Annotated in this window: 35 protein-coding genes and 1 tRNA gene (1 of these 36 cut by a window edge); 26 read left to right on the forward strand and 10 right to left on the reverse strand. The window is 51.8% G+C overall.

Annotation, left to right across the window (positions count from 1 at the left end; genetic code table 11):
* The 10 genes from CSA35_06040 to CSA35_06085 all read left to right on the forward strand — a co-directional run.
* On the forward strand, positions 1-455 hold the final stretch of the coding sequence (locus CSA35_06040; GenBank protein PIE54501.1) for a hypothetical protein. 553 nt of this gene lie to the left of the window's left edge; only the last 455 of its 1,008 coding nucleotides appear in the window; the start codon falls outside the window, past its left edge; it ends in the stop codon at positions 453-455.
* Between the two features lie 64 nt (positions 456-519).
* On the forward strand, positions 520-984 hold the full coding sequence (locus CSA35_06045) for a hypothetical protein (protein ID PIE54502.1): 465 nt from the start codon (positions 520-522) through the stop codon (positions 982-984).
* Between the two features lie 38 nt (positions 985-1,022).
* Positions 1,023-2,525: a C4-dicarboxylate ABC transporter permease gene (locus tag CSA35_06050; protein PIE54503.1), complete on the forward strand. Its 1,503-nt coding sequence runs from the start codon at positions 1,023-1,025 to the stop codon at positions 2,523-2,525.
* Positions 2,515-3,471: a shikimate dehydrogenase gene (gene aroE, locus CSA35_06055; GenBank protein ID PIE54504.1), complete on the forward strand. Its 957-nt coding sequence runs from the start codon at positions 2,515-2,517 to the stop codon at positions 3,469-3,471. Before CSA35_06050 ends, aroE begins: the two co-directional genes overlap by 11 nt.
* 2 nt (positions 3,472-3,473) lie before the next feature.
* Positions 3,474-4,382, forward strand: coding sequence for a hydroxymethylglutaryl-CoA lyase (locus CSA35_06060; GenBank protein PIE54505.1), 909 nt, complete (start codon positions 3,474-3,476; stop codon positions 4,380-4,382).
* A gap of 49 nt (positions 4,383-4,431) precedes the next feature.
* Positions 4,432-5,604 carry an oxidoreductase gene (locus CSA35_06065; GenBank protein ID PIE54506.1) on the forward strand — a complete coding sequence of 391 codons (1,173 nt, stop codon included), beginning with the start codon at positions 4,432-4,434 and terminating at the stop codon, positions 5,602-5,604.
* Between the two features lie 134 nt (positions 5,605-5,738).
* Positions 5,739-6,233: a C4-dicarboxylate ABC transporter permease gene (locus CSA35_06070; protein ID PIE54507.1), complete on the forward strand. Its 495-nt coding sequence runs from the start codon at positions 5,739-5,741 to the stop codon at positions 6,231-6,233.
* Positions 6,234-6,241: 8 nt separating this feature from the next.
* Positions 6,242-7,519 (forward strand): C4-dicarboxylate ABC transporter permease, encoded by a 1,278-nt coding sequence (locus tag CSA35_06075; protein PIE54539.1) that lies wholly within the window; start codon positions 6,242-6,244, stop codon positions 7,517-7,519.
* Between the two features lie 109 nt (positions 7,520-7,628).
* Entirely contained in the window at positions 7,629-8,651 is a 1,023-nt protein-coding gene (locus tag CSA35_06080) for a C4-dicarboxylate ABC transporter substrate-binding protein (protein PIE54508.1), read from the forward strand.
* 72 nt (positions 8,652-8,723) lie between these two features.
* Positions 8,724-9,719, forward strand: coding sequence for a hypothetical protein (locus tag CSA35_06085; protein ID PIE54509.1), 996 nt, complete (start codon positions 8,724-8,726; stop codon positions 9,717-9,719).
* Positions 9,720-9,782: 63 nt separating this feature from the next.
* Here the strand turns inward: CSA35_06085 and CSA35_06090 are convergent, their stop codons facing one another.
* From CSA35_06090 to CSA35_06110, 5 genes are all read right to left on the reverse strand, one after another.
* On the reverse strand, positions 9,783-10,778 hold the full coding sequence (locus CSA35_06090; protein PIE54510.1) for an ABC transporter ATP-binding protein: 996 nt from the start codon (positions 10,776-10,778) through the stop codon (positions 9,783-9,785).
* Between the two features lies 1 nt (position 10,779).
* Positions 10,780-11,838, reverse strand: a complete 1,059-nt coding sequence (locus CSA35_06095) for a dipeptide/oligopeptide/nickel ABC transporter ATP-binding protein (GenBank protein PIE54511.1) — start codon at positions 11,836-11,838, stop codon at positions 10,780-10,782.
* Positions 11,839-11,843: 5 nt separating this feature from the next.
* On the reverse strand, positions 11,844-12,743 hold the full coding sequence (locus CSA35_06100) for an ABC transporter permease (protein ID PIE54512.1): 900 nt from the start codon (positions 12,741-12,743) through the stop codon (positions 11,844-11,846).
* A 12-nt stretch (positions 12,744-12,755) separates the two neighbouring features.
* Entirely contained in the window at positions 12,756-13,721 is a 966-nt protein-coding gene (locus CSA35_06105; GenBank protein PIE54513.1) for an ABC transporter permease, read from the reverse strand.
* A gap of 100 nt (positions 13,722-13,821) precedes the next feature.
* Positions 13,822-15,396 carry a peptide ABC transporter substrate-binding protein gene (locus tag CSA35_06110; protein PIE54540.1) on the reverse strand — a complete coding sequence of 525 codons (1,575 nt, stop codon included), beginning with the start codon at positions 15,394-15,396 and terminating at the stop codon, positions 13,822-13,824.
* A gap of 411 nt (positions 15,397-15,807) precedes the next feature.
* Here CSA35_06110 and CSA35_06115 point away from each other — a divergent pair, with 411 nt between their 5' ends.
* From CSA35_06115 to CSA35_06125, 3 genes are all read left to right on the forward strand, one after another.
* Positions 15,808-17,448 (forward strand): AAA family ATPase, encoded by a 1,641-nt coding sequence (locus CSA35_06115; GenBank protein PIE54514.1) that lies wholly within the window; start codon positions 15,808-15,810, stop codon positions 17,446-17,448.
* 186 nt (positions 17,449-17,634) lie between these two features.
* On the forward strand, positions 17,635-18,297 hold the full coding sequence (locus tag CSA35_06120) for a hypothetical protein (protein ID PIE54515.1): 663 nt from the start codon (positions 17,635-17,637) through the stop codon (positions 18,295-18,297).
* Between the two features lie 2 nt (positions 18,298-18,299).
* Positions 18,300-19,142 (forward strand): ATP-binding protein, encoded by an 843-nt coding sequence (locus CSA35_06125; protein PIE54516.1) that lies wholly within the window; start codon positions 18,300-18,302, stop codon positions 19,140-19,142.
* On the opposite strand, the gene CSA35_06130 is transcribed toward CSA35_06125, so the two are convergent.
* Both CSA35_06130 and CSA35_06135 read right to left on the reverse strand, forming a co-directional pair.
* The gene (locus tag CSA35_06130; protein PIE54517.1) at positions 19,107-20,297 is read right to left on the reverse strand and encodes a hypothetical protein; all 1,191 of its coding nucleotides are present in this window, start codon (positions 20,295-20,297) and stop codon (positions 19,107-19,109) included. The two genes, CSA35_06125 and CSA35_06130, sit on opposite strands and share 36 nt — an antisense overlap.
* A gap of 120 nt (positions 20,298-20,417) precedes the next feature.
* Positions 20,418-21,950: a hypothetical protein gene (locus tag CSA35_06135; GenBank protein ID PIE54518.1), complete on the reverse strand. Its 1,533-nt coding sequence runs from the start codon at positions 21,948-21,950 to the stop codon at positions 20,418-20,420.
* Positions 21,951-22,091: 141 nt separating this feature from the next.
* Between CSA35_06135 and CSA35_06140 the strand changes: the two genes are divergently transcribed.
* From CSA35_06140 to CSA35_06150, 3 genes are all read left to right on the forward strand, one after another.
* A complete protein-coding gene (locus tag CSA35_06140) occupies positions 22,092-23,183 on the forward strand; it encodes a redox-regulated ATPase YchF (protein PIE54519.1) in 1,092 nt (363 codons plus the stop codon).
* Positions 23,184-23,246: 63 nt separating this feature from the next.
* The gene (locus CSA35_06145) at positions 23,247-23,675 is read left to right on the forward strand and encodes a hypothetical protein (protein PIE54520.1); all 429 of its coding nucleotides are present in this window, start codon (positions 23,247-23,249) and stop codon (positions 23,673-23,675) included.
* 8 nt (positions 23,676-23,683) lie between these two features.
* Complete coding sequence (locus tag CSA35_06150; protein PIE54521.1) at positions 23,684-25,528, forward strand: capsule biosynthesis protein CapD; 1,845 nt, start codon at positions 23,684-23,686, stop codon at positions 25,526-25,528.
* 58 nt (positions 25,529-25,586) lie between these two features.
* On the opposite strand, the gene CSA35_06155 is transcribed toward CSA35_06150, so the two are convergent.
* Positions 25,587-26,159 carry a hypothetical protein gene (locus tag CSA35_06155; GenBank protein ID PIE54541.1) on the reverse strand — a complete coding sequence of 191 codons (573 nt, stop codon included), beginning with the start codon at positions 26,157-26,159 and terminating at the stop codon, positions 25,587-25,589.
* A 488-nt stretch (positions 26,160-26,647) separates the two neighbouring features.
* On the opposite strand from CSA35_06155, the gene CSA35_06160 reads away from it, so the two are divergent.
* Positions 26,648-27,622, forward strand: coding sequence for a phosphoglycolate phosphatase (locus CSA35_06160; protein ID PIE54522.1), 975 nt, complete (start codon positions 26,648-26,650; stop codon positions 27,620-27,622).
* Positions 27,619-28,887, forward strand: coding sequence for an AAA family ATPase (locus CSA35_06165; protein PIE54523.1), 1,269 nt, complete (start codon positions 27,619-27,621; stop codon positions 28,885-28,887). Before CSA35_06160 ends, CSA35_06165 begins: the two co-directional genes overlap by 4 nt.
* Here CSA35_06165 and CSA35_06170 read toward each other — a convergent pair.
* Entirely contained in the window at positions 28,875-29,564 is a 690-nt protein-coding gene (locus CSA35_06170; protein ID PIE54524.1) for a GntR family transcriptional regulator, read from the reverse strand. The genes CSA35_06165 and CSA35_06170 overlap by 13 nt on opposite strands.
* A 318-nt stretch (positions 29,565-29,882) precedes the next feature.
* Positions 29,883-30,404: an ATP:cob(I)alamin adenosyltransferase gene (locus tag CSA35_06175; GenBank protein PIE54525.1), complete on the reverse strand. Its 522-nt coding sequence runs from the start codon at positions 30,402-30,404 to the stop codon at positions 29,883-29,885.
* A 185-nt stretch (positions 30,405-30,589) separates the two neighbouring features.
* On the opposite strand from CSA35_06175, the gene CSA35_06180 reads away from it, so the two are divergent.
* The 8 genes from CSA35_06180 to CSA35_06215 all read left to right on the forward strand — a co-directional run.
* Positions 30,590-30,677, forward strand: a tRNA-Leu gene (locus CSA35_06180).
* A gap of 183 nt (positions 30,678-30,860) precedes the next feature.
* Positions 30,861-34,523 (forward strand): DNA-directed RNA polymerase subunit beta, encoded by a 3,663-nt coding sequence (gene rpoB, locus CSA35_06185; GenBank protein ID PIE54526.1) that lies wholly within the window; start codon positions 30,861-30,863, stop codon positions 34,521-34,523.
* Positions 34,524-34,525: 2 nt separating this feature from the next.
* On the forward strand, positions 34,526-39,508 hold the full coding sequence (gene rpoC / locus CSA35_06190; protein PIE54527.1) for a DNA-directed RNA polymerase subunit beta': 4,983 nt from the start codon (positions 34,526-34,528) through the stop codon (positions 39,506-39,508).
* Between the two features lie 91 nt (positions 39,509-39,599).
* Complete coding sequence (locus tag CSA35_06195; protein PIE54528.1) at positions 39,600-39,875, forward strand: 50S ribosomal protein L7ae; 276 nt, start codon at positions 39,600-39,602, stop codon at positions 39,873-39,875.
* A gap of 34 nt (positions 39,876-39,909) precedes the next feature.
* Positions 39,910-40,284 (forward strand): 30S ribosomal protein S12, encoded by a 375-nt coding sequence (locus CSA35_06200; protein ID PIE54529.1) that lies wholly within the window; start codon positions 39,910-39,912, stop codon positions 40,282-40,284.
* 19 nt (positions 40,285-40,303) lie between these two features.
* Entirely contained in the window at positions 40,304-40,774 is a 471-nt protein-coding gene (locus CSA35_06205; GenBank protein PIE54530.1) for a 30S ribosomal protein S7, read from the forward strand.
* A 49-nt stretch (positions 40,775-40,823) separates the two neighbouring features.
* On the forward strand, positions 40,824-42,890 hold the full coding sequence (gene fusA / locus CSA35_06210) for an elongation factor G (GenBank protein PIE54531.1): 2,067 nt from the start codon (positions 40,824-40,826) through the stop codon (positions 42,888-42,890).
* A 26-nt stretch (positions 42,891-42,916) separates the two neighbouring features.
* On the forward strand, positions 42,917-43,013 hold a 97-nt coding region (locus tag CSA35_06215), incomplete at its 3' end, for a hypothetical protein (GenBank protein ID PIE54532.1).

A 43,013-nucleotide genomic window follows, 5' to 3' on the forward strand; every position in this document is an offset into this window, starting at 1 on the left:
GTTCAGGTATGGCAGCTCTTCTTGGCGGGCACGTGGAGGTCATGCCAATAAGTATGATGGGTGCTGGTACTGTGGATTTGATCAAGAGTGGGAAGCTTCGGCCCTTAGCGGTCGTCAGCGATAAGAGAGTCGAACAGCTTCCTGATGTGCCCTCCATCGTTGAGATTTATCCTGAATTTTCCCAATACCTCCCTATTGGTCACTTCTATGGGGCTTTTGTCAAAAAAGGAACTCCGCAGTCTATAGTTGATACGCTGAAGGTCGCTTATATGCAGGCTGTTAAAGACCCCTCATTTGTTGATTTTATTAAAAGATTAAATGGTATTCAGCTGGCTATTTCGGGAGCGGAGGCAGATGCCTTCTTGAAGAAAAATCAATCTAACGTAACGTGGTTACTAGAGGAAGCTGGTGTCACTAAAATTTCACCGGCTGAACTTGGAATTCCCAAACCTTAGACCCCATGTAAGGGAGGTACCCTCTCAAAGGAGGGGCCTCCCTTGGAAAGGAGCTTTGAATTCCATGCCTCAAAAAACGAGTCAAATCAAAAGAAACCCAGGAGAAGTGTGTTTCGCTGCTTTATTTGTCCTTTTTGGTGTATTGGGATATTACTTTGCTTTGGATATGACCAGCGGTAGCTACTCGTCACCGTCGGTTGCGCCTAAGATAGCCTCTTCAGTCATTATATTCATGGGGTTTATAGAACTTCGAAAAAGTATAAAAAAACTTAGGAAAAACTTTAAATCCGAGGGGCTTTTTGTCTTTCTTTTTACTAGGGAAGTCTTCTTTGTGCTTGTGTTGCTGGGGTTATATTCTATCTTTCTACCGGTTCTTCATTTTCCTTTGGGATCATTTCTTTTCCTTTTGTTTTCTCTTCTTTTTCTCCATCGTTGGAAGGAAATTGGCCTTTGTTTTGCTATATCAGTAGGTACAGTAACAACGCTCGTTGGAATATTTAAGTATGTTTTTCAAGTGGTTCTTCCATGATTTTAGTTTTTAGATAAGAATGAAAGGGAGAAAAACAGATGGAGCAGCTACACGGTTTTATAGCACCGTTGCTGAATCCCCAGATGATAGCTCTAGTATGGCTAGGAGTGGTAGCTGGCGTTTGGGTTGGAGCAGTTCCTGGGCTGTCGGTTACCATGGCTAGTGCCCTATTGATTTCTTTTACTTTTTCGTGGCAGCTTAACAACGCTTTGGCGTTGATATGTGGCGTTTTTGTAGGGGGTGTGTATGGAGGAGCGATTACGTCAATCCTTCTCAACATCCCCGGAGCTCCTGCTGCTATCGCTGCTGGATTTGACGGGTATCCTCTGGCTAAAAAGGGAGAGGCGGGCAGAGCCATTGGATTAGTGACAACAGTATCCATCTTTGGTGGGCTGCTTGGTATAGCTGTCCTGGCGGTTGCTGCTCCTATCGTCGCGAACTTTGCTTTAAAAGTGGCCCCTAGGGATTATTTCCTTCTTGCTTTGATGGGACTTCTTCTTATTGGAAGTATCGGTAGCGATGATCCAGCCAAAGGGGTACTTGCCGGTGCGGTTGGAGTTCTTCTCAGTATGGTGGGTATGGATCCTTCGACCGGGGAGCTTCGATATACGTTTGGCAACGTGTATCTGATGGCCGGAATTAATTTTATAACAGCGATGATTGGGCTTTTTGGACTCTCGGAAGTTCTTTTTCAGTTAAGGGATCCCTACAAGGCAGCTGTCAAACAGAAACTGAACAAAGTTGTTCCAGATTTGAAAACGTTTTTTAAACACCTTCCTCTTACGCTTCGGTCTAGTTTGTTGGGGGTTTGGATAGGGGCCCTTCCAGGAACAGGAGGAGATGTAGCTGCTTTGTTGGCCTACGATCAAGCGAAACGTTCAGTTGCTCATCCAGAATGTCCTTTTGGGGAGGGAGCAATCGAGGGAGTCATAGCCCCCGAGTCGGCAAATAAGGGCGCTATAGGAGGTGCTTTTATTCCCATGCTGACTCTGGGTATTCCAGGTGACGCTGTTACAGCAATCATCATTGGAGCTCTGTTTATTCACGGTCTTAAACCGGGGCCCATGTTGATGATCGAAAATCCTGATATTTTTTGGATGGTTATTTCCTTGCTTCTTATGGGAAATATCGCTCTTCTTACTATTGGGCTCTTGAGTGTCAGAATTTTTAGTAAAATAATAGAGATCCCTAAAAAAATCATTCTTCCTGTTGTAGTCATTTTATCAATTATTGGAACCTATTCAATTCAAAATAGCCTTATGGATGTGTTTTGGATGATAGGTTTTGGTGTCTTAGGATATTTCATGAAAATCTATGGCTATAGTACTGCTCCTATGGTTCTAGGTATCATCCTTGGGCCATTACTCGATTCCAATTACCGCAGAGCAATGCAGTCCGTTGGAGAGTGTTTTTTACCGTTTATTTTGGATTTTATTAGAAATCCATTATCTCTTTTTCTGACTTTATGTATCGTGTATTTGGTGATTTCTCAGAGCTCTTGGTGGATAGCTTGGCGTCAACAAAAAAGTTGTGCTAAGTAATTATAAATTTATTCTGAATATTAGGGGTTTTATAAAAATAATTTGGAGGATTGTCGTGATTAAGAATAAGACTTTTTGGGCTGATACAGAATTTTTTGGCCTTCTTGGTCACCCTGTAAGGAAATCGATCTCTCCGGCCATTCATAACGCCAATTTTAAGTCTCTGGGGCTGAATGCGATCTACACTCCATACGAAACTACAGTTAAAACCCTCCCCAAGGTTATGGATGCTTTGGAGTCTATGCGTTTTAAAGGACTGAACGTGACCATGCCTCTCAAGCAAGAAATCATACAATACCTTGATGAGTTGGATGAGCTAGCCTCTCTTTGTGATTCCGTCAACACAATTTACTGGAGGAATGGGAAAGTTTGTGGTTCAAACACTGACGGAATTGGTTTTGTTCATGCTCTGAAGACGCAGGGCGAGTTTGATCCTGTAGGGAAACACTGTCTTCTCTTTGGGGCTGGAGGGGCAGCGAGAGGTGTCGCTTTTGCTTTATGTGGTGCAGGACTAAAATCCATTTCTCTTTGGGGAAGAAGAGCTGATTACGACATGATTCAAAGATTAGCCAGTGACCTGAATGCGTATCGTTCGGATGTTTGTAAGGTCCAATCCACTGAACCTGGATATATTCCGCGACTCCTTAAAGAAAATGAATTGGTCATAAATGCAACTCCCGTGGGTATGGCACCCAGCATTGATAATGTCATATTTGATACCTCGTATTTAGAGAGGCAGCACATGGTTTGCGATTTAGTCTATGTACCCCACGATACACAATTGATACGTGAAGCTGAGGCCAGAGGGGCGAGGACTCTCATGGGCTATTGGATGACTATTTGGCAGGGGGTAGAGTCTTTTCGTTGCTGGACTGGGGGCAAGGAGCCTGACGTAGAGGTCATGACTAAGACCATGCTGGAGTACTTGAAGAGAAAAGAGGAGTAGTCGTGTTGTTTAGCGCTCTGCCTGATGAGGTCATTATATGCGAGGTCGGGCCAAGGGATGGTTTGCAGAATGAAAAGATGCTCCTTTCCGTGGAACAGAAGGTTTCCCTTATAGAAGGCATTGTTGATGCTGGAGCCCAGTGTGTAGAGATTGGGGCCTTTGTCCATCCTAAGGTAGTACCCTCAATGGCTGATAGTGACGAGGTTGTGAAGAGGCTTGGTGAAGAACCGTATGGTGTGGAATATAGAGGTTTAGCGCTTAATCTTAGAGGTGTTGAAAGGGCATATGAGGCTGGCCTCACTAGAGTCAAAGTATCTGTTTCTGCTAGTCCAACGCATTCGAGGCAAAACAGCAATGCCAGTCCTGAAGAGGTGATGGTTGGTTTTGAAAGATGTGTTGCTTTTTGCCTTGAAAAGGGCGTCGGCCTGAGTGGGGCGATCTCGACGGCTTTTGGCTACTCTGTGGAAGGAGTTATTCCTCTAGATTCTATCTATCCTATCGTCGATGCCTATCTCAATCTGGGAGTAAGTGAAATATCCATGTCGGATACCACGGGAATGGCCCATCCTAAGCAGGTTTACCAATATATGAGTGCACTCATCAATCGTTATCCCTCTGTTACTTGGACGGCCCATTTTCATAATACGAGAGGAATGGCGTTGGCCAACATATATGCTGCTTTGAACGCTGGAGTGTCTCATTTTGATTCCTCTTTCGCTGGACTGGGGGGATGTCCTTTCGCTCCTGGAGCATCAGGTAACGTAGCCACTGAGGATGTTGTCAACATGTTGGAAACTATGGGGGTCAAGACTGGATTCAATATCGATAAAGTTCTTGCCGTGGCCAGAATGGTTGAGGGCTATGTTGGACACCCTGGGGATAGCTTCATGCTGAAGGTTTGTCAACGCTAATATGAACATGAATGTTATTTGTCAGTTATGAATGAAGGGCGGCTTGACGATGAAACAAATCTCGATAGGTATCATTGGGAGCGGTTTTGCATCTCATCTTCACTGTAAATATATGTCTCAGGTTGCTGGGGTATCTCTTCGGATGAAATCTATAGCAGATATTGATCTCGAAAAGGCTAAGAATGTCGCGGATCTGTATGGATTTGATTCCTACTACGAGGATTACAGGCGTATGTTGGATGATCCAGACATAGATGTTATCCACATTTGTACGCCACCTTTTTTGCACTCTTCCATGGTTTCGGAGGTCTTGTCGTCTGGTAAACACGTGATCTGTGAAAAACCTCTGACCGGTTATTTTGGAAAAGGAGAAGATTGTTCTCTCATTGGCGATACGGTGCCTAAATCGGTGATGTTTGAAGAGGTACAGAAGGAACTTGCCGAGATTGAGGAATCTGTGCGTTTAAGCGATAAGATATTCATGTATTCTGAGAATTATGTTTACTCGCCTAATGTTCAAAAAGCAGCTGAAATACTCCATGCTAAAAAGAGTAAAATATTATTTATGAAAGGAGAGGAGAGTTTAAAGGGATCAACATCTCCTGTTGCTGGCTCTTGGGCTAAGACTGGCGGAGGCTCTCTTATCCGTGTGGGATGTCACCCTCTTGGAGGAATCTTGTGGCTGAAGAAAGAACAGGCCAAGGCCAGAGCCGAGGTGATCGGGGTGAAAAGTGTATTATGTGACACGGCAAGGCTTACCCCGTTTCTTAGTGATTATGAACATAGGCATATCGAAGTTAGACCTGAGGACGTGGAGGATTTTGCCTCTTTGATCGTTACTTTTACGGATGGCACTAAAGCTTTGATCATAGCAGGAGACGTAATGCTTGGAGGTACAAAGAACTATGTTGAAATATATTCAAACGATTCTGTTTTGAATTGCAAGATAACTCCTTCAAATAATTTGAATAGTTACATACTAGATGAAGATGGTCTTGAGGGGGTGTACATATCGGAGTTATTGCCCTCAAAGATCGGTTGGCAAAGGCCTTTTGTTGCGGAGGGTGTTCTCCGGGGGTACGTTGGTCAGTTTCAGGATTTCATGGAGTGTGTTGCTACGGGAAGAAAGCCCCTTTCTGATTTTGACTTGGCAAGACAAGTTACGGAAGTGATATATGCTGGATACCTCTCAGCTGAAGAGGGCAGGTCGGTAGAGATCTGAAAAGTTGCCTGCTCCACGGTGACTGATAAAAGACGTTATGTTGAAGCAATGATTATTTTAATTTTGGTCTTTGTGTCTGCTGAGAGGTCGCTGGGCTGTCAGTGCCGTTTAACAGCTTTTCGGAGGTGATGTTCGTGAGGATTTTGATATGGCTGGACGACCACCTTGAGGAGTATGTATTGAGCGGCCTTCTCGTGATGATGGCTAGTATTGTGATTCTCCAGGTATTCATGAGATATGTATTTAACAACTCACTATCATGGGCTGAGGAGGCTTCTCGGTATGCTTTTGTTTGGTCTGCCTTAGTTAGCATAGGTTATAGCATTAAACAGAAAAACATATTGAGTGTGGAGACGTTGATTGATTTGCTCCCCGTAACTCTCGGGAGGTCTTTAGTAAGGCTGAACAATTGTATTGTGTTCTTTTTCTTCAGTTATATGTTTATTGCCTCGACACCGGTGTTGCAGAAGATTATCAGAAGTAACCAAACAAGTCCGGCTTTAAAAATCCCTATGGGTTGGGTCTATCTGTCTGCGTCGGTAGGTTTCCTTCTCGCTACTTTACGAGCGGGGCAGCGTTTACAGGTTTATTTTAGACAATCAAACAAAGAGGGGAGGAATGAAGGGTGATTTTGTCGATGCTGATTATTCTCCTCTTTGGTCTCATTTTAGGGGTGCCTATCGTTGTGGCACTAGGTTTTGCCACGATCCTTCCGTCATTGTTTGATCCGTCTTTTACCGCCAACATACAGTACGTTATACGTTCTATAGTCAGTTCGTTGGACAGTACTCCGATGCTTGCAATCCCTCTTTTTATTCTTTCGGGAAATATCATGACTAGGGGAAAAATTTCCGAAAAACTTTTTAATTTTTTTGCCTATTTTATAGGAGATCGCACGGCTGGGCTTCCTATAACCACCATAGTTACCTGCCTCTTTTATGGAGCTATCTCCGGGTCAGGGGTTGCCACTACTGCGGCGGTGGGAGGTATGGCTATACCTTTTTTGATATCTCTCGGTTACGACAAAGTTTATTGTGCTGCTTTGATAGCTACTGCAGGTAGTCTAGGTGTCATCATCCCCCCGAGCATACCGTTCGTAACCTATGGTGTCGTTACTGGTGTATCTATCGGTAGCCTTTTCGTGGCTGGTATTATCCCGGGCATCGTTATAGGGGTGAGTCTCATGGTTTATGCCTATATCTATGCTAGGCTCCATGGCGAAGACAAGGAGAGAATAGCTAAGAAAGTTCAGGAGCTGAGAGCCTGTGAGTTTATAGTTTTGCTGAAGCAAAGTTCTTGGGCACTCTTTGCTCCGGTCATTATTCTTGGGGGAATCTATGGAGGCATAGTAACCCCTACGGAGGCTGCGGCAGTTTCCGTTTTTTATGCGTTGTTTGTCTGTCTCGTAATTTATAAAAGCCTCTCCTTCAAGGAACTCGGCGCGGTATTGGTAGAAACGGTAAGATCGTACTCTCCCATAGTTGTCCTCTTGGCCTTAGCGATTGTCTTTGGTCGTATTCTGGCCTTGCTTCAGGCTCCAGTAATGTTGAAGAATTTTGTACTCTCAAACTTTGCAGAAAATAAGTACGTTTTTCTTTTGGCTATTGATGTCATTCTTCTTATATTGGGTATGTTCATGGATGTTGGACCGGCCATAGCTGTCCTTGCGCCTATGCTCCTGGCCTCTGCAGTCGCCCTAGGCATAGATCCTATACACTTGGGTATCATTATGGTGGTTACCTTAGCTGTAGGCATGGCAACGCCTCCCTTTGGAGTGGACCTTTTTGTGGCCGCTCCTTTAATAAAAGAGCCGGTTATCAAAGTAGGGATGAAGGCTGTCCCTTTCATTATGGCTTTTATTGTTGCCTTGCTTATTATCACATATGCTCCTAGCATGAGTCTGTTTTTTTTGTAGTTTAAATTTTGTTTTTAAGGGAGGTAGTTCAAGCTTCATTGACCTCAGATTGTTTCTGGAGATCTGCAGAAGGTCTTGGGGGCCATAAAATAAAAGGAGGGTGATTTAGATGTGCAGTAATATTTTTAAGCCTTTGTTTGTGCTGTTGATGGTTGTATTGATCGTCAGCTTTGGATTGTCTGGAGACAGTCTGGCTGCTCCTAAATATACGCTGCAGCTGGCGGGAGCGTATCCGTCTACAGGGGGTACACCAAGGGCTTTAGCCACGGAAAAGATCAAGGAGCTTATCGAAACCAAGTCGGGTGGTAATATCACGGTTAACATATATCTCGATAACCAGCTTGGTGGGGATAGGGAAATTCTTGAGTCATGCCAGTTTGGAGATATTGCTATGGTCTCTCAAACTACAGCTCCTCAAGTCGCTTTTATCCCTGAACTAGCGATTTTTGATATTCCTATGCTTTTTGACGATTTGTATATTGCGAAAAAAGCTTTATCTGGGGCTCTACGGCAAGAGCTGAACAGGTGGTATGAAAAAGCGGGGTTTAAATTGCTTCTTTTTGAACCGATTTACTACCGCGAAACGACGAGCAGAAAATCCCTCAAGCGAGTCGAAGATTTTAAAGGTTTGAAAATACGTACAATGGAGAATGAATATCACCTGGCCTTCTGGGAAGCTCTTGGTGCCAATCCCACACCGCTTAATTTTGCGGAACTCTACGTTGCGTTGCAGCAAGGTCTCGTGGATGCTCAAGAAAATCCGTACGAGGTTATCTGGGCTGCAAAATTCTATGAGGTACAGAAAAAACTCGTGAATACTCATCACATTGCGTTCATCCTAAGCATTGTTATGAACAAGGATAAGTATGATGAGATGCCCAAGGCCTATAAGACGACAATTGATGAGAGTATGGAGGAGGTCGCCGATTTCCTGTTTTCTCTCGCGAAGTCCCAAAATGACGGAATGCTTGTTGAGCTTGAAAAGGTCGGTATGGGTGTTGAGACCCCAGATGCAGAATTGAAAGAGGAGTTGCAAAAAGCTGCTGCTGTCGTTGAAAAAATGATCCGAAAGAAGGTCGGCAACGCTGCGGTGGATTCTCTTATGCGGTCCGTTGAAGAAGCAAAGAAATAGTTTTGTGCAAATTATGACGTTATGTTGGGTTTGTTGAAAATATTTTTCATAAAACCTTAAGGGGGGAGCAGGATGAGGAAGTTTTTTGTTTCGATTTGTTTTTTGCTTATTAGCGTAAATCTTTGTTTTGCTGCATATCCTGATAAGAACTTGCATGGTTACATAATGTGGGGGGCTGGCGGAGCTATGGATAACGTGGCCCGTGCTATTACGCCCCTAGTAGAAGAGTATCTGAACAGAAAAATCATATTGCAAAATCGAACTGGTGCTACAGGAGCTGTAGCTACGACTTTTGTTGCAAATCAACCTTCAGATGGATATACGATCCTTTTTGGAGCGGAAAATCCTAATCTGTATAAAGTGACGGGTTTGTCTCAAATTGATTATGATCAATTCGACCCCGTGTTGTTGATGATGGCTAATGTCGGTGTTGTCATGGTTGGCAAAGAATCTCCTTATAAAAATTACAAAGATCTTATAGACGCTGCCAAATCTGGAAAAATCATAAAGATGGGCTCTACCGGCCCTGGTGGGTTACCCTTTGTGGCGAATACAATGATAGAGAAAATTCATGGTATAGGCTCTTTCAGCAAAGTCCGTTTTGACGGCGAAGGTCCTTGTATCACTGCCTTGATGGGAGGGCATATTGATGCGGTTGTTGTCGGGGTGCTTGCTGGAGAGAGCTTTATAAAATCCAGAGCGCTGAAAGGGTTAGCTGTCCTTTCTACCAAAAGGCTACCGGAGATGGATATGGTCCCCGCTGTGACAGAATTTTTCGATGCCTATAAAGACTATCTTCCTTGGGGAGCCTTTTTTGGAGCTTTTGTTAAGAAGGGGACTGCGGAAGATAGATTAGCTGTACTTCGAAGTGCTTTTGTGAAAGCATATGAAGATCCTAGATTTGATGAACTGGCTAAAAACATGGGAGGTGTAAAGCTTGGATTAACAGGTATAGAGGCTAGAAAGTATATAGAACAAAATAAATCCGTGAGTGCGTGGCTTCTTTATGATGCTGGAGGAGCTAAATTTTCTCCTGATTCTTTTGGGATAAAAAGGCTTGAGGATTAGTCATTAGTATAGTTTTGTGTTCATAGAGTGCATTAAATATCTTAGTTTTTCTGCCACCGGGATTCAGTCGATCCGGTGGCAGAAAACCATGTGGCCTGGTTCGATCTCTCTTGGAATTGGTACGGAGTCGGCACACAGAGGAAGGGCGCGAGGGCAGCGGGTTCGGAAGCGGCATCCAGAAGGGGGATCCATGGCGCTTGGGACTTCCCCCTCCAGGGGCGAAGCGTTCAGAATATGGCCGCCCGAAAGCTTGGGAACGGCTGAAAAAAGGGCCTCTGTGTAGGGATGGCAGGGATTGGCAAAAATTTGTGTCGTATCGCCTGTTTCGGCGATACGCCCTAGATACATGATGGCTACCCGGTCACTGATGTGACGTACCACTGACAGGTCGTGAGCGATAAAAAGGCACGAAAAGCCGTACTCCTCTCGAAGGTCCATGAGCAGATTCAGGATCTGGGCCTGGATGGAGACATCCAGGGCTGAGACCGGCTCATCCGCGACGATGAGCTCAGGCTCTACGGCCAGAGCCCGGGCAATTCCGATCCTCTGGCGTTGTCCACCACTGAACTGATGAGGGTATCGACCGGCTTGTTCGGGTCGGATGCCCACCCGTTGCAGAAGGGCCAGGGCACGTTTATCTGCTTCCGCAGCGGTGCTCGCAGTTCCATGGAACAGCATGGGTTCGGTCAGGATCTCCCGTACCGGCTGGCGAGGGTTCAAAGAGGCGTAGGGGTCCTGAAAGATCATCTGAATATGTTTTCTGAGCGGGAGCATCTGATGTTTCGTGTATGCCGTTATGTCGGTTCCGTTGTAGAGTATTTTGCCCCCCTTGGGAGGCAGCAGCTTGATGACCGTACGGGCTACCGTGGACTTGCCGCAGCCCGATTCTCCCACCAGGCTGAAGACCTGTCCTCTGTCGATTTCGAAGCTGACTCCGTCAACGGCACTGACGACACGGGGCCGGCGGATCAGACGCCCTCCCTCGAAGCGAAGAGTCCCGAGCATCCCTGTATCAAGTTCGAAGGCCTGCACCAGGTTGTGAACCTCCACCAAGGCCATTTCAATAGACCTCCTTTGGTTCGTATGTACTCAATTCTTGGAGAGGAAAGTGGCAGCTTATTACGTGTCCTCGTTGTCTTTCGATGGTAGGGGGCTCATGAGTTTGGCAGATATCTCGTGCCTTGGGGCAGCGAGGAGCGAAATTACAGCCCTTCGGAAGATCGAACATGTTTGGCACGATTCCCGGGATTGTCTCAAGCCGGTGGTTGGCTGCCGCCATATCGGGAATGGACTGGAGGAGCCCCCTGGTATATGGATGAGCGTTTTTGTCGATGATGGTTCTCGTATCGCCCGATTCCACGATTTTGCCACAGTACATGACGTTGACCCTATCCGCGACCTCGGCGACTACGGCCAGATCGTGGGTAATTAGGATTAAAGAACGCTCTTTCTCCCGAACCAAGCGGACCATGAGGCGGAGAATCTGAGCTTGAATCGTCACGTCCAAAGCCGTTGTCGGTTCGTCGGCGATGATGAGTCGGGGGTCGGCTGCCAAGGCAATGGCGATGACTACCCGCTGTCTCATGCCACCACTGAACTGATGGGGGTAGTTGTTCAGACGACTTTCCGGGTTCGAAATCCCCACTGCCCGGAGCTGTTCCACGCAGGCTAGTCGTCGTTCCTTTCGGTTCATGGAGGTGTGGAGTCGGAAAGATTCCTCCAGCTGCTGTCCCACGGTATATACGGGGTTCAGGGATGTCATAGGATCCTGGAAGATCATGGCCATCTCCTTTCCCCTCAGCTGATTCATGTCTCTCTCTGAAAGATTCATCAGATCTTTGCCGTCGAAGAAAATCTCTCCAGACTCTATTCTCCCGGGCTCATCGATGAGCCGAATGACGGAAAAGCCCGTGACGGATTTTCCCCCTCCTGATTCGCCCACCACTGCTAAGACCTCACCCTTTTTGACGTCGAACGAGACGCCGTCCACGGCCCGTACCACGCCCTTAAAGGTGTGGAAGTAGGTTCGGAGGTCGCGAACCGTAACGAGAGCCTCCCTCTCTCGTTTTGCTTCTCCGTTTGCAGAGCTTTCTGTTTTTTGTCTGTGCCTGAGATCCATCGCAATCACCTCAGTTTGGGGTTCATTTCGTCCCGCAGGAAATCCCCCAGCAGGTTGATCCCGAAGACGATGATCATGATGTAAAGCCCCGGCAGGATGGAGACCCACCACAAGCCACTGTAGAGAACGGTGAAGCCCTCGTTGCAGAGCATACCTAAAGATGGACGAGTGACGGGAACGCCCAGGCCCAGAAAACTCAAGCTGGCCTCGGTTAAGATGAAGGAGCCGACCTGGATTGTGGACAAAACGATGACCGACGCGAAGACGTTGGGAAGGACGTGACGGCGAAGAACCCGTCCGTCCGGCAGTCCAATCACCTGCGTTGCCTCAATGTACTCGTTTTTCTTGACGGAGAGGGTCTCTCCTCGAACCGTTCGGGCGTAGCGAACCCAGCCAACCAGGGTGAGGGCGAGAAGAATATTCATGACGCCTCGTCCTAAAACGGACATAAGAAACAGGGCGATGAGCATGGATGGAAACGAGAGCTGGATGTCGGCGATGCGCATGATGAACCCGTCGATCCGACCTCCGTAGTATCCGGCGATTAGCCCCAGGGTGATTCCGAGAACACTCGCCATAAGCGTTCCCATTATGCCGATGAAAAGCGAGACTTGGCTGCCGTAGACGATAGCACTCAGTATGTCTCGTCCCTGCTGGTCCGTCCCGAGCACGAAGGGCATGGAGCCCCCGTTCGACCAGATTGGTGGTTTGTAGGCGTCACCCAGTTGAAGGGCCGAGAGATCGTAGGGGTTTTGGACGGTGAGTAAAGGGCCCACAATAGCGACGAGCGTGACAAAGATGACGATGACTGCTCCTATCATTGCCAATCTGGAATGGGTAAAGCGAGACCAGCCCTCGGATTCTTTCAAGAGGCGCCATGGGTTTTTTTGTCGTACAGGAGTCATGATAAGCCCTCCCTAGCGTAGGTCGATCCGAGGATCGATGAAGACATACAGGATGTCAACCATGAAGTTTATGAGCACGAAGAGAATCGCCACGAACAGTATGTAGGCCGCCACTATGGGACGATCAGCGCTATAGATGGCGTCCACCAGCAGCTTGCCCATTCCAGGCCACGCGAAGATGGTCTCCGTGATGGTGGTAAAGGCGATTAGCCCTCCCAGCTGGAGACCGAAAATCGTTACAACGGGGATCAGCGTGTTCTTGAGGGCGTGTCCGAAGAGCAGGGAACGTCGGGAGACTCCTTTGGATCGGGCAAACTTGATGTAGTCCTGTTTCATGGTTTCCTGCATCCCGGCTCTTGTGAGACGCATGACCGTGGCGATGTTCCCCAGTGCCAGAGTGACTGCTGGTAACAAAATGTGAGACCAACCGTTTGCCGTGGCCAAACTGGTTCGAATGCCCAGGATGGTGCCCACATCCCCCCGTCCCGACACGGGGAGTATACCCAAGTGGAGGCTGAAGAAATAGATCATCACCATCCCTGCCCAGAAGGACGGCATGGATATACCGGCAATGGAGAAGCTCATGACGGTCTTACTGAAAAGTGACCGGGGATAGGCTCCGGCCAGGACACCGCAGGGAATGCCAACAACGGCGGAGAGCAGAACAGCAGTCAATACCAGTTCAAGGGTGGCGGGCAAGCGCTCTACGATCAGGGCCAGGGCGGGCAGATGATACATGTAGGATTTGCCGAAGTTACCGCTTAAGGTGTTTTTTATGAAGATCCCGTACTGGACTGGCAAGGGCTTATCCAGTCCCAGAGCCTGGGTAGCTGCCTGAATCTCCTCTGGGGTGGCGCTCTCACGAAGCATCAGGTATACGGGGTTTCCCATGACGCTGGTGAGGACGAAGACGATCAGCGAGACGACGAACAGAACGATGATAAGCTGAATCAAGCGTTTTACGATGAACTGAATCACGCAGTCACCTCCGTGGATTTGATACGTAGAAAAGACCCCGTCGACGAGAAGTCGACGAGGTCTGTAGTGTAAGGTTTAGGATGTTCTGTATCCCCGCCGTCTATTTGAACTCAATGTCCCATGCGTAGATGAACTTATCCTTCCGAGGATGGTAAACGATACGTTTCCCGTAGGCGTAGATGTCCTCCTGGAAATGAAGCGGGATGTACGAGACGTCGTCAGCTGCCATTTTCCAGACCTTTTTCATGATCTCGTCTCGCTCGTCAATGCTCTTTGAGGCCAAAGCTTTGTCGATCATGGCGTCAATCTTGGGGTTGAGGTAGAAGCCTCGATTGACGCCTCCAAACCCCTTCTTGACCGCTGTGCCGTCCTGATTGAAGCTGTAGAGCAGATCCTTGGCGAGAAGAACGCTCTCCCCTACCGAATCGGCCCATCCTGTCATGCAGAGATGGGTATTATCGCCCTCTCTGTTTGATGTGCTGATGTAGGTGAAGAAAATGGATCGTGACATGAGGTTAGGGTTAACCTTTATGCCCACCTTCTCCAGATATCCTGCGATGGCACCGGCTATGGCAGCGTCATTGACGTAACGATCGTTGGGGGCATCAAGGGTCAACTCGAAACGGTAGCCGTCCTTCTGGCGTGGATATCCTGCCGCATCCAGGAGTTTTTCCGCCAACTTGGGGTCGTATGCAAGGCGCTTGATATCTGGGTTGTAGCCGTTCAGCCCCTTCGGAACATAGGATGCTGTCAGCGTGGCGTATCCGTTCATGATCTTGGCGACGATCTCATCCTCGTTGATCGCTCTGTAGATGGCCTCCCGGACTTCCCGCTTCTTCAGCGGATTAGAGCCGTCAGGGGCTTTTATAGGCATGGTCGCATTGGGGGATGGGGTGTCAGTCCAGCCGGCAAGGTTCAGGTAGATGACTCTCAGACTGGGTTCTGAGACCACGGTAACGTTTTTGTTGGCCTTCAGCATGTCCACGTTGCGAACAGGCACGTCGGAGATGAGATCCACCGCTCCAGAGATCATGTTGGCCGTTCGGGTTCCCTCGTTGGTGATGGGTTTGAATGTCACCGTTTCAACTTCAGGAATATCTCCCCAGAAGGCGTCGTTGCGCTTCAGAACGAGTCGATCACCCCGTACATGTTCCTCCACCGTATAGCGTCCCGTCCCGACGGGGTGCAGTGCGATCCAGTCGTCGTCGTGGGATTGGCAGGTCTCTGCGTCGAGCATGACCAAGTCCTTGAGGTGAGAGAGAAGAAGAGTATTGGGAGAAGAACAGACAATCTTCACCGTGTGGTCGTCGACCTTCTCGTAGCTTTTTACGCCAGCGAGGCAATAGGTAAAAGCGGACTTCCCCTGACGACGAGATCGGTCAAACGTAAAAAGAACATCATCTGCAGTGAAGTCGTTGCCGTTGTGGAACTTTACGCCCTTTCGCAGATGGAGCGTCCAGACGGTAGAGTCCTCTGATAGTTCCCAACTCTGGGCCAATGCTGGAACGAGCTGAAGGTCCTTGTTGGGCATCATAAGACGATCGAAGATATGGTCGTTGATGGCGTTGGTTATGGTCTCGTTCAATACGTAGGGATCCAGGGAATGGACGTCCCCCGTGAGTCCGATTACCACGCCCTTGCTTGCTGCTGATGCGCTCAGGGCAAAAACGAACATGAAAAACAGAGAACAGAACACCCTTTCGCGTAGCCTTCTTCTTTTTGTCATCCTGACAACCCCTTTCCGGTTTTTTGGGGCCATGCCCCTCTCGTCGTTGAAGTGCAAAACATTACTATTATAGCGCATCTTCCATGGATTTTGGTCGTTTTTGTACAGAGACATTGTAGTGAGTGACGTTTTTTGTATCGCTTCAGTTCCTTTTGTGTTGGGATCATCACTTGACTCTATCCCCTCCGAGCGGAATAAAAAATCGAAGCTTCAAGGTTAGGTTAAAATGCTTTGCTGGCTTGTGTGGGGAGGCTGTAGAGCATATGGTGTACATTATGGGATATAATAAACGCGGTGTTTCCCCCAAGAAATGTGTGGGGGGGATGCCCGAACTGATCACCAGAAGGAGAGATCGAGAGTATGTCGTTTACCGTACGAATAAAAGGCGTTCCCGATATGCGCTGTGAGATGCCACTCTCCGGCCAGGGGGTTTTGGCGTCCAGTGGGCTGTATAAAAACCGCAATATTGTGGCTTGGCGGGTGAATAACTACCTTCGCCCTCTGGAATGGACCGTCGACAGCGATGCGTCCGTGGAGTTTGTGGATACGTATTCTTTTGAGGGAACCACAATTTACAGAAGCTCTCTGAGTTTTCTCCTTCTTCTGGCCGCTCGAAAAGCTTTGGGCCGGCGTTTGTTTATACGCCATTCCATCTCGGAGGGGCATTTCTGGGAGTGTGCTGACGGGGAGGTCTCCGAGGACGATCTGGCCGCCATCGTCGAGACTATGAGAGATTTGGTCTCCATGGATATCCCAATAACCCGCGAGGTAATTTCCCTGGACAAGGCCTGCCGCATTTTCGAGCGTCAGGGCAATCCCGAGAAGGGGCGATTGTTCTCACGAGCCTATGCCGATCCCATCGAGGTGTATCGGTGTCTGGATATGTACGGCTTTTTTTATTGTCCCCTGGTGCCTTCTACGGGCTACTTAAAAAACTGGGATTTGAAGCTTCTGCCGCCTGGTATGGTCCTTCAGTTTCCGACAGTGTCTTATCCAACCTCTCTTCCGCCTTTCCAGGCGTCGGTGCAGCTCTCTGGGGTTTTCCTGGAGTATGCCAACTGGTTGCGGACCATGGGAATCAGTACTATGGTCAATTTGCACGATGCTATAGCCGCTGGACGAGGCCAGGAGCTTATGCTTATCTCCGAGGCTTTCCATGCTCAGAGGCTCAGTCAGCTGGCTGATGCCGTTGTGCAGCGCGAGGCCCGGGTTGTCTGTATCGCCGGGCCGTCGGCCTCTGGAAAGACCACTCTCTCGAAGAGGCTCAAGATTCAGCTTCAGGTCTGCGGAAAGCGGCCGGTTACCTTGTCTCTGGACGATTATTTTGTCGATAGGGATAAAACTCCTCTGGATGAAAAAGGCGAGTATGATTTTGAGGCTCTGGAGGCCTTGGATCTGGAGCTTCTCAATATCCAGCTCAAGGACCTGTTGGAGGGTAAGGAGGTTCAGCTCCCTCGCTTTGATTTCATCATGGGATCTCGAAAGGAAGGACCTGTCCTTCAGCTTGAGCCCGACGATGTGTTGATCATCGAGGGGATTCACGGTTTGAATGATCGGGTAACTCAGGCGGTTGATAAAGGGGAGAAGTTCCGAATTTTTGTCTCCCCCCTGACCGGTGTCAACCTGGATCGCCAGAATCGGACGAGTACGACGGATAACCGCCTGTTTCGTCGGATGATCCGGGATCATCGAACGAGAGGACACAGCCCTGAGGAGACTCTGAAACGGTGGCCGTCGGTGATTCGAGGTGCTCAAAAATACATCTTTCCATATCAAAAACACTCGGATGCGATGTTCAATTCGGCGCTTCTCTACGAGCTGCCTGTTCTCAAGGGCTATCTTGAGCCCCTGCTGCAGACTGTCCCCGAGATGTCGTCGGTCTTTGGTGAGGCTCGGCGACTTTTGTCCCTGATGCGATTCGTTCCTCCCTTGCCTTCGGACACTGTTCCGAACGAGTCCATTCTGCGGGAGTTCATAGGGGGAACTCTTTTCGAGGATTGAGTCTACGAACCTCTGTGTTCATGTACTCTTCATGCTGGATGATGACGCTCGAACCATAATCAAGGTGGAGCTCGGTGGCGACGGAGAGGTTTTCGGGTACGGACTGTAGCTCATCCATTGAACCGGTATCGGGAAACACGATGCCCGAACATCCTGTTTTGTGGTTTCCTAGGGGGGGGTGAGGCCATGGTCAAGGTCACCATGGCGGATGTGGCCCGGGAGGCTAAGGTCAACAAAGCCACGGTCAGCCGGGCTCTTAAGGGAGATCCCCGGATCTCCCCAGTCACTCGTGAGAAGGTCTGGTCTGCTGCCAAGCGCCTGGGGTATCGGGTTGATGCTCTGGCTCGGGGGCTCTCCAGTCGACGGACAGATGTGATAGGTGTCCTGATTCAGGACCTTACTTGTTCATGGGTGGGGCCCTTCTTCGCCGGTGTCGAGCGGGTCCTCAGTCGTCATAGGCTTGAGATGATGATCAAGGAAGCCGATGGAGTTGATGCCTCGACTCTCTCGGCGTTTCAACGTCTTTTGGATCGTAAGGTGGATGGGGTGATCTGGTTTTCGCAGGATCGGATACCGGATGTCGATATCCCTATGGTGGCTGTTGGAGCAGCCTATGGGAAGCCCCAAATGAGAGTCCTTCTTGAAGAGGAGAACGCTCAAAGACTGGGGGGCCTTTTTGAGAGTCCCATCGCTTCGTGGGTTGCTTTGGAGTTGGGACGGCTAAGTGCTCGTGGAATGGTCAACATCATAAAAAAGAGAGGAGTCCGCCCCAGGGAAGTTCGAGTCTCACCGGAACTGACCATGTCGTGTCCTGGAGACGGCCCCTCACCGTGGAAGGAGTCTGAATGAGTATGGTTCAGGATGAAAACCGAAGTTGCCAAGGGTGTCCCAGCGCAGGAGAGTGTTCTGGTTCATCTGGGGATACGTGTTCAGGTGCCCCCAGTCCCATGAAAAAGGGCATCAAGCGGGTGATCGCGGTGGGGAGCGGTAAAGGGGGCGTTGGAAAAAGTTCTGTTGCGGCTCTTCTCGCTGTAGGTTTAGCCAAGAGAGGTTTTTCCGTCGGGATTCTGGACTCGGACATCACCGGTCCATCTATTCCTCAGCTCTTTGGTTTGAGCGGTCGTCTCTCCGCAGGGCCTTCAGGGAAAATCCTGCCCCTTCGCTCAGGAGCCTTGGGGATTGCTGTCGTATCGATGAATCTCCTGTTGGAGAATCCTCAGGACCCCGTGGTTTGGAGGGGACCTCTTATCGGAGAGGTCGTCCAGCAGTTCTGGAACGATGTGATGTGGGATGGCCTGGACTGGTTAGTGGTGGACCTGCCCCCTGGAACGGCTGATGCCCCTTTGACGGTGATGCAGACAGTGGCTCTGGACGGCATGCTGATCGTCACTACACCCCAGGAACTTTCATCTCTCATCGTCGGGAAGCAGGCTCGATTGGCCGAGATGATGAAGATCCCCCTCGTGGGGATGGTGGAGAACATGGCTGTAGCCAGATGTCCTCACTGTGGTCAGGAATTCCCCGTGTTTGGCCCTAGTCATGCAGAAGAAATCCAAAAAAAATTTGGGATTCCGACAGTCGTCAGGATCCCGATCAACTCTGATCTGGCTCTGCTGGGCGATCAAGGGGCTATAGAAACTTTTGATGATGTCGCTCTTTTACGTGCCTTGGTCGACAGTGCCTGCTGTGATTGATGCTTCCACTGGTATAAACGCTTCATCCTCGAGTAGTGAGTCTTCCAGGGTTTTCATGAGCGTGGCGTAGTCGGTATCCTCGGTTCCCGTACAGTCATACACGCTGCTGGCTACGGTGACGGATGTCTGGGGTCTCTTCTCCAGCTCCTCCCGAACTTCGTCAGGGAGCTTTTTCAGCTTGGCGACCGCTGCCTTGCCTCCAGAAAGGGGCGTTTCGGGGAGGAGGACTATGTACGAGCCTCCGCCCATGAAAAAACCCATGTCACACTCTCTGATCTGTCTTTTAACAGATGCTCCATAAAGATCGTAGATGCTCGACTCCCAATCTGTATCTGGTACAACTGACGGATCGTATCGAAGAGAAATTCGAATAAGGAGGATGGAGAGCCAGCGACGGTATCGGAGCGAGCGCTTGATCTCGGCTGGGATCATGGCGTTCGCCGACAGTCTCGAGTAGAGCTCCGAGCCCTTGTGGAACATGTTGTCCGCCGGAGAACTTGTTTTGTCGAGAGAGGGGGGCTCCTCAATGAGACATATCAGCTGGGAGCCGTCGCTCGTGGGACGTCGCAAGATACACCATCCCTTTCCCTGAATATCAGCTCGATCCATTCCCTCGGGGAATAGAAGAGACGCTGGTTCTCCCAGCAGCAGAGATTCCTCAATGTTCAGCAGGTCTACCAAGTCTTGATTAACTTCCGATATGGATCCGTCAGAGGCTATGTTTGCCAATGGCAAAGGGACCTCGCGAAGATGATGTGTCTGGGAGGCCTCTTTACGTGGCGTTTCCTGAACACTCTTCAAAACCGACAGGAATCGCTGTATCAAGAGGATACTTCCTATGCTTGTAAGCCCTAAACCGATCCAGGACAATCCACGGGGGGCTCCAAAACCGAAGGGCAGAGCCAGAAGGACAACCCCTTGTGTCAGAAGCTGCAGGGGCAGCAAAGCCTCGTGGGGGCCACTGTTCAGGCATAAAACGTAGCTCGTGGACAGAACCAGGTAGACCAGAATGATGAACAGCCAAAAGCTTGCTCCTATGTGCACCCTCGCTCTCAAATCCATGGTGGGAAACAGCCCCAGAGCGATGCACAGAGTAATGATCGGAGGTGCCTGGAACCAGGATCCTCGTTTTTGGGGTTTTGACTGTCCGCTCATCGATCTTGGAGAAAAAACATAATAAGCAATCCGTTCAAGCGGTGGTTTTGACGAATTGCTCCGTAAGGGGTAAGGGGAAAAGTCATGAGTTGCTCTCTCCTTTTTTAATCTCTTGTCTTGTTAGTCAAAGAATAAAATGCGTTTATCCGATGGATATCGAATTTCATAGAGTACCGTAATGGTTTTCGATTCCCTGGGATTGACGGGCAGCTCCCAGGTGAGTATTCCCGTCTTGTCGTCTGTGGACGATGGTTGGGGAGCTAGTGTCTTCGTGTGAATTGAGATGGCGCCGTTCACCGATACGGGGATGCGGTCTTTCACGGTCACCTTCTTCTCTGTGGCCGTCCCGTTTGTAATCGTTATGCTGTAGCCCTGGCGGAGTAGCCCTTTGCCGGTCCATGTCTCGTCATTTTCCGTCAACATGTCCTTCCGTTCCACCTGAATGGAGGGAACCGCACCGAAAGAGACGGCGAAACTCTGTCCTCGGACCAGCTTGGGCAGGCCACCGTTCCCCACAAAGTGGCCGTGAGCGTACAGCTGGACTGATGCACCGAGAGCGGGCAGAGGAGCGTGCTTGCATCGGGCCATGAGGACCGCTTGGGGGGAGAGGTAAGGCACGGTCTCAATAGACGTGGTTACGTCGGCGGACCATGTTTCCAACGTGACCGTCACGGGGATCCCGTCGCCCCTAACCGATGAATCTACGGTAAAGATCCGGTCTGACAAGGTCTCCTCAACGACTGGCAGCGCAGAATTCTTTTTGTTCAAAGTCCTGGATACGGTCGTTGGCATGGAATCTGCAAGCATTTTCATGGTACCTTGTTCTGTGGCGCGGGTCTTCCTGTCGCTTCTTATATCCACTGCCAGAGGCGACGGCTCTGCAGGAAAGGTAGTGGCCGTGGACGATACTGACGTGTGGAGGTCTATCGGTCCCTGAAACGGAATTCCGGTCTTTTGAACTATGGTTCCCTGGAGCTTGGCGGTCAGGATATTTGAGTCTGTATCGAGGTCCAGCCTGTACGAAGGGTGCCATCGGGCATGGGGTGTGCGACAGCGAATGGCCAAGGCTCCGCTTCCTGACGTCGTCGCTGTGACGACCGATACCCAATTTCTTTGTTTCGGAAGTCGGTCCTTCAGGATATGCTGGATCGTGACGAGCTCTTTCTTGAACTCATCGACCTCACGTTGTTTCGAGAGCCGCTGAGAGGCCAACTTGGACCGTTCCTTTACGAAAGAGCTCAGATAGTCCGAGAGAGCTGACGGTGCCATCTTGGGCTTAAAGAGAGAGGGATCGTCTAGCATAGCGATGGCTGACGTTAGAGTGTCGATTTTCGCCTGATCGGAGGCGATCCTCGTCTTCAGGTCCTCCGCCTGTCGGAACAGGGGAGTGAGCTCGGAAGGGAGCCAACCGTGGTGAGGTGCCCTCTCCACAGAGGACGAGAGGATCCGTCGGGTACCCGATGTCTCGAGTCTGATACTCTCTGGGTCGAAGGTGGGAGGGAGCTCCTGACGGATCGTGTCCTGAGCTTCTATGGGGAAGACCAGATCTGCCCCGTCTTTGTACATCTGCGGGTGGGGAGCCTCAGTAGCGGTTCCTGCAGATGCCGTTGTGATCCATAAAATAATGGCCGTGCATACGAGTTTTTGGTGCATGGAAATCCCTCCTTAAGGGTGGTTGTACTAAAGAAATAGCATTCATAGAATACCATATATCAGAGTCTGGTAATTTGGGAGATCTCGGGTACAATGAACCGAGCTATTTGAGGAAAAAGACCGAGGAAAGTAGGGACCGTAATGAAACTGGGAATTGTGGGGCTCCCCAACGTGGGGAAGAGCACTCTTTTTAATGCCATAACATCTGCTGGTGCGGAAGCATCGAACTACCCGTTCTGTACCATCGAGCCCAATATAGGAGTGGTTTCTGTGCCGGATTGCCGTCTGGATGTCCTGTCCGGTATGTTTTCATCGGCCAAGATAACTCCAGCTGTCGTGGAGTTTTTTGACATCGCCGGACTTGTCAGAGGTGCCAGTCAGGGCGAGGGCCTGGGCAACACGTTCCTCTCTCATATCAGGGAGGTGAACGCCATCGTCCACGTGGTTCGCTGTTTCGATGACGAGAATATCGTCCACGTGGATGGAGTGGTGGAGCCTCTTCGAGATGTCGAGACCATCGAGCTTGAGCTGATTTTGTCCGACCTGGAGATGATCGAGCGCCATCGGTCCAAGATCGAGCGGAATGCCAGAAACGACAAGAGTCTCCGTCCCTACCTTGAACTCATCGATAGGGTTCGTGAGGCTCTTGAAGCTGAGAAGATGGTTCGGACGATGGAGCTCTCGGATGAGCAGCGGAAGAAGCTTAAGGGTTTGGGGCTTCTCACCGATAAACCCGTGATTTACGTGGCCAATGTCTCTGAAGACCAGATCACTGCTTTGGATGACTCTCCCCATGTGCGGGTGGTTCGGGAGCATGCCGACGCAAACGGTTGTGAGATGGTCGTCGTTTGTGCCAACGTTGAGGCAGAGATAGCCGAGCTCTCCCCCGATGAAAAAGAGGATTTTCTTACCGAGATGGGATTGGCTGAGTCTGGGCTTGATCGGCTTGTCCAGGCGGGGTATCGTCTACTGGGACTTATCTCCTTTCTGACAGCTGGCGAGAAGGAGGCCCGAGCATGGACCATCCCCCGGGGAAGTAAGGCGCCTCAGGCTGCGGGGACCATCCACACTGACTTTGAACGGGGCTTCATCAAAGCACAGGTGGTTTCCTACGAGGATCTGGTAGCCTGTGGAAGTCTTGCTGATGCCAAGGCCAAGGGACTCGTCCGAATGGAGGGTAAGGAGTATGTCATGAGGGATGGCGACGTGGTGGAGTTCCGGTTTAACGTGTAGCTTCTCATCTTTAGTCATATAACCATAATAATATAGCCATAATAACGGAAGGAATGATTACGTATGCAGCAGATCAGTCTTGATGAAATTCTCTCGGTGCTTCTCGCTCGGGTCGACGGTTTGACGGCCTCGGCAGAGAACGTAAAAAACAAATTTAACATTTTAGGGCGAGCCCTGTACCGAAAAGGGCTTTTGAGCGATCAGGATGTGACGGACGCCATTAAAGAGGAATATAAACTCCTCTTCGAGATCGGGGCCCTTAAAGAAGAGGCCGATCAGGAGATGGTACACGTCATGGCCGATAGCCTGCTTCAGTGGCTTAAGGGAGATGTCCATGCCATCAAGGAAGGTATGAAGGCCTATGAGGAAAAGATGCGTCAGGCCATCGCCAAGGAGGAGAGCAGGCCTAAAATCGACGTGGCCCCGTCCTCGGTCCTCCGTCAGCTTGACCAGATGAGTGGAGGCAACAAGGGTAGCAAACTCATTCTCTGAGAGTTTTCATGGCTAACGATCTGCCCCAGAGGCTTCTGAATCGGTGGTTGGAGCTTGGAGTGAGGAATCGGTACATGTTCCTCCTGGACATCTTCTTCTTTCTCTTGTCCACCTGGTTGGGTTTTGCTCTCCGCCTCTCGGTGTTTATGGACCAATTCTACGGGGACATGTTCGTCGCCGGGGTCGTCTCTGCTGGGGTCAACACGGCGTCGTTCTTGGTCGGGGGGGTCTATCGAATCTACTGGCCTCAAGCCAGCTTAGAGGAGTTTGTCCTGCTTTTTCGGTGCTACCTCGTCTCGTCGCTGGTTTTTCTCCTTGTTTATATGGCTGTGCCCTTTCTGTTTGTTCCACGCTCCTCTCTGGCGATCATGTTCCTGGGAGGGTTGTTCCTCTCGTCGGTCTACAGGGCTTCGTGGCGCTTCTTCATTGCAGCACGGAACAATTCCCGATCTTGTGTTCGAACCGTCATCGTCGGTGCTGGAAACGCCGGGACTTCCTTGGCCAGGGAGCTCCTTCGTAGCGGTGATGAGCTTTTGCCCGTGGGCTTTTTGGACGACGATCCGCAGAAAAAAGGTAAGCGAATCGCCGCTCTCCCTGTTCTCGGAGGCCTTGACGATCTTGAAAATGTCGTGGATCGAGAGCGGGTTTCGGTTGTTTTAGTGGCTATTCCCTCGGCATCCAGGCAAACCGTGAGCACAATGCTTCGGCGCCTCTCCCTTGTGGGAGTGGAGACTCGCGTCCTTCCCAGTCTCAGGGAAATTGCCGGAGGGGTTGTCTCTACCACGTTGCTTCGCAACGTTCATCTGGAAGACCTGCTGGCCCGCGAGCCCGTGGAGCTCAACGGTCAGGAGATCTCGATGGCTGTAAGCCGGAGGGTTGTTCTGGTTACAGGGGCCGGGGGGTCCATCGGCAGCGAGATCGTCCGACAGCTGAGTGCCTATGGTCCATCCAGGCTTTTGCTTTTGGGGCACGGGGAACACTCGATCTACACCCTCTGTGAGGAGCTCAGGGACAAGAAGATCTCCATCCCTTTCGAGCCCATCATCGCTGACGTCGCTCATCGGACGGCCATGGAAGAGGTTTTTCGGCGTTGGAAACCGTCGGTGGTCTTCCATGCGGGGGCTCACAAACATGTCCCCCTCATGGAGGCCAATCCTCAAGAGGCTCTTCGGGTCAATGGCTTGGGAAGCTGGACCTTGGCCGACCTTGCTGGGACGTACGGGGCGGAGCGCATGATCATGGTCTCAACCGACAAGGCGGTGAACCCCACCAGCGTTATGGGGGCGACTAAACGAGTCGCTGAGATTCTGATTCGTGAGGCTCAGTCCCGGTATCCTCGTACCCGGTACATGGCAGTCAGATTTGGTAACGTTTTAGGGAGTCGAGGAAGTGTGGTGCCCAAATTTGAGCGTCAGATCAAGGCAGGGGGCCCCTTGACGGTGACTCATAGAGACATGAAGCGGTATTTCATGCTTATCCCTGAAGCAGCGGGTCTTGTCCTTCAAGCTGGGGCTCTGGGGGATGGCGGTGAGATCTTTGTTTTGGATATGGGAGACCCCGTCAGGATCGTTGATCTGGCTGAGACCCTGATCCGGCTTCACGGCTATCGTCCTGGGGTGGATATCTCCGTGGAGTTCTCTGGGATCAGGCCTGGAGAAAAACTCTTTGAGGAGCTGTTTTATGATCCTCAATGTGTGGATCACACTGCCCACCCAAAGATCTTTCGAAGTCGTCTCACAGACACTCCAGATTCGAGGGAGAGCGGGCTTCGTCTTATGGAACGGTGTCTTAAGGGAGATGATCCGGTGATTGCGGCTTTGAAGGACTACCTCCCTGAGTTCGACCATCCATGATCACGATGATAAAAAATGATGAAAGACGGACGGTGTACCTTCACCGTCCGTCCTTTATTCATTTTTTACGTCCCTTGGCGATGATGTCGTTTAACAGAGTGATCAGAGGCGCGATTTTTTTCGATTGGGCTCGGCGATTCAAGAGATCGGCCGGTGAGATCTTCCTTCCCCAGTACAATTTATTGGCACTCGGGTCGTGGTTGATGGAGGCGCCGTCCAGGGAGATTCCTGCGAACAGTCCCTTGCTCATGGAATAGCTGTAGATAGGGGTGTTCATGTTGATGTCGGTGGCTGCCGAGGTTCGTCGACCTACAGGCCCCGCCGCTACGGCTACGTCGGCTCCAAGGGTGAAGTTGTCGCCTCGGAATCCCTTGAGTCCCTTCTCATTCGTGACAGCCAAGACCAGTGCGGTGGATTGAACACCGATTTGAAGTCCAACAGAGCCTCCTGTCACGTTATAGAACGATGGTCCGTACCACTGGCCCGTTCTGGTGTCACGTCGGAGGAGAAGCCCTTCCCCATGCTGTCCTCCGACAACCAGACCGGCTTTTATGACCGACGGAAAGATGGCTACGGCCACTCCCTTGCTCATAACCTCGCCCATGGTTCCCGCGTCGTCTTCTTGGGTCATGGCCTTGATGACGTCTATGGCCTGTGCTATACGTCTCTCCGGTTTTGTTCCAGCCCAGGCTATGCTTGTTACCGAAAGGGCAAAGGTGATAGCTACGATGGCTAAAAGTCCTTTCCATTGTCTCACGGTGTATCCCTCCTTTTTTTCTGTTTCCCTGTCTTGGCCCTTTTCAGGGTGTAAAATTATTATAGGCTTTGTTGTCGAAAAAGACCACGGCCTCCCATCTGTGTGATATAATGCGGCCGGAAATGAGGACTCCTGCGGTGTGCGTGATCATGTCCTACGTCTTGAGCCAACACTCGAGCCATACAAGGCTGAGTCCGAACCGGTCGATGAGGTGGCTGTATTACTTCTGACGCTCAGGCTCGGCAAGCCTTTTTTTAGGTAGGATCGGGTCAAGACAATCATGACACGGCACTGCGGGGCTACGTAATAAACGGCGCCGAGCTTGCTCGGCGCCCTTTTTGTAGCGGGAGGGCGGTGAGTGCATGGCAGCAGTGCCCCAGTGGCATCCCTTGAAAAGCTCGGGTTTTATCTTCGATTGGGATGGCGTACTGGCCCGGACTAACCTGGACTTCTCGAAGATATATGCCAAATACTTCGACGGTCGCTTTGTGGAGATTCTGGCTGAGATGCCGCTGCTGGCGCCTGAGAAACAGCGGTCTCTGAGCCAGGATATCCGTGATCTGGAGATGGCTGCTGCGGCCCAGGCTACGGCAGTTCGAGGGTGCATGGATGTTCTCCATATATTGGCGGATCGATCCATTCCCTGGGCGGTCGTCTCTCGAAATTGTCGTGAAGCCATGGAGCTTGCTGCACGATCCATGGGTTTTACTCTTCCTGATGCGACGTTTCACCGCGACAGCGGCCCAGTCAAGCCTGATCCCGAGGCCCTCTGGATGGCCTCACGGTCTATTGGAGCGGATCCTGCAGGCTGTGTCGTAGTGGGTGATTTCGTCTATGATCTGCTTGGGGCCCGAAGAGCTGGTATGAGAGGCCTTTTGGTGGAACATCCCGCAGCTAAGTGGGATCATTGGGCGGATGCTCGATTTGATCGGATGCTCGATTTGGCGGCCTGTTTGGAGAGAGATGCTCCCTTGATTCCCTGGGAATATCACGCTGTGGTTCGGGAGAAGGGGAATTCGTGGTTATCGGCTTCGTGGGCTCTCTCTGTTTGTCTCCCCTCTCCTCTGTCCGCAGAGGGCCTTTCGTTGGCTCTGAAGTTGGCAGCCCTGGGAGTTGGCCGCTTCACTGCATCGCCGGAGCCCCTCCCCTTGGCTGCTTGGCACTCTATAGGATGGCTGGACGCTGCGAATTTGGATCAACCGCAGTTTCAGGTTTTGGACTCGGTCCTCAGGCGTCGTTTCCCTTTGGTTTTTGTTGAAGCGTGGGATGGGAAAGGTATTCCTCTGGCGTCCTTTGGAAATGATCTCGTTCGGGGGATGGAGGCACGATTCGTATGACCTGTTGGGAAATCCCTCTAGCGGAGAGAATGCGGCCGGTCTCTTTGGATCAGTATCAAGGTCACCTGTCCATTTTAGGGCCGGGAGCCTCTCTTCGTGCGATGCTCAAGGAGGGCGTGGTCCCCTCGTGTATTCTCTACGGTCCTCCTGGGATTGGCAAAACGGCCCTGGTTCGTCTCATGGCCTCCGTTACGGAACGGGATCTTTTGGAGATCAACGCGGTCTCGGCCAATGTCTCTCAGCTCAGGGCGCTGGTGGAACGTGGGGCTCAGTTCAAGGCCATGACTGGCCGTGGTGCGATTGCTTTCGTTGACGAGATATACCACCTCAACAAAGGACAACAAAACGCCCTTCTTCCTGCGGTGGAGAGGGGCGATGTCGTTTTGGTGGGGGCCACCACCGAGAATCCCTGGTTCGAGATCAACAAAACCCTGCTCTCTCGGCTGCTGGTATTTTCCCTGGCCCCTCTGAATAATGTTGATTTGGTAAACATAATGCAGGCAGCCCTTGCAGACCGGGATCGGGGATTAGGGGAACTCGAGCTTACTTGGGACGATGAAGTGCTCATGGCTATAGCTCAGGGAACAGGGGGCGATGCTCGTCAGGCTCTAACCAGATTGGAATATCTGGCCCGAGCTGTCTCCGTCTCCGGTGGATCAAAACTCACGGTGGAGCGAGCCCGTCGGGAGCTTCCCAAGTCCTCTCTTCGGCATGACCGAGAGGGGGACGACCACTATCAAGTTATCTCGGCCTTTATCAAGAGCATCAGGGGTTCCGATCCTGACGCCACGGTATATTGGCTTGCTCGATTGCTGAGAGCCGGGGAGGACATTCGGTTTGTGGCGAGGCGGATGGTTATCTCAGCGGCAGAAGATGTTGGGTTGGCCGATCCTATGGCGCTGGTAATTGCCTCGGCAGCCGCTCATGGCGCCGAGATGACCGGTATGCCTGAGGCTCGGATCATTCTCTCGGAGGCTGCCATCTATTTGGCGGCAGCCCCCAAAAGTAATCGAGCGTACGATGCGATGAACTGCGCTATGGCGGCAGTGGATGCAGGCGATCTTCAGGCCGTGCCCCCGCATCTGATCAACGGAAATCCGGGGTATGTCTATCCCCACGACGACCCAAGGCACTGGGTCCCCCAGGCCTATTTGGAGGAACCTCGTCGGTTTTACCGGCCCTCCGATGTGGGATACGAGACCAAGATCAGTCGGATTTTACGGCGATACTGGCGACGGTTTAGGGAGAACTCTCAGGAAGACTGAGGTTTTATGGCTCCTGGATGGCTTTTCAGAAAATTCTCGACGCTGCTTTTGGTCAGACCAATATGTTCGCTCATTTCCTGCCTGGCCCTTTCTGCATTCCGATCTAATATGGCATTTATGACAGCCACATGACCATCGGACAGGGCCTTAAGATAGCTGGGCTCTGCCAAGGAATAAGGGCGATAGAGGTTAATCATGTCCTGTATATCCAACAGGACTCCACAGAGGAAACGATTTCCTGAGGCTCGATAGAGCAGGTTGTGAAATGCTCTATCCTGGATGAGGTATTCATCCGGGTCGCTGTTGTTGTCCATGGCCTCGAATGTGGCGCGGAACTTTCGGAGTTCCTCTTCCGGTGGTGATTGAGCCACCAGCGTGACCGCAAACAGCTCCAGAGTCGCTCGAAGCTCGTACAGTGCTGCGGCGTCCTCCAGGGTTGGAACCGTGACGAAGGCCCCTTTTCGTGGTGTCAGTGAGACGAGCCCCGTCTTTGCCAGCTGGCGAATAGCCTCTCGGACCGGAGTTCGGGAGACGGCCATCTTGTTCGCCAGATCGACCTCCGAGAGTTTCGCTCCTGGTTTAATAATCCCTTGAACGATAGCCTCTTTTATCTTTTCGTAAACGATTTGCCTCAGATCGACGCTTTTTGCCGGCATCAGGGGGTTTTTCCTGGTCATGAACACTCCTCCCAAAAAATCAGGTGCAGCGTTCATTATACAAAAAACTATGAGAAAGAGAAAAGGGGGCCTCTAAAAACTCGGAAACTCGCATCAGGTCGTTTCGACGAGGCCCATTCGAGGTTTCGTGTTTTTGACCTGCCGTCGTGAAGTATCGACTGGGGCGAGGTGGACATAGTCCCAGGCCGGGAGGGCACCTCCTGTGCCCTTCGGGGCGACGGTGCGGAGCGGGCAGGTCAAAGTTGCTTTTGGGTGAGACAGGGCTCTGGCGGAATGACCTGAGGCTGGGAGACTCGGATGTAGAGGTACCCGAAAGCTTTATCTCTCTTTGGAAGGGGTTTTCTCTTTTTGGTACCAGAGGATCAGAGCATATAGTCCGTCGGACAATCTGTTGACATAGGAGAAGACCTCTGGGGGAATTGCCCCTGCCCGAAAGAGTGAAACAACCTGACGTTCTGCCCGTCGGGCTACAGTTCGAGCCAAATGGAGAGCTGCGCAAACTTGGCATTCGCCCGGGCGTATAAACTGAAAGTCCGTATCAGTGAACATGGATGACACCTGACGGATCATCTCCTCCAGCCGGTCAAGTTTTGGTGGCTCCAGTCCATCACAGAGCGCCAGATATCCCATGAGAACGTACAGGTCATCCTCCAGCTGTCTCAGGTGTTCGTTCACTGGTTCAAAATCGCATATGGACCGAGCAAGGCCAATGGTGGCTTGGCATTCATCCACGATTCCATAGGCCTCGACCCTGGGATCATCCTTTGGGACTCGCTTGCCGGAGCAGAGGCTGGTGTTCCCCTTGTCGCCACCTTTGGTGGTGATTGTGAGATTTTGCATGGCGTATCCTCCTTTTTTGTTCGTGCTCCTCGACTTTCTTTTGCAACAAAAACGTTCTCTACTTGAACGCAGTCTGAGTAAAGAAGCGTATGTTGGTATTTTATCGCTTTTTTCGAATGTTTTTCAGGCGAAAACTCTTGTCAAGGACCGTGTGTACTGATAGAATACGTCTCGTTCTCGATTGAGCCCGGGTGGCGGAATTGGTAGACGCGCTAGATTCAGGTTCTAGTGGGCATACTGCCTGTAGGAGTTCGAGTCTCCTCCCGGGCACCAGAGTTGTAATTGTTATTGGCATGCGTGGGTGGCCTTTGTGACGGACTAATCCGTGACAAAAGGTCTTTTGTTTTTGGTCGCATCGTGATCGTTGACACGGTACGACCTTTTTGTTATGTTTACTGTTCGTCAGTATAGAAATTTTTCTCCTCATCTTTGAGACACAGGGAGGTTGTCAGCCTGATGGCCGAATTCGTACCCGTAGGCAAAAAGCGCAGCCGACTCACCTTTGGTCGTGCCCGGGATCTGGTGGAGATTCCCGACATGGTTGAGGTGCAGCGAGATTCATATCGAAACTTCTTCCAGGAAGAGCAGGATCCTGATAACCGAGGCAACTTTGGGCTTCAGGAACTTCTTGAGGAGATATTCCCCATCGAAAACTATGATGGTTCCTTTGCGCTGGAATTTGTTCGGTACTTTTTGGATGATTCGACAACGACTCAGGATGAGGCTCAGCAGAAAGACTGTACCTGGCATCGTCCCGTCAGGGCGACGATCCGCCTTATCAGCAGAAAAACAATGGAGATTAAGGAAGAAGAGATATACCTCGGTGATTTTCCCATGATGACCGAGCGGGGAACCTTCATCATAAATGGTACCGAACGAGTCGTGGTCAACCAGCTGGCTCGGTCGGCTGGCGTGTATTTTAAGGTGGATTATTCAGCTCCTGTCGCTGAGACTTTCACGGCCAAGATTATCCCTGAACGGGGGGCATGGCTTGAGTTCGCAATGGGCAGTGGCGATGCCCTCTATGTCAACATCGACAACAAAAAAAAGCTCCCGGGGACCTTGCTTCTAAAAGCTTTTGGTGTTTCCTCCAACGAGGAGCTCCTCCGCATTTTCGGTGGCGAGATCACGGAGGTCGACCTGGTTGAAGATGAAGTCCTTGGCCGTCTTTTAGCCGAGACCATCGTGAACGAAAGCGGTGTCGAGGTCATTCGCCGAGAGGAGCGCCTGAATCGAGAGCATCTGGAACAATTATGGCAGATGGGCAGGACCCGGATCAATGTCTGGGATGTGAGCCCCGTCTTTGCGGCTACTTTGGAAAAGGATGTCACCAATACTCCCGAGGAAGCGATGTTGGAGATATTCAGACGTCTTCGTCCCAACGAGCCCGCTCGCATTGAAAACGCCAGGGAATATTTTGAGGGCTTGTTTTTTGACGTTCGGCGCTATACCCTGGGGCGCGTCGGTCGCTACAAGCTGAACAGACGGCTCCGTTTGGACATCCCCATATCCCATAGGCTTCTGACAGTCGAGGACCTGGTTCGGATCGTCAAGGGAGTCGTCGTTCTACGGGATACGGAGGAGCAGCGAGATGAGCGTTCCTTCGCTGACCTGCATGAGGAATACCCTGACGATATCGATCATCTGGGCAATCGTCGGGTTCGTTCCGTGGGAGAGCTTCTCCAGAACCAGGTTCGTATTGGTCTGCTTCGCATGGAGCGGATCGCCAAGGAGCGAATGACGACCATTCCCGATCTGACCAAGGCCATGGCGCGGGATCTGATCAACGTTCGTCCTATCTCAGCGGCTCTCAGGGAGTTTTTCGGATCAGGGCAGCTCTCTCAGTATATGGATCAGAACAACCCCCTGTCGGAGCTCACTCACCGCCGTCGTCTTTCGGCCTTGGGGCCCGGTGGACTCAGTCGAGAGCGAGCTGGATTCGAGGCTCGAGACGTTCACTACACCCACTACGGGCGTATCTGTCCCATAGAGACTCCAGAGGGGCCTAATATCGGTCTTGTAACCTCTCTGTCTACGTATTCTAAGGTCAATGACTACGGATTTTTGGTCACACCACGGCGTCCGGTCCATGATGGCGTCGTATCTATGGATCCTGGTGATGTCGTCTATCTGGCGGCAGACGATGAGGATGAGGTCTACGTGGGGCGGGCCAACACGCCTTACGATGAGAAAACCGGTCGTCTTTCGGAGGAGCTTTGCTACGCTCGATACAGGGGGAAAATTGTGGAGGTTCCCCCCGAGAGGGTAGATTATCTGGACATCTCCCCGAAACAAATCGTCTCGGCCTCTACAGCTCTGATCCCTTTTCTGGAGCATGACGATGCGAACCGAGCTCTCATGGGCTCCAATATGCAGCGTCAGGCTGTGCCCCTTCTGCTGCCGGCGGCTCCGCGTGTAGGGACCGGTATGGAGGCTCGTATCGCCAAAGACTCGGGGTCCTGTGTGATCTCCCCTGTGGCTGGTCATGTCTCTTACGTAGACGCTGATAAGGTCGAGATAAAATCCCCCTCTGGTGATTATAGAACCTTTGCCTTCCAGAAATTCAAAAGATCCAACCAGGGAACCATCATCCATCAGCGTCCGATCGTGGCGAAGGGGGATCTGGTCTCTGTGGGGCAGGTCCTGGCCGATGGTCAGTCGGTAGATCAGGGCGAGCTCGCTCTGGGGCGGAATGTCCTTATCGCCTTTATCCCGTGGGAGGGGTATAACTACGAAGATGCTATCCTCCTGAGCGAGCGTCTTGTCAAAGAGGATTACTTCACGTCGATCCATATTGAGGAGTACGAAATGGAGGCTCGGGACACAAAACTTGGTCCTGAGGAGATCACCAGGGATATCCCCAACGTGGGCGAAGATGCTCTGAAGGATCTTGATGAGTGGGGAGTTGTTCGAGTTGGGGCCGAGGTTGTCGCCGGCGACATCCTCGTGGGTAAGGTCACCCCTAAGGGAGAATCTGACCAGTCTCCTGAGGAAAAACTCCTGCGGGCCATCTTCGGCGAGAAGGCTCGGGAGGTGAGGGACATGTCGCTGCACGTCCCTCATGGTGCCAGAGGAAAGGTTGTCGCTGTTAAGAAGCTGAACAAGGAAGAGAACAGCGACTCTCTGAGTCCCGGAGTCAACGAGGTGGTCAAGGTTTATGTGGCTCAGCTACGTAAGATCACCGTGGGGGATAAGATGTCCGGGCGACACGGGAACAAGGGGGTTGTCTCCAGAATATTGCCGGTGGAGGACATGCCCTACATGCCCGATGGAACACCGGTGGATGTCTGCCTTAACCCTCTTGGGGTGCCGAGCCGGATGAATCTGGGACAGGTGCTTGAGACCATCCTGGCGACTGTGGCGGTGGCCAACGGTTGGCACGTGGCTACACCTGTCTTCGAGGGAGCTCGGGAGCAGGAAATTTACGATCTACTGGATAAACTGAGTAAGGAGAACCCCGACTATTCAACCCTCACCTCAGGGGGCACCATGCAGCTCATAGATGGTCGGACGGGGGAGCCCATGGATTACAAGACCACAGTAGGGTACATGTACATGCTCAAATTGAACCACCTCGTAGATGACAAGCTTCACGCCCGGTCCATCGGACCCTATAGTCTTATCACCCAACAGCCATTGGGTGGTAAAGCTCAGTTTGGGGGGCAGCGCTTTGGTGAGATGGAGGTCTGGGCTCTGCAAGGGTATGGTGCAGCCCATATTCTTCAGGAAATGCTCACGGTTAAGTCCGACGACATTCGGGGGCGTCTCAAGACCTACGAAAAAATTGTCAAGGGGCAGAATCTCACCAGTCCTGGAGTTCCCGAGAGCTTCAAAGTCCTTGTTAAGGAGCTTGAGGGTTTAGGTTTGGGAGTCGATATCGAGTACAGCGACGGGACGATAGGGCCTTTGTTGCCTGACGATGACGAGGAACAGCCCCAAAAGGCTTCCCTGTCCATGCCTTTTGCTGGCGACGCGAGGATCGTCTCGCCGGAATCCGTTCCCGCTCCTACGTCGTTAGAGATGGAGGCCATGATTTTTGGTGACGGTAAAAAATCGGGGAGCGAGAATAGTCCCACCAATGACCAGGAAGCCGATGAGGCGAAAGGAGTTGACCGCTAACGATGACTCGCCGTGAGATCGTCGGGGTTAGGGTGCGTCTCGCCAGTCCAGGAGATATTCGAGCCCTGTCTGCCGGAGAAGTAAAAAAACCCGAGACCATCAACTACCGCACTCTTCGTCCCGAGAAGGATGGCCTGTTCTGTGAGCGTATTTTCGGTCCGACAAAGAGCTTCGAGTGTGCCTGCGGCAAGTATAAAAAGAGTGGCCCTAAGTTTAAAGGGGTTATCTGTGACAGATGTGGTGTGGAGGTAACTGACAACCGCGTTCGCAGGGAACGCATGGGACACATTGAGTTAGCGGCTCCAGTGGTCCATATTTGGTATCTTCGGGGAATTCCCAGTCGACTCAGCCTCCTGCTGGGGACTGCCACAAAGATGTTGGAAAAGGTCGTCTATTTTGCCCCGATCCGTAAGAGAGAACCAGCCTTCAAGGTCGTTATGGAGGGGAAGCGGAGTGATCTGGCCCGGCGGGGCGATGTCATCTCCGAGAGTGAGGTACGGCTTCACGACCACTACGACACTAAGTTCAAGGCAGAGGAAGCCTATCGAGTTGTCTCGGTGGACGATATCCCTCTGTCTGAGGGGGACGTTATTTCCTCATCCCAAATGGGTCGTTTCAAGGCAGATTACGGTGATGATGTCTTCTCCGCTGAGCCGGCTTTTCTGGTTGAAGACTGTCCTGAAGACGGGCCACTAACTCAGGGAGACGTTATCTCCGCTCAGCGCCGAGATGACCTTCTTGCCGCAGAAATTGATTTCACGGTCACGCGGGCGAAGGTCGGTAGTCACGAGGGATTTCTGGTCACGTCCGTAGCCAAGCTCCCCTTTGCCAAGGGAGACGTCATATCTACTAGCGAATATGTTCTTTTCCAGGAGCGTTACCCTGAGAGGTTTTCGGCTCAGCTTGAGACCATCGTTGTGGAGGATCCTTGTTTCCTCGTCGTCAACGGCAGCGAGTCGCCTTTCAATGAAGGGGACGTCATTCTTGATCGGGAACAATACCTTTGTCGTCATTACGACAAGCGTTTTAGGGCTGGCATCGGTGCTGAGGGTGTCCGTGAGATGTTGGATGCCTTGGATATGAACCACCTGGCTCAGGAGCTTCGAGAGGAGCTCTCGGAGACCACGGGACAGAAGCGGCGTAAGCTGGTTAAACGACTTCAGGTCGTAGAGGACTTTCGTAAGGGCTACTGTACCCCTCAATCTATGGTCTTGGAGGTCCTGCCCGTTATTCCGCCGGATCTTCGCCCCATGGTTCAGCTAGATGGTGGGCGCTTTGCCACCTCTGATCTGAATGACCTGTATCGTCGAGTCATCAATCGGAATAACCGTCTGAAGAAGCTTCAGGAGCTTCGGGCTCCTGAGATCATCGTCCGAAATGAGAAGCGAATGCTTCAGGAATCGGTGGATGCCCTGATCGACAACGGTCGTATGGGTAAGGCAGTGCTTGGGGCGGGCAACCGACCGCTTAAGAGTCTTACCGATTTGCTTCGGGGTAAGAAGGGGCGATTCCGTCAGAACCTCCTGGGCAAACGCGTGGATTACTCGGGGCGTTCGGTCATCACGATCGGCCCCAACCTGAAGATCTACCAGTGTGGTCTTCCGAAGCAGATGGCCCTTGAGCTCTTTAAACCCTTTGTTATCCAGCGTTTGGTGGATATGGATATTGCCCCTAATGTCAAAAGCGGCAAACGCATGATCGAGAGAGGGCGAGAGGAGATCTGGGGTATCCTGGAGGATATTATTCGGGATCATCCAGTTATGCTTAATCGAGCTCCGACCTTGCATCGTCTTGGGATTCAGGCATTCGAACCTGTGCTTATGGAGGGCAAGGCTATCCGCTTACATCCTTTGGTCTGTACGGCCTTTAACGCTGACTTTGACGGAGACCAGATGGCGGTTCACGTCCCTCTGTCGGTAGAGGCCCAGGCCGAGGCTCGGATGCTGATGCTTGCGGCAAACAACATCCTCTCTCCCGCCAGTGGTAAGCCTATCGTAGCTCCGACCCAGGACATGGTCTTGGGCATCTACTATCTTACCGACCTTCGGCCAGGTATGACAGGTGAAGGGCTGCTCTTCGACAGCTTTAACGACGTTTTGGTGGCATTGGATCATGGCATCGTTCACGTCAACGCCAAGATTCGTCTTCGATGGAATTCCCAGTGGGGCAACTGGGGCGATACCGAGCCTCAGTGGGGAGTCTCCTTCATTGACGAGAATCACAAATGGTTTGAGACCTCGCCAGGGCGGGTGCTGTTCAACAGCCATCTTCCTCAGGCACTCCGATTCCTGGATGGACAGCTTGGCAAAAAAGATCTGAGCAAGCTTCTTGATCTCGGCTATGATAGGGTCTCTCGTCAGGAGATGGTTCAAATATTAGATGCCATCAAGGTCCTGGGATACCATTGGGCCACCCTGAGCGGGATCAGTTTCTGTGTCACTGACGTGGTTATACCCGAGGAAAAAGGCGAAGTGGTTCGTCAAACTCTGGTGGAAGATGACCAGATTCGAGATCAGTACGAGATGGGAATTCTCACCGAGGACGAATATCTCTTGCAGAAGGAGACTCTCTGGTCCCATGCTGCGGGTGAGGTCGGCGACGCTATCCTGAGGCACATGGGAAGCGAGAATCCCATTCGAATGATGGTGGATTCGGGCTCTCGAGGAAGCCGGGGACAGCTTGCTCAGATGGCTGGTATCCGGGGGCTCATGGCCGACCCGACCGGTCGGATTATCGATTACCCTATCACGACCAACTTCCGGGAAGGCATGAACATGTTAGAGTATTTCATCTCCACTCACGGAGCTCGAAAAGGGTTGGCTGACACGGCCCTTCGAACGGCTAAGTCGGGGTATCTAACGCGACGGCTGGTGGATGTGGCTCAGGATGTCATCATTACCGAGAAGGATTGTGGGACTGATCGTGGCGTCAAGATCCAGCCTCTTGAGAGTGATGGCAAGACAGTGATCCCCATAGCGGAGCGTCTAGCTGGTAGAACCGCTCTGCATGACCTAGTTGATCCGGCAAGTGGACAGGTTTTGGTCCTTGCTGGGGAGATTATAACGCCTGAGTCCGCTCGAAAAATAGATCAAGCGGGCTTTCGTGAGGTCTGGGTTCGCAGCCCCATGACCTGTACGACCCGTCATGGCATTTGTCAGAGGTGCTACGGTATCGACCTGAGCACCCGATCCTTAGTGGACATCGGTGAGGCTGTAGGGGTTGTCGCCGCTCAGTCCATCGGTGAGCCTGGAACTCAGCTGACGATGAGAACCTTCCACACCGGTGGTGTTCGGATCACCGGTGAGGATATCACACAGGGGCTTCCCCGGATTGAACAACTATTTGAGGCCCGTCGCCCCAAGAAGGTAGCTGTTCTTGCTGGTTTGGACGGCAACGTTGTGGAGATCCGGGAAATGGAAGGGAAGAGAAAGGTCATTATCGTTTCTGACGACCCCGAAAACGAACAAAAGGTGATCCATACAATTCCGGCCAATCAAAACCTCTTGGTGGAAGAGGGCGATGCGGTTATTCGCTCCCAGAAGCTCACGGAAGGATACGTCGATCCTCAGCAACTTTTGGAGGTCATGGGGCAGGAAGAGGTTCAAAAATACCTGGTGGACAGCATTCAGGAGGTGTATCGCTCTCAGGGTGTGTCCATCAACAACAAACATATCGAGGTGATCCTTCGGAAAGTAGCCCCGGTCAACAGAGTGCGGGTCATGGACGAAGGGGATACGGCCTTGGTCGCAGGAGACCTGGTTTGGGCTGATGATGTGGAGCTTGAGGAAGCCGCTATCGCTGCGGAAAATGAGCGGAACATCGCTGAGGCCGTCGCCACTTTCTCAGGTTCTCTCTTCGATTCTGTAGTGGGTTCATCTAAGCTCGATAGCAGTAAATATAAGGGGCAGCCTCTGGATGAACCTCTTCTCCGATCCATTCTGGCGCCTGGAGCGTCGGCGAGTGAGATTCTGATTACCGATGAAGAGGGACTCCTGAAGATCATCGTTGGGGAGGCCTCGTTCAGGAAAGAGCTCAAGGGATTCGAGCTCATCGAACCTTTCGACGGAGAGGGAGGCAAGGTGGTGGAGGTTGCTCAGCCTCTGACTCTGGGGCAGCTATCAGTTATTACCTCCAGCGCTCCTCGTCCGATTTATGTCCGAGATGTTGAGGCAGTGGAGAAACTCGTAGATGCGGCGTATCTGGCCGAGGATGTGGTTGTGGACGATACGGTCCTCGTCGAGAGAGACCATCGAGTGACTGAGGATATCGCTGTTCTTCTCCGGACTCACGAGATCGCTGTTGTGAAAGTATGGCGGGGTGTGGAGCGAGTGTCTCTGGCTGACGCCATGCAGGAACGGCTTCTGTCAAGAATATGGGGTAAGCCGTTGAAACAGGCTATCGATGACCAAGGTAACGCCGTGACGAACAAGCCTCAACTTGTGGACGGAAGCGTGGTTCGGGGCCTTATAGAGGGAGGGCTCACCGCCATCTCCATAGGGGAGGAGATCGTCTCTCGAGAGGGTGTCTTAAAAGAAGTTATCGCTGATCGGTGTTACGGGAAAATCCTATTGGATTCCGTCGAATTTGATGGAGATGTTGTGGCCGAGGCCGGTCAGGAAGTCAATCAGGAGCTGGTGGAGGTCTTAGTTCATGCCGATCCAGAGGAGCTCGTTCTTCGGCCGTCTTCTTGCCCGAGCGACCTCCGTCATCTCATCTCTAGGGTGGCCTTCGTTCGAAAGCTTCGCCAGAGCCCAGAATGCCGAAAATTCATCCATGGAATCACCAAGGCCGCATTGGCGACGGAGAGTTTTTTGAGCGCAGCCTCGTTCCAGCAGACTGCCCAAGTATTGGCCGGCGCTGCTGTCCGATGTCAGCTCGACAGCTTGGTGGGGCTTAAAGAGAACGTTATTATTGGTCACCTTATCCCGGCAGGGACTGGTGTTGAGGATTTTCAGAAACTTTCGGTCACCGAAAAAAGATGCTAGCCTGCGTATATTTTTTCAAAACGCTATCGATTCGTCCTGAAGCTGGTTTCTTGACATTGCTCTGGGGCGTTGATATCATTACCCGGTGTCTATGCTCGGGGGGTGTGTCATGCCTGTGGGAGAACTTGCATCGGGACGGCGAATCGTCGGATTGAACCAGGTCCGACGGGCGTTGTTGCGAGAGGGGGTTCAGAAAGTCTTCCTCGCAGATGATGCCGATTCCCAGATCATCTCGGAGATCCTCCGTCTCGCCGAAGAGCGGGGCGTCCCCGTCGAGCGCGGATACTCCAAGGCCCATCTTGGTCGGGCCTGTGCTATTTCCCGCAGTGCGGCTACAGCTGCTGTACAGCGAGAAGATCGCTGTTAACGAAGATACAGAATATCTGGAAGGAGGGAATGCAGTGCCAACGATCAACCAGCTCGTTCGGAAGGGGCGGACTGAAAAAGCCAAGAAATCCGACTCTCCCGCGTTGCAGAACTGTCCGGCACGAAGAGGGGTGTGTACCCGTGTGTATACTGTCACGCCCAAAAAACCCAACTCGGCGCTTCGAAAGGTCGCTCGTGTTCGGTTGACCAATGGAATTGAGGTCACCTCGTATATTCCCGGGGTGGGGCATAATCTACAGGAGCACTCGGTGGTTCTTGTTCGAGGCGGTCGTGTTAAGGACCTCCCCGGTGTTCGCTATCACATCGTCCGGGGTACTCTTGACTGTGGCGGTGTTGAGGGGCGTCGTAGGAGTCGCTCTAAATACGGGGCCCGTCGCCCTAAGTCGTAAATCGTAAGGAGGGAATGCCATGCCGCGCAAAGGGCATGTGAGAAAACGGGAGCCCCAGCTGGACACCCGGTTTGAAAATATCGTCATGACAAAGTTTATTAACAAGGTCATGCTCGATGGAAAGAAAAGCGTTGCCGAAAGGATCGTTTACGATGCTTTGGATAAGGCTGGAGAGAAGCTGGGTGTTGAGCCCCTTGAGGTCTTCAACAAGGCTATGGAAAATGTCAAGCCTCTGGTCGAGGTCCGTTCCCGACGCGTGGGGGGCGCTACCTACCAGGTCCCTGTGGAGGTCGCTCCCGCCAGGGCTCAGGCTCTGGCCATTCGCTGGATCATAAACTACTCTCGGGCGAAGAAGGGGATGCCCATGAGCGAACGCCTCTGCCGGGAGTTTATAGATGCCTACAAGGGCGAGGGGAGTTCCATTAAAAAGAGGGAAGATACCCATAAGATGGCGGAAGCCAACCGGGCCTTTGCTCATTATCGTTGGTAGCACTTGGCGAGCTTCTCGTCGGTCGATTCACGTGTTTTAGGTGATGATTATGACTGAAATAAATCTTAATAAAATTAGGAATATAGGTATTGCCGCTCATATTGATGCGGGAAAGACGACGACTACCGAGCGGATCCTGTTCTACACCGGTCGGAACTACAAGATTGGTGAGGTTCACGAGGGTGCGGCCACCATGGACTGGATGGAACAGGAGCGAGAGAGGGGCATTACCATCACTTCCGCCGCTACCACCTGTCAGTGGAAGGGTCATAACATCAATATAATTGATACGCCCGGGCACGTGGACTTTACCGTCGAGGTGGAGCGCTCCATGCGGGTGCTGGATGGGGCCGTCTCCGTCTTCTGTGCTGTTGGCGGCGTTGAGCCTCAGTCCGAAACTGTGTGGCGTCAGGCCGACAAGTATGGTGTGCCCCGCATAGCTTTTGTCAACAAGATGGACCGGGTTGGGGCCAATTTTCTCAATGTGGTAAGCCAGGTCAGGGAGCGTCTTGGTGCTGTCGCCGTGCCTCTCCAGATTCCTATCGGGGCTGAGGAAAATTTTCAGGGTGTGGTCGATCTCATTGAGATGAAGGCCGTTGTCTTCTCGGACGTTATGGGGGCCGAGCCCGTGGTTCAGGAAATCCCGTCCGAGCTTGTTGACGAGGCTGGGATGTATCGGGAGTCTATGATTGAGGCTTTGGCCGATTTTGACGAGGACATCATGGCTCTTTTTCTGGAAGGGGAACCCGTATCCAGCGATATGATCCGTGCTGCGATCCGAAAGAGTACCATTGCTCTTGAGATCGTGCCAGCGATGTGCGGCACTGCCTTTAAGAACAAAGGGGTTCAGCCTCTTCTCGACGCTGTGGTCTCCTATCTTCCCAGCCCTCTGGATTTGCCGGCTGTGTTGGGCGAGAACCCTGACGATGGGGCTGAGGTTAGCAGGGCGGCTGATGCCGTAGCGCCTGTGTCGGCCTTGGCCTTTAAGGTCGCTGTCGATCCTTTCGTGGGGAAATTGACCTTCTGTCGAATTTACTCTGGGACCATTAAATCAGGCATGACTCTGTATAATCCCTCAAGCCGAAAGAAGGAGCGTATCGGTCGAATTCTACAGATGCATGCCAACAAGAGAACCGATATCGACGAGGCAGGCGCAGGAATGATTATCGCTTTGCCAGGTCTCAAGGCCACCAGGACTGGCGACACCCTTTGTGACGAGAAGTACCCCGTAGTTCTGGAGACTCTCGAATTCCCCGAACCTGTTATCTCCTTGGCCGTGGAACCTATGACTCAGAGCGATAAGGACAAGCTCTCGAAGGGGCTTATCGCTCTGGCTGAGGAGGATCCCACGTTCGTGGTCAGAAACGATGAGGAGACTGGGCAGACTGTTATCTCAGGGATGGGAGAGCTTCATCTCGACATCATTGTCGATCGGCTTAAGAGGGAGTTCAAAGTCGGCGTCAACGTCGGTCGTCCCCAAGTCTCTTACAGAGAGGCTATTACCAAGGCTGTTACTGAGGTTCAGGGGAAATTTGTCCGCCAGAGCGGTGGTCGGGGGCAGTACGGCGATGTCGTCATCAACATGGAGCCTCTTGAGGAGGGCAAGGGTTTTGTGTTCGAGGACAAGATCGTCGGTGGGGTTATCCCCAGGGAGTACATCCCCGCCGTGCAGAAGGGGTTGGATGAGGCCATTACCAACGGCATCTTGGGAGGCTTCCCCGTGATCGGTGTCAAGATTGAGCTGGTTTACGGTAGTTATCATGACGTGGACAGCTCGGAAATGGCCTTCAAAATTGCAGCTTCTATGGCCTTCAAGGAAGCGATGCGCAAAGCCGGTCCTGCTCTCATGGAGCCTGTCATGTTCGTCGAGGTGGTCACGCCTGAGGAGTACGTAGGCGATGTCATGGGCGATCTGTCCTCTCGCCGGGGACGGGTCGAGGGTATGGATGTTCGTGGGAATGCCAGGGCTATCAAGGCCTTTGTGCCCCTGGGCGAGATGTTTGGGTACGCCACGGATGTTCGGAGCAAGACCTCTGGCCGGGCGACCTATACCATGCAGTTCGATCATTATGAGGCCGTCCCGGCGGGTGTCGCCGAGGACATCCTCAAAAAATAACGTTTCTGACGTAGGAGGGAATATCCATGGCAAAAGAGAAGTTTGAGAGGACAAAGCCGCACCTGAACATTGGTACGATAGGTCACATTGACCACGGCAAGACGACGCTGACGGCGGCGATAT

Origin of the sequence: Dethiosulfovibrio peptidovorans (assembly GCA_002748665.1) — a bacterium.
In the GTDB taxonomy this organism is placed as follows: domain Bacteria; phylum Synergistota; class Synergistia; order Synergistales; family Dethiosulfovibrionaceae; genus Dethiosulfovibrio; species Dethiosulfovibrio peptidovorans_A.

Excerpts from the sequence above, each read along its gene's own strand:
- CSA35_06045 (PIE54502.1), top strand. The coding sequence starts at position 520 with ATGCCTCAAAAAACGAGTCAAATCAAAAGAAACCCAGGAGAAGTGTGT.
- CSA35_06095 (PIE54511.1), bottom strand. The coding sequence starts at position 11,838 with ATGGATCTCAGGCACAGACAAAAAACAGAAAGCTCTGCAAACGGAGAA.
- CSA35_06090 (PIE54510.1), bottom strand. The coding sequence starts at position 10,778 with ATGGCCTTGGTGGAGGTTCACAACCTGGTGCAGGCCTTCGAACTTGAT.
- CSA35_06145 (PIE54520.1), top strand. The coding sequence starts at position 23,247 with ATGCAGCAGATCAGTCTTGATGAAATTCTCTCGGTGCTTCTCGCTCGG.
- CSA35_06160 (PIE54522.1), top strand. The coding sequence starts at position 26,648 with ATGGCAGCAGTGCCCCAGTGGCATCCCTTGAAAAGCTCGGGTTTTATC.
- CSA35_06140 (PIE54519.1), top strand. The coding sequence starts at position 22,092 with ATGAAACTGGGAATTGTGGGGCTCCCCAACGTGGGGAAGAGCACTCTT.
- CSA35_06080 (PIE54508.1), top strand. The coding sequence starts at position 7,629 with ATGTGCAGTAATATTTTTAAGCCTTTGTTTGTGCTGTTGATGGTTGTA.
- CSA35_06205 (PIE54530.1), top strand. The coding sequence starts at position 40,304 with ATGCCGCGCAAAGGGCATGTGAGAAAACGGGAGCCCCAGCTGGACACC.
- CSA35_06155 (PIE54541.1), bottom strand. The coding sequence starts at position 26,159 with ATGACCCAAGAAGACGACGCGGGAACCATGGGCGAGGTTATGAGCAAG.
- rpoB (PIE54526.1), top strand. The coding sequence starts at position 30,861 with ATGGCCGAATTCGTACCCGTAGGCAAAAAGCGCAGCCGACTCACCTTT.
- CSA35_06135 (PIE54518.1), bottom strand. The coding sequence starts at position 21,950 with ATGCACCAAAAACTCGTATGCACGGCCATTATTTTATGGATCACAACG.
- CSA35_06085 (PIE54509.1), top strand. The coding sequence starts at position 8,724 with ATGAGGAAGTTTTTTGTTTCGATTTGTTTTTTGCTTATTAGCGTAAAT.
- CSA35_06125 (PIE54516.1), top strand. The coding sequence starts at position 18,300 with ATGGTTCAGGATGAAAACCGAAGTTGCCAAGGGTGTCCCAGCGCAGGA.
- CSA35_06075 (PIE54539.1), top strand. The coding sequence starts at position 6,242 with ATGCTGATTATTCTCCTCTTTGGTCTCATTTTAGGGGTGCCTATCGTT.
- CSA35_06195 (PIE54528.1), top strand. The coding sequence starts at position 39,600 with ATGCTCGGGGGGTGTGTCATGCCTGTGGGAGAACTTGCATCGGGACGG.
- CSA35_06115 (PIE54514.1), top strand. The coding sequence starts at position 15,808 with ATGTCGTTTACCGTACGAATAAAAGGCGTTCCCGATATGCGCTGTGAG.
- CSA35_06165 (PIE54523.1), top strand. The coding sequence starts at position 27,619 with ATGACCTGTTGGGAAATCCCTCTAGCGGAGAGAATGCGGCCGGTCTCT.
- CSA35_06175 (PIE54525.1), bottom strand. The coding sequence starts at position 30,404 with ATGCAAAATCTCACAATCACCACCAAAGGTGGCGACAAGGGGAACACC.
- fusA (PIE54531.1), top strand. The coding sequence starts at position 40,824 with ATGACTGAAATAAATCTTAATAAAATTAGGAATATAGGTATTGCCGCT.
- CSA35_06150 (PIE54521.1), top strand. The coding sequence starts at position 23,684 with ATGGCTAACGATCTGCCCCAGAGGCTTCTGAATCGGTGGTTGGAGCTT.
- CSA35_06120 (PIE54515.1), top strand. The coding sequence starts at position 17,635 with ATGGTCAAGGTCACCATGGCGGATGTGGCCCGGGAGGCTAAGGTCAAC.
- CSA35_06100 (PIE54512.1), bottom strand. The coding sequence starts at position 12,743 with ATGACTCCTGTACGACAAAAAAACCCATGGCGCCTCTTGAAAGAATCC.
- CSA35_06170 (PIE54524.1), bottom strand. The coding sequence starts at position 29,564 with ATGACCAGGAAAAACCCCCTGATGCCGGCAAAAAGCGTCGATCTGAGG.
- CSA35_06065 (PIE54506.1), top strand. The coding sequence starts at position 4,432 with ATGAAACAAATCTCGATAGGTATCATTGGGAGCGGTTTTGCATCTCAT.
- CSA35_06110 (PIE54540.1), bottom strand. The coding sequence starts at position 15,396 with ATGTTCGTTTTTGCCCTGAGCGCATCAGCAGCAAGCAAGGGCGTGGTA.
- CSA35_06130 (PIE54517.1), bottom strand. The coding sequence starts at position 20,297 with ATGAGCGGACAGTCAAAACCCCAAAAACGAGGATCCTGGTTCCAGGCA.
- rpoC (PIE54527.1), top strand. The coding sequence starts at position 34,526 with ATGACTCGCCGTGAGATCGTCGGGGTTAGGGTGCGTCTCGCCAGTCCA.
- CSA35_06050 (PIE54503.1), top strand. The coding sequence starts at position 1,023 with ATGGAGCAGCTACACGGTTTTATAGCACCGTTGCTGAATCCCCAGATG.